We start from the raw sequence: 56,163 nt of genomic DNA on the forward strand, positions 1-56,163 counted from the left end.
CCCGATTTTCATCCGCTGCCACTTTTGCATCCTTACCAACGCCTAGCCAATTCCACAGTTTATTGATTGGGTCAGCCGCTTGTGCGTCTAGGTTCTGTTGCTCGGTGCGTGGAGTGGCGTTTTCGTTGGGGAGGGTGATGATTCCGTCAGCACCGCCAGCCGTACCAAGTTGCTGGGCGCGTTGCTCTGAGGTTTTCTCGGAGCCGTCAGCGTTCTTGCCTAGGAACTCACGAATAGCCCCAGCCGTCAGCTTGGTGAGTGCTGTATCGAAGTCCCGCATCGCGGCTTTCACTGGTTGCATGGCTTCAGCCAGCTCCTTGTGAGCTTTGATGTTGTCGTTAACCGCTGTCACAAGTTCAGCCTGACTGTTGAGGTTGTTGGCCGTCAGATAAGCTTGAGAGTCGTTCCGGTTCTGGTTTGCCTGAATGCTCTGCTGCTGCTTGGTGAGTGCGGGTTGGTTGTCGGCTACCAACATCTGTTGACTGCGATCTAGCACATCGCGAGTGAGGCCGCGTTTGGGCAGAGCCTTCATGAACGCCGCTTCCAGCTTCTTGGGATCGTTCATGTCTTTGAACTTGTTGGCCTCGCCCCAAGCTTTCAGGATGTAAGGACGTAGTAGCGGGTTGGCTTCGGTCAGAGTGTTGAGGTCTTCTGTATCGCCGTATCCTTTACCACGGATTTGTTGCTGCTGGATGTTGGAACGCTTCGCCTCTTCAGGTGTGAGCCCGGCGATACGGTACGCCTGCTGCTGCACTTCATACTGCTTCAGTACCTGATCTGCGTTCTTGCCCCGCTGCATTTCTGAGATGGCATATGTACGGAACATTTTGGCGTCATCGAGAGAGACAACCGCTCCATTATCCATGGAGATTTTCTCGTAACCTTTGCGCAGTTTGTCGACGTTCTGCTGATTCCCTTTCCCCATCTGAGAAAACAGATTGTTGTACTGCTCCGCTTCGCTGGTGGCATCTTGGCGAGCTTGTACGCGCTCACCAATCAAGCCGACAGCGCGAGTCAGGCCAGCGATAGCTGCACCGATACCACCAAGAGCGAGTAGGCCACCCATACCGCCAAGGCCAAGCCCCCCTGAGTTGCTTGGGGAGGTTTTGTTAGCCTGCCAATGTTGCTGGCGTTGCTGTGCCCACTGGAATCTCTGATCTTTCTGGGCTTGGGTCGCTGCTTTGGCCGCTGCCGCTTGTTTCATGCTTGCCATCTGAGCGTGGTGCTTGATGTTAGCTCTATGGGCTTGGCCTGCTGCCCGGTTGATCTGCTCCTGAATGCGTTGGGTCTTACTCATTGCCATCAAATGATTGGCATCAGCTCTTAGTGTGGTTGCACGAGTTTTGGCAACAATTGCTTCTAGGCGGGCGGTTTTGATCAGGGATGCTTTCAGGGCGTCCTGTGAGGCGAGCTGTTGCTTTGTGGTGCCGTTGGTCTTCAACTGCTGTGCATGGGCTTTGGCGGCAACTACAGCACCTTGTTGCTGGCTTCGCACAAGGCTGGATACAAGACGTTGTTGTTCTTTCGTGCCGGTGTAACTCAATTTCTGCTGAGATAGTTCAGCCGCGAACGTCAACCGTTTCTGGTTGGCCAAAGCAACTTCACTGCGTAGCTCTCGATTCAAGGCGTTGTTGAGTTTGCCTTTGGCTCTGTCGAGAGCAGTTGTGTCAACCTTCAACTTCAAAGTTTTGTTCATCGCGGCAGCAAGCTTGTTGTATTCTTCGCCAAACTTTGCCATGGTTTGTGTGCTGCGATTCATCAAGGCTTGGAAGCGTTGTAGTGGGGCGGTATTAACTTCAAATACTAGCCTGCCCGTCAGCCGTGCGATTTCCGCTTGGATACTCATTGTGGATTACCTTGCTGCTAGCATTCGAGATGCTGCCTGATGTGCTGTAGGGCTCACTACACTACCGCCCAATGTACGAATACCTTTCTGCGATTGATATTGGAGCATCAAAGCTGCGAGCGTCGTGGTTAGTTTCGTCTTGTTGCCACCCAAGTACAGTTGGTGTGCCCCTTCAAGATACTTGAGCTTCGCCGCTTCCTTATAGAAGTCATCAATGAGGCGGCGCACTGCCATTGTGGAAGAGATAGCAACGCACAAGCCATGTGATGTGGCAAACCAAAAGATGTGGTACTTAGGGCGGATGCCCATTCGTTGCTTTAGAAAGCGTGGAAGGAAGCGAGTGAACTTCAATACATTAACGCCGGGGCCAGCCATATAGACGCTAAACTGTTTTCCAGTTTCAAAGAGAGCGGCCAAGTGGTGTGGTGCTTGTCTTCTGAATGTTGCCATTAATGGGCTCCTTGTGTGTACGCTTCAGTTTTGATTTTGAGAGCTGAATAAAAATCAACTGCTAGGTTGAGCGTATACTCATCAAATTCCTTCATGAGTTGAAAGGCTCCGAGTTCACCGACAAGTCTCTCGTCTGGGTTGTTAGAGCAGATGGCAAAAATGAAAGCTAGTAGTTGGGATTGTTGTTGCTTGAGATGAATTTCTTGCACGGTTGTGGCTCCTGAGAAAGTAGGTGGTGTGTACTGGGTTGTGGGAAGTTGTTGGGGCGTAATGCCCCGAGATTGATTAGCGGTATTGGAATCCATTTTCATTGGCGCGTTTGAAGCGTGGGTTTGTTTGGCGTTCGATATCGGCTCGCACTTCCTCCAGAAGTTGGGCTCTACGTGCTGCCTCTCTTCGTTCAAACTCAGCGATAACTTCAGCTTCTCGCTGCTCTTGACGTTTTACCGCTGCGTTGTGTTGTTCGATTTCACGCTGGTATGCGGCTTCAGCTCTTGCACTGATCTGTGGAATATCAAGTTGGAAAATTGCTTCAGGCTTCTTAGCAACGAAGTCAAATGTACCTGTGGTCAGGATTTGAATTTCGTGCATCAAAGTCCAACCCTGTGCTTTCAGGTCCGCATACCTCTCAAAGGCTCCAGCCATAGAGCGACTATAGAAAACTGTACTTCCTGTTGGGCTAAGACTTCCTTCGTAAGCTGGCAGTCCTACACGGGCTTGCTCAATTGCTTGTGCAACATAAGCGGCCATTTCTGTTTTGTTTGCTTTGCGTTGTTCTATTTTCATCTGTAAAACTCCTATTGGTTTGTGTGGGTTGTTGGTTTGGAAAGAAGAATGTGGCCCGTAATTCCAGAGGCAAGCATTGCGCTTGCGATGCACAGGGCAAATGTTGCATAGGCTGGAATCATCAGCATTTTGCATAGCCTCCACCTAAGATCGTATTTGCAACATCATCACCAAAACGACTACGTGCCCAGTCTGCTAAGCGCTGACGGTAAACCATTCGGTTGATAGCGCCGGCTTTTGTATCTTCTTCAAGCTGAATGCGCTCTCTGTACTCTGCCGACTGTTGTTCGCTGCTCTTACCAATCACGATGGGGGTGGGGGTTTGGAAGTTGATATTGATTGTGAGGTTTTCTATATGAACCATGGGAAGTTTCCTTTTAGTAGTGTTGTGGTGGTTGTGTTGCTGGGTTGTGTTGCTGGCGTTGTCGCAGTCTTGCGGCTGCTTTCCGACAAGATTCACAGCAATACTGACTTCTGCAAGTTCGGGCTGTATAGCTGCGTAGGCAGTAGTTGCAAATTTCAGTCTTCATTGGCATTGTTCGTTGCCTCCTTCTTTTTCTTTCTTGTGAGAGCGCGCTGGCAACGTCTTGAGCAAGAGCGTCCTTTCGCGGTTAGTGCAACGAATGGAGTGCCGCAACACTCACAGTTTCGGGTAACAGGTCGCATGGGCTGGCCTCCATAATTATTGAATTGTTAGTTTTGGTGGTGGTGTTTTCTTTATGCGAGACGAAAAAATGGGCCATTTTATGGCCCGATTCTTTCTCGTCTTCCCACGATTTTCACAACAATAAGTTGCCTATTGCGGCCCAACCCAGAACTAGATTGGTCGCACCTGTAGGCAGGCAGTAGGGGATTAGGTTGTTGGTATCGCCATTCACCAACAAAGAATATGAACTCCCTCAAACCCAAGAGAGAGAGTTAGCTGTTGCGTCGAGGAAACGCAATGGAAATCTTTAAGGGGGGCCGGGAAAGGATAACCGGCGAAGATTAGGAGCGAAGTCCCAATCTGGAGAATTAGAAGAGTAGAGAAGTTTATCTTGTGCTCTTGGGTTATTGTACCATGGGATGGTGATCTGTCAATCCCTAAAGTTGCCAAATAGTCAACTAATTTAAACTAATTTATATTTAAGGCTCAATAGGGCTGGGCTATGGAAGTAGTACTGGTTGAGAAGTAGGCACTCGTACGATTTGGTCAGAAAACACGTACGAGGGGCGGTTTGTTGAGGAAATCCGATTGGATGAATGTATAGGGTTTCCGCTGATCATCACGCGCTTTCAATTCTGCGAGCAGTTCAGGTGGCAACTCATCCCAAGATTCAGTTTTCGCAAGGATCGCTCCTACCTCTGTCAGCTCACCTTGGATCACCTGAAGGTCAACATACTCGTCATACATTGCTTCAAAACGGATGTTGCTGCCCTTGTGCATCAGGTAGAACAGGAGGTTTACCGCTTCTTCACTGAACGGGGTGGGGACGGCGTTGCTCTTGCTCACCCAATACGTCTCATCCGTCCTGCCGTGCTTGCTTGCGAAGATGTGAAGACCCAATCTCTTGATGAGGTTGTTGGCAGCCACACGACCTTCGAACGACACTAGGTCCAGTTTCTCAAAGAAATTCTCCTTGCTCATCACCTTGTCCGCTGTCAGTTGCTCGGTCAGGGTTGTGCGTTCAGCTTCTAGCGTTCCAATGTTGGCTTCCAGCTCGTGAAGGAGTCTTGCAGTGATACGAGACGGAAACTCAGCGTGCGAAGCTTCTGCTTCCAACTGTTTGCTCTTGAGTTCTGCAATCCTGCCTTCAAGAATCTGAAGTGATTTTTGCAAACTGCCTGAGCTGTCTTGCACCAACGACAGGCTATCGACCTTTGTTAAAATCTCTTTGAATACTGCTTCAGTGCGTGGGGCGCTGATGATCCCTGCGTCACACATGCCCTTGGTAGTCTTGGAGCATTTGTAATACTTCCGGCCACGCTGCCCTTGGAGGTGGATGAGCGCTCCGCATTTGTAGCAGTACAGAATGCCAGCTAGTACGTTGAAGTTGGTGGTGGTCTTGGTGATGGTGTGGGTTTTGCGGGACGATCTAGCTGCATGGGCTAGGTAGAACTCATCCTCAGTCAGCACGGCAGGGAAGTAGCCCTTAATCGGCTCACCGTCTGGAGTTCTCTTGCCGTCTATGAAGATGTGAGGCTGATATTCGCCCAAAACTGCGCGACTACCGAGGATGTGACGCACGGTGCTGAAACCCCAAAGGCCGCTGAAGTTCTTCCTGCCAGCACTGAACGAGGCAACACCTTCTTGATTCAATGTTGCTGCAATGATGCGTGAGCCGTGGCCCTTGGTGGAAAGGTCGAAGATGCGGCGTACTACGGCGACGTTGGCAGGATTCAGCACGTAACCATCTGGCGTTACGTCTAGCCAGAGTGGGCGAAGCTTCCCGAGGGGCTTGCCAGTCTCGCGGGCTTCCTTCTGTTTATTGCGCCACGCTGAAGATACCCGACCTCCTTTCAGTGCTGACTCTTCATGGGCACGGGACATCGAGATAATCGAGATGATTAGATCAATCTCGTTGTAGTCCTTGGTGTACAGGCGGCGGTCAGTGCTGGTGTAAACGTTGATCCCTTTCGCCAGAAGATCAAGGAAGCGGGGCAGGGCGTCCCTCACCTTTTCACGTGAAAGACGGTCTAGAGATTCCACTACCAAATAGCTGCCCGGTGGGATTGTCCCGTCTTCAACGAAGCTCAGGAATCTAGCCAACTCGCCAGTATCGTCGAGGTGCTTACCCTTGAATGCCGAACGGCCTGCATCAAAGAATAGGTATTCACGAGGATCGGCCAGCTCAAGCTCGTACTCATCGCAAAACTTCTTCGCAGCTTTCACCTGCCTTGCGTAACTGTCGCCTGCTGACTGGCGTTCGCTGCTGAAGCGGATGTAGCTGAAGACCTTACCCATGACGCAACCTACCCGAAACTCTATGGTAGGTAATTGTAACAACACTTCTTGAACTTCTGCCCGCTGCCGCACAGGCAGGCATCATTGCGACTGGCCTTCACTTGTACCGTGGGATCAATGAAGTACCAGCGCCCATCGTTCTGTACGAAGGATGACTGTTCCCGGTGGCTGTGTTCTCCGGTGCTGTCATGCCAACGCGCGGTAAAGGTGACGAAGGCGTGTTCAGGCTGCCCGCCAAACACCTCGGAACTTTCCACTTCCAGGCCCAGCCAGGTGCTTTGGGCGCTCCAGGCACCGATGGCGTCACGGTCCAGGCCGCTCTGTTGCGCCGGTAGCGTGGTCGCCACCAGATAATCCACCAGCCCCAGCACATAGGCGCTGTAGCGCGAGCGCATCAACGCGGTGGCGCAGGGCGCGGGGTGGCCGGTGTGGTAATGGCCGCAGCAGGCGTCCAACAGGTTGCCGCTGCCGCAAGGGCAAATGGATGTACTCATGGTTACCACCAATACTTTCCGAAATTTTCCGGGTTGGCCCAGAACCGAGCGTTCAGCCAATCCGGTACTTGTTTGTATTCAAGCAGATCGTAGGTAAACAGCGTCAGTACCTGATTGTCGCGGCAAAAGTGCTCGCTGGTCTGTAGGGCCAGGGAGAAAAAGTCGGTGTCCTTCCAGCCGCAGGCAGCCAGGTCGGCGAGGACGGCGATGCGGCTCGCGTTCAGGTTGCGTACCCCGCCGAGCAACTCCAGCCCTGCACGTTTTGACAGGTGCTCCAGGCAGTCGACCACCAGGGCCAGGTCAAATCGCTGGGCGGCCAGTTCGCCAGGCAATGGTCCTGGCCCTGCGACGCAGACGACCGTATCAGGGTGTGCCTGCTTGAACGCATCCAGCGCCGGGAAGTGGCCGGCACCCAACACCAGCAGGCGTTTGGGGGCTTGTCGATCAAGCAGGGCAGCCAGTGCTTGCTGCGGCGTACGGGAAGAATTGCCGGCGGTCATCGAAGATCCTCACATCAGAACCGTGAAGACTAGCCTGCTTGAGCGTGCGGGCCTAGAGCGGGTGATGGCTTGTTGCTCGGTAAAAGCAGCCTGGGCCAATGAATACGGGCTTTTACGGGCTGGCGCAGATGAAAAGAGCGGTCTTTACTCCACCCATCGGCTTGCGGCCGATCCCCTCAGGAGAAATCAAATGAGCATCATGCGGACAGCTCTACCCTTGGTTCTGCTAACCGGAGTATTGACAGGTTGCGCAGGCTTGCAAAAAACCGACTGGCCCACCTGTGCAGCCCTCGGCGGCGTCACCGGTGCCGCGCTTGGCGCTACCGAAAGCTCGTCATGGGCCGGCGGCGGCGCGTTGCTGATTGGCGGGATGGCCGGCGCCTATTGCTGGGTGCATGGCGACGGTGACGAGGACGGCGATGGCGTACCGGACAGCCGTGACAAGTGCCCAGGCACCCCCCAAGGCGTGCAGGTCGATGCCAATGGCTGCCCGCCGGAACCTGAGGTGGTCGTCGTGGAAGAGGTAGTGGTGGTCAAGGAAGAGACCATCGTGATCCGTGACGTGCACTTCGAGTTCGATTCGGCCAGGCTCACGGCGGCCGATAAAACCAAGCTCGACACGATTGCCACGCGCCTCAAACAGGAAGCACCGAGTGCGCAACTGCGGGTCAGTGGGCATACCGACAGCGTCGGTAAAGACGCCTACAACCAGAAACTCTCGCAGAAGCGCGCACATTCGGTGACCGAGTACCTGGTCCACTCCGGCGTGCCCCGTAGCAACTTTGTGTCCGTGACCGGGGCCGGTGAGAGCCATCCGGTGGCCGACAATAAAACCGCTGACGGGCGAGCCCTGAACCGCCGCGTGGAAATCCAGATCAACCGCTAGGGCATTTGCGATATGCCCTTGGGTGGCTCCAAGGGCATTTCTGACAGCTGATTCCGACAAATCTCGGCGATCAGGACGCCAAGTTGTACGTTTCTCAAGTTTTTTAATCCTTCACTGGCAAATCGCCTGTAGAACTCGTTACTGTGCGCCCAAAGAATAATGAGCAAGGGGGCATGGGGCATGAAGCTGTTTTTGCGAGTGGGGAAGTTGCTGGCGTTGCTGTTCTGGGCGGTTGTATTGGTCAATCTGTTCAAACCACTGACCAATCCATTTCATCTGTTGGTCAACCTCGTCGGCAGCCTGCTGTTGCTGACCCATCTGCTGGAGTTGGTGTTATTCAACGCCAGCGTCAAACATCGTGCCCACCCCTGGCGTGACCGCCTGCTGATCCTGTTGCTGGGGATGTTCCATATAAAGAGCCTGCCTGCGCCTACGGCTGTTGATGATCAAGACAACAAGGATGCCAATCATGCGTAAGGTTTTTCTCCTGGCCCTGCTGGTCAGCCCCATTGCCCTGGCCGAAAGCGTCAGTGTCGAGACTCACTCGTTGCTGCGCCTGCCCAACAGCACCAGCGTGCTGCAGTTGGAGCGCCTGGAAGTGGCCGACTACGGCACCTTGTTGATTCCGGCGAATATCACACAGGTCACTGTCGACGAACTGCATCTGGGGCGAGAGGCACGGATTGCCATCGTGCCCAGCGCCTCGGCCCTGCAATTGCAGGTGCGGCATGCGCAGTTGGAGCATGGCAGCCAGATCACTTCCCGTGGCGCACCCGGCACCCATGAAAAACCGGCCAAACCGGGGCGTGACCTGACCTTGCGGATCGCCCAGTTGAGCGCGGATGAACTGTCGGTCGATGCCCGTGGGGGCACGGGTGCCCAAGGCTATGCCGGCCTGGATGGCGCCAATGGCGAAGACCCGGGTTGCACCTGGGGTTCGGCCGGGCGTGGTGCCAATGGTGACAACGGCGGCGACGGGCTGCCAGGCGCTGCGGGTGCGGCAGTGCGCATCGAGTTGCCGCAGGATTATCCGCGCGAGCAGATCAAAGTCTGGGTTGATGGCGGTGCTGGCGGCTTGCCAGGTGTTGCCGGCAAGCCGGGCAAGGGCGGGCAGTCCAAGGGCTGCCTGGTGTACCGCGCCGATGGGGGCGAGAAGGGCCGGCCGGGGTTGGAAGGGCAGGCTGGGCCGGCGGGGCCTGCTGGTTCAGTGACTATCCAGCGGCTTTGAGCTATCGGCACTGGCCCCATCGCGGACAAGCTGATCGCATTCCAATGTGGGAGCGGGCTTGCCCGCGATGAGGCCCTGAAGAACACCCTTAGAACATCGGCCGAGCCGAGGCAATCGCCACCACCACCAACCCGACAATCAGATTGATCCCTACCAACTTTCGGATTCTTCCCAGCACCTGCGCGCCCGTCGCCCAGTCCTCGGCTGCCACAGCCGTGCGCAGTTCAGGCAGTTGCAACGCCTGGATCCGGATAAACAGCGCCGTCATCACCACATACAACCCCATCATCACCTGCACATAACGCGGTGCGGTTTCAAACCCGCTGAAGCGCAGTTGCAATAGGCCGACGCCACTGATCGGCAAGATCAGCACCGCCACCCAGACCCACACGAAAAAACGCGGAAACACATTCGTCCACAGTTTCAACCGCGCCGGCCCCTCAAGCGCCGCCACAGCGGCCGGGCGCAGGATCATCCAGGCGAAAAACATACCACCGACCCATACCAGGGCGGCCAATACATGCAGGGTGTAGGCAAGGCTAAAGACGGTCATTGAGGTACTCCGTTCTGCGCGGGATTAATTAGCGGGGTATGATAGCGGCCGATCCGAACCACTGAAAATTTATCCAGCGTTTTTTGCGCCCGACTATCCATGATCAGCACTGAACTCAAAACCACGATCCAGGGCGCCTACTCGCGTTTTCTCGAAGCCAAGAGCTTGAAACCGCGCTACGGCCAGCGCCTGATGATCGCCGAAGTGGCCAAGGTCCTCGGGGATATCGACACCGACGACGAAGGCCGGCGCAGCGGCGACCCCGCGGTCGTGGCCGTCGAGGCCGGTACCGGTACCGGCAAGACCGTGGCCTACAGCCTGGCGGCGATTCCCACCGCCAAGGCCGCCGGCAAGCGCCTGGTGATTGCCACCGCCACCGTGGCCCTGCAAGAGCAGATCGTCTACAAAGACTTGCCGGACCTGATGCGCAACAGCGGCCTGAGCTTTACCTTCGCCCTGGCCAAGGGCCGTGGCCGCTATATGTGCCTGTCCAAGCTGGATGTGTTGCTGCAGGAAGGCCATGCGCAAACCGCCACGGCCTCGCTGTTCGAAGAAGAAGGCTTCAAGATCGAAGTCGATGAGGCCAGCCAGAAGCTGTTTACCAGCATGATCGAGAAACTGGCCGGCAATAAATGGGATGGCGACCGCGACAGCTGGCCCAATGCCCTGGAAGACGCCGACTGGGCGCGCCTGACCACCGATCATAGCCAGTGCACCAACCGTCATTGCCCCAACTTCGGCCAGTGCGCCTTCTACAAGGCCCGCGAAGGCATGGGCAAGGTTGACGTGATTGTCACCAACCACGATATGGTCCTCGCCGACCTGGCCCTGGGTGGCGGCGCGGTGCTGCCTGACCCGCGCGACACGCTGTACGTGTTCGACGAAGGCCACCACTTGCCGGACAAAGCCATCGGCCACTTCGCCCACTACACCCGCCTGCGTTCCACTGCCGATTGGCTGGAAACCACCGCCAAGAACCTCACCAAGCTGCTGGCCCAGCATCCGTTGCCGGGCGACCTGGGCAAGCTGATCGAACAGGTGCCGGAGCTGGCGCGGGAGATCAAGACCCAGCAACAGTTCATGTTCAGCGCCTGCGAGCAGGTGGCGGACTTCAAGCCCGGCGAAGACGTTGAAGGCCGCGAACGGCCACGCCATCGCTTCGTTGGCGGGCTGATCCCCGAGCATATGCGCGAGATGGGCGTCGAGTTGAAGAAGGGTTTTTCGCGCCTGACCGATTTATTCACTCGCCTGACCGACCTGCTCAAGGAAGGCATGGACGGCGAGGTCAATATTGGCATCGCCAGCAACCAGGCCGAGGAGTGGTATCCGCTGTTTGGCAGCCTGCTGTCCCGTGCCCAGGGCAACTGGGAGTTGTGGACCGCCTTCACCGTCGAAGACCCGGAAGACAATCCGCCCATGGCCCGCTGGCTGACGCTGTCGGAGAGTGGTGCGTTGTTCGATATCGAAGTCAACGCGAGCCCGATCCTTGCGGCGGAAATGCTCCGGCGAAACCTGTGGAACGTGGCCTATGGCGCCTTGGTGACCTCGGCCACCCTGACTGCCCTCGGGACCTTCGACCGGTTCCGCATGCGTGCCGGCCTGCCGAAAAAAGCCGTCACTGCCGTGGTGCCCAGCCCGTTCCATCATGCCGATGCTGGCGTGTTGCGGGTGCCGGACCTCAAGGCCGACCCACGGGATGCGCCGGCCCATACCGCGGCAATCATTCGTGACCTGCCGTCGCTGGTGGAGGGTTCCAAAGGCACGCTGGTGCTGTTCTCGTCACGCAAACAGATGCAGGACGTGTTCGACGGCCTTGACCGCGACTGGCGCAAGCAGGTGTTTATCCAGGGCAACCTGTCGAAACAGGAAACCCTGAACAAGCACAAGGCGCGGGTCGATGGTGGGGACTCCAGTGTGCTGTTCGGCCTGGCGAGTTTCGCCGAAGGTGTCGACTTGCCCGGGGCTTACTGCGAACACGTGGTGATCGCCAAAATCCCGTTCTCGGTGCCGGACGATCCGGTCGAGGCCGCACTGGCCGAATGGATCGAAGCCCGCGGAGGCAATCCGTTCATGGAAATCTCGGTGCCGGATGCCTCGTTGAAACTGGTCCAGGCCTGTGGTCGCTTGCTGCGTACCGAAGAGGACCGGGGCACCATCACCTTGCTCGACCGCCGCCTGGTCACCCAGCGCTATGGCAAGGCTATCCTGAATGCCCTGCCGCCTTTCCGGCGCGAAATTTCTTAATCCACAGTGGGCGATTTCGCCCACTTCGTGGTCTATCTCATGTATGTCATCAGGCCATTCACCGGCCGAATTGGGAGAACCTTGTTCGTATGATTCGCACGCTGCCTGCTCTTTTTGCCCTGTTGTTCGCTGCGCCATTGCTGGCCGCGCCAGCCGGGCAACAGACGCTGTTCAACTTTGTCCGGCCGGCCGACGTGGTCAAGGTGGCGACCCAGGACGCCAGCCTGCCGCAATACAATGCCGAACAGACCCCGGAGGGCGAGGTGCTGCGCCGCATCACCTTCAACCCGGCGGCGGAACCGAGCCTGGTGCTCAGCCCGCAGAACGGCGTGTGGGACTGGTCGCAATCGAGTGCCATGAGCCTGCGTATCCAGAGCGCGATGGACTGGGCGCTGACGTTGTACGTCAAGGTGCAGAGCAGCGACGGCAAGACTCTGGTCAGCCGTATTGATTTGCCTGCGGGGCCTGCGCAAACCCTGCTGGTGCCGCTGCAAGCCAACTCGCCCTTGAGCCAGGGCATGAAGGCCGGGCCGCCGATGCCGATCACCGTGGACGGTCAGCGCGTGATGCTGGCCGGCAGTGCGGGTGAAATCGATCGCAGCCAGGTGGTTTCGGTCACCCTGTCGATGATCAAGCCGGTTGCAGCGCAAAGCATCCTGCTGGAACGCTTTGGCGTGCAGGACAGCGAACCAGTACTCAAGGCCGCCTACAGTGAGCTGGTCGATGCCTATGGGCAGTCCAACCGTGCGCGCTGGCCGGAAAAAGTCAGCAGCGACGAGCAGTTGAAAGCCGCTGCCGCCAAGGAGCAGCAACAGCTCAAGGGCTGGCTTGCGGAACATGACAAGGCCGCCCTGGACAAGTTTGGCGGCAGCACCAAGGGCCCGGCCTTTGAGGCCAGCGGTTTCTTCCGCACCCAGAAGCGTGACGGGCGCTGGTACCTGGTGACACCGCTGGGGCATCCGTTCTACTCCCTGGGCGTCAACACCGTGACCCCGGACAACAGCCAGACTTACGTTGCGGGGCGTGAATGGATGTTTGGCGCACTGCCCAAGGCGGATGAGCCCTTCGACAAGTATTACGGCAGCGGCGACAACCGTGGTGGCAATGGTGCCGATGTGGGGCGCGGCTTTAATGTGGGGCGCTGGTACGATTTCTACGGTGCCAACCTGCAACGTACTTATGGCACCGAAGGTTTCGACCAGGCCCGCTGGCTCGGCCACACCCTGGACCGCTTGCAAGCCTGGGGTTTCAACACGGTCGGCAACTGGAGCGCCCCGCAATTGGGTGACGCTGATCGCGTGCCTTACACCATGCCCCTGTCGATCATTGGCGACTACACCAGCATCAGCACCGGTATCGATTGGTGGGGCGGCATGCCCGACCCCTTCGACCCGCGCTTTGCCATGGCCACCGAGCGGGCCGTGGCGATCGCCACCCGTGACCATCGCGACGATCCCTGGTTGATTGGCTTCTTTGCCGATAACGAGCTGGCGTGGGCCGGTCCCGGCGACGATGCGAAATCCCGCTACGCCTTGGCCTACGGCACCCTGCGCATGACCACGGATGTCCCGGCCAAGCGTGCGTTCCTCAAGCAACTGCGCGACAAGTACCGCAACGAAGAGGGCCTTTCCAAAGCCTGGGGCATCCACCTGGCTGGCTGGGAATTGATGGAAGATCCAGGTTTCGAACCGCCGGTTCCGAACGCCGAGCACCCGGAAATCGAGGCCGACTTCCAGTATTTCCAGAAAACCTTCGCCGACACCTACTTCAAGACCATCTCCGATGCGTTGAAATGGCATGCGCCCAACCAGTTGCTGCTGGGGGGCCGCTATGCGGTCAGTACCCCGGAGGCCGTGGCGTCCTGCGCCCAATATTGCGATGTGTTGAGCTTCAATATGTACACCCTGACCCCTCAGGACGGCTACGACTTTGCGGCCTTGCGCGCACTGGACAAACCCGTGTTGATCACCGAGTTCAACGTTGGCTCGGCCGACCGTGGCCCGTTCTGGGGCGGTGTGACGCAATTGGCCAGGGAAGAGGCGCGCGGCCCGGCCTATGCGACCTTCCTCAAACAGGCCATGGCCGAGCCGTCGATTGTCGGCGTGCACTGGTTCCAGTACCTCGACCAGCCGGTGACCGGGCGTTTGCTGGACGGTGAAAATGGTCACTTCGGCCTGGTGGGGATCACCGACGTGCCGTTCCAGGGCTTCGTCGACAGTGTGCGTAAAAGCAACCTGGCGGCGATCCGGCAGTTGGGCCGGGAGGCCGAAAAAGCCAAGGCGGCAGCGGGTTCCCAAACCCCGTAATGACTGGAACAATGGGCGCCACTTTACGTAGGTCTTTTCCGAGGGGGATGCAGGTGCAGATTCAGGGTCATTACGAGCTTCAATTCGAAGCGGTGCGTGAAGCCTTCGCCGCACTGTTTGACGACCCTCAGGAGCGCGGCGCGGCGCTGTGTGTGCAGATTGGCGGCGAAACCGTCCTCGATCTGTGGGCCGGCACTGCCGATAAGGATGGTGCCGAGGCGTGGCACAGCGACACCATCGCCAACTTGTTCTCCTGCACCAAGACATTCACCGCCGTTGCCGCTCTGCAACTGGTTGCCGAAGGTAAATTGCAGTTGGACGCCCCGGTTGCCAACGACTGGCCGGAATTTGCCGCTGCCGGCAAGGAAAGCATCACCCTGCGCCAACTGCTGTGCCATCAGGCCGGGTTACCAGCGCTGCGCGAAACATTGCCCGCCGAGGCCTTGTATGACTGGCCCTTGATGACGGCGGCCCTGGCTGCCGAGGCCCCTTGGTGGACGCCCGGTGAAGGCCATGGTTACGCTGCTATCACCTATGGCTGGCTGGTCGGTGAGCTGCTGCGCCGCGCGGATGGGCGAGGGCCGGGAGAGTCGATTGTGGCCCGGGTTGCCCGGCCGCTGGGCCTGGACTTTCATGTCGGGTTGGCGGACGAGGAGTTTTATCGTGTAGCCCACATTGCCAGGAGCAAAGGCAATATGGGCGATGAGGCAGCCCAGCGCTTGTTGCAGGTCACCCTGCGTGAGCCGGCGGCAATGAGCACCCGGGCGTTTACCAATCCGCCTTCTATACTAACCAGCACTAACAAACCCGAGTGGCGTCGTATGCAGCAGCCTGCGGCAAATGGGCATGGCAATGCGCGCAGTTTGGCCGGCTTTTATAGTGGTTTGTTGGATGGAAGTTTGTTGGAAGCCGATATGCTTGAACAATTGACCCGTGAGCACAGTATCGGGCCGGATAAAACCTTATTGACGCAAACCCGTTTTGGCCTGGGCTGCATGTTGGATCAGCCTGGCGTACCCAATGCAACGTTTGGCCTTGGCCCACGTGCATTTGGGCATCCTGGAGCCGGAGGCTCGGTGGGATTTGCCGATCCGGAACATGATGTAGCATTTGGTTTTGTGACCAATACTCTGGGGCCGTATGTACTTATGGACCCGCGTGCGCAAAAGTTGGTAAGAATATTGGCCGGTTGTCTGTAAATAGCTTGCTGTCTGGTGTTTTTTTGTTAAAAAGGCACCTACAAAAGGCGCTGGAAAAGTATTGTTACTTTAAACTTCGTGAAGCGTCTGTTTAACGGGTCATTCAGACCCCTGTATTTTCTCATTTTGTGGATATCTCATGTTATCGAACAAGTCCTTGGCACTGGCGCTCTGCCTCACTCTTACTGGCTGTGCACAAACTCCACAAAATGATGCGTCTGGCGAGCATTGGTGGGCATTCGGGTTCGACAAGTCGGCGGCCAAGGATGTTACTGCCAAAACCGATGCCAAGGCGGCTGATGCAAAGGCTGACCTCAAGGCTGACCTCAAGGCTGATCTGAAGGCGGCCACACCTGCCCCGACGACTGCCCCGGTGGTCGCGAAGACTGAAACCGGCACCAAATGGTGGTGGCCGTTCGAAAGCAAGCCAAAACCCCTGAGCAAAGTCGATGTGACCAACATCCCGATGCCAGATCCGAAAATCACCCAAGCCTGGCTGGACGACTATGAGCCGCGCCTGCGGGCAGCGATCAAAGGCAGCAACCTGCAACTGGAACGTCGCGACAGCGTGCTGGTGGTGATCGCCCCGGTCGATGGCTCCTACAACCCGAAACGCCCGGCGATGCTGCTGCCAGTGACCCTGGGTCCGTTCACCCGTGTAGCCAAGGCCGTTGAAAGCGATCCCAAGACCGCCGTGCTGGTACTGGGCCACATCGACACCGTACAAAACCAGCCCCTGACCAAGGAACGTGCCCAGTCCATTGCGTCGATCTTCAGCCTCAGTGGCTTGAAGCAGGATCGCCTGATGTTGCGTGGCATGGGTGACCTGATGCCTCGCGCCGCCAACGACAGTACCCAGGGCCGCGCCTTGAACCGTCGCATGGAAATCATGTTCACCCAGCGCACCACCATGCTGGCACTGCTGAGCAAGTACAACTCGCCAAACCCGCCGAAGCCTGAACTGGTTGCGGTACAGGACGTAGTTGCCCCAGCGCCGGTCGCCAAGAAAGCCACTGCCGCCAAGAAAGCACCTGCCAAGAAGGCCGCCGCCAAGCCCGCCGCGAAAAAAACGGCCGCCAAGCCCGCTGCGAAAAAGCCGGTTGCCGCCAAGGCTGCAGCACCTGCGAAAAAAGTAGCAGCAAACGACCAGGTAAAAAACTGAGCAGTTGAGCAAGAAGGATAAAGCCGCATGACCCAGGCACTGGCTGATATGCGCCGTGACTACACACGGGACGGTTTGAGCGAGGCCCAGGCCCCGGACGAGCCGTTTGCCTTGTTCCACCAGTGGTTTGCCGATGCAGTCAAGACCGAGCAACCACCGGTGGAGGCCAACGCCATGACCCTGGCGACCGTGGACCAGGAGGGCCGTCCGCACTGCCGAATCCTGCTGCTCAAGGGCCTGGACGCCCAGGGTTTTACCTTCTTTACCAACTACCAGAGCGCCAAGGGTGAGCAATTGGCGGCACGCCCCTTTGCTGCCATGACATTCTTCTGGCCGACCCTGGAGCGCCAGGTGCGCATCGAGGGCCGGGTGGTCAAGGTCACGCCCCAGGAGTCGGACGCCTACTATCAGGTGCGTCCGCTGGGCAGCCGGATTGGTGCCTGGGCATCACCCCAGAGCCGGGTGATTCGGGATCGCGAAGAGTTGCAGGACCTGCTCAAGGCCACCGAGCAACGCTTCAGCGATACCCAGCCGGATTGCCCTGAGCATTGGGGCGGCTATCGCCTGCTGCCGGAGCGCATCGAGTTCTGGCAGGGCAGAACCAGCCGTTTGCATGATCGCTTGAACTATCGTTTGCAGGGGGCCGACTGGACCCGCGAGCGACTGGCGCCCTGAAGACATCACACGTGTAGGCGCCGGCAAGCGGGCTCCTACACGTCCTTCACTAAGAAGCTTCTACTCTGTGGCGTTGACCACATATTGCCGGGCTGCATCCTCCAGCCACTGCGGCAAATCCTTACGCTTGACCTTCTCAACCTTGGCGCGGTCCAACTGTTGCAGCATATAGATACGCTTGCGCTGATCGTCTCCTGCCAGGGACAACGCAAGGTCGCGGTCTATCCAGCGCTTGATCCGTCGGTACAGCCACCAGTGGAAATACAGGCCGGCGGCGGTAGTCGCTACAATAATGAAGTAGTCCATGAAATTCCTTGTCTGGGTGCAGGTGCTACCGTTCGTCGATTTTCGCGATACAGCCTGTCTGTACTGGGGCTGAATGAAAGCAATTTTCTCCGGGCCGTGTCGTGACAGGCGTCAAGCAGCGGAGTCTAATAAAGATATGTCCTTTGGAGTTGATGCTATGCGTAAGTCTGTTCTGCTGGTTGCCTGCTTTACCACCATGTCATTGCTGCTGGGTGGCTGCGCCTCCAGCCTGACCGGCGACTCGTACTCCCGTGACGAAGCCCGTCGTGTACAGAGCGTGCGCATGGGCACCATCGAGTCCCTGCGTCCGGTCAAGATCGAAGGCACCAAGACCCCAATCGGTGGCGCAGCGGGTGCAGTTATCGGTGGTGTGGGCGGTAGTGCCATCGGTGGCGGTCGTGGCAGCATCGTGACGGCCGTTATCGGCGCCGTGGCTGGCGGCCTGCTGGGCTCGGCCACCGAAGAAGGCCTGACCCGCACCCAGGGTGTTGAAATCACCGTACGCGAAGACGACGGCAGCATGCGCGCCTACGTCCAGGCTGTGCAGGAAAACGAAATCTTCCGCATCGGCGACCGCGTGCGCATCATGACCGTTGATGGGACCAGCCGCGTTACCCGTTAAGGGTTGGCAGGCGGTAAAAGAAAAACCCCGACCGGGTGACCGGGCGGGGTTTTTTATTGCGTGCTCAGTCTTTGAGCGTGCAAGAGCGCATTACGCGTTGACCGGCGCCTGCTTGCGACTGGCCATCGCCGTCACGGCATAACCAATCAGTGCCGCCAGGATCGATCCGGTGAGAATGCCCATCCGGTCCATCCCGGCATATTCGCTACTGCCCGGCACGAACGCCAGCGAGCCGACAAACAGGCTCATGGTAAAGCCAATGCCACACAGGATGGCCACGCCCATGACCTGGCCCCAATTGGCGCCGGTCGGCAGGGCCGCAAGGCCGGTTTTCACCGCGAGCCAGGTCAGGCCATACACACCGACGGTCTTGCCCACCAGCAGGCCTGCGGCGATACCCATTGGTACATGGTGGGTGAAGCTCTCCAGGTTGACGCCCGTCAGGGATACGCCGGCGTTGGCAAAGGCGAACAGTGGCAGGATGCCGTACGCCACCCAGGGATGCAGGGCATGTTCCAGTCCCAGCAGGGGCGACGGCTCGGCGTTCTTGGTGCGCAGCGGAATGCAGAACGCCAGGGTGACGCCAGCCAGGGTCGCGTGAACACCGCTCTTGAGTACGCAGACCCACAGGATCAGGCCGATGATCAGATACGGCCCGAGCTTCACCACCCCCAGGCGGTTCATGGCGATCAAGGCGACAAGACAGGCGCCGGCACCTGCCAGCGACGCGGTGGACAGGTCGCCGGAGTAGAAAATCGCGATGACGATGATGGCGCCCAGGTCATCGATGATCGCCAGGGTCATCAGGAACAGTTTCAGCGACACCGGTACACGCTTGCCCAGCAGCGCCAATACCCCGAGGGCAAAGGCGATATCGGTGGCCATCGGGATGGCCCAGCCGCCCAGGGCGGCCGGGTTATCCTTGTTCAGCGCCCAGTAGATCAGCGCCGGCACCACCATGCCGCCAATGGCCGCAGCGCCTGGCAGCACAACCTGGGAAGGTTTGGACAGGTGGCCGTCGAGCAACTCGCGCTTGACCTCCAGGCCGATCAGCAGGAAGAACAGGGCCATCAGGCCATCATTGATCCACAGCAGCGAGGGCTTGGCGATTTGCAGGGCGCCGATCTGGACGGCGACGGGCACTTCAAGAAAGCTGTTATAGAACGAGGACAGCGGCGAATTGTTGATGATCAGGGCCAAGGCGGCTGCAGCGATCAGTAACAGACCGCTGGCCGCTTCGAGCTGGAAGAAACGGGTAAACGTGCTACGCAGAGGCAAGGGATGCTCTCCAATCAAAGTTCAATAGGGGCGTACCCTAACCCGTACTGTTAGTTGTTAAAACAAAAGTTATATTCTTTTTTGTTATATAAAAGCGCCGTTGTATGGATTGCGTCAAAGCCTGGCAATTATGTATCGAATTGAGTCATGACTGTATCTGTGTGCAGTGTAGGAAACACCCTAAGATCAAGCCTGAAAACTTAATGGAACTTGAGCATGAGCGACCACCGTCCGTGGGCCCGAGAGGCCATCCGCATTATTGAAGCGGACTTCCAGCGCAGCGCCGACACCCACCTGATCCCACTACCGTTGCCGGGTTTGCCGGGGATCGAGTTGTATTTCAAGGACGAGTCCAGCCACCCCACCGGGAGCCTGAAGCACCGGCTGGCCCGTTCCTTGTTCCTGTATGCCCTGTGCAATGGCTGGCTCAAGCCGGGCGCGCCAGTGATCGAAGCCTCCAGCGGATCGACGGCGATCTCCGAGGCGTACTTTGCGCGCTTGTTGGGCCTGCCGTTCATTGCGGTGATGCCGGCCACCACCTCCCAGGAAAAGATTGCGCAGATCGCCTTTTACGGCGGCAAGAGCCACCTGGTGCAAGATCCCACGCAGATCTACGCCGAATCCGAGCGCCTGGCGCAGGAAAGCGGCGGGCACTTCATGGATCAGTTCACCTACGCCGAACGGGCCACTGACTGGCGGGCGAACAACAATATTGCCGAATCGATCTTCCAGCAGTTGCGCTTCGAGCGGCATCCAGAGCCGAGCTGGCTGATTTCCAGCCCGGGTACCGGCGGTACCACCGCAACCCTCGGGCGTTATGTGCGTTATCGCCAGCATTGCACCCGGGTGTTGTGCGCCGACGCCGAGCGTTCGGTGTTCTTTGAGTACTACCAGAGCGGTGATGCCAGCTTGCGCCTGGACTGCGGTTCGCGGATCGAGGGCATCGGCCGGCCACGGGTAGAGGCGTCGTTCCTGCCCAAGGTGATCGATGCGATGGTCAAGGTGCCGGATGCCTTGTCGCTGGCGGCCATGCATTATCTGGCGCAACGCTTGGGACGGCGGGTCGGGGGTTCCAGCGGCACCAACCTGATTGGCGCATTGATTGCCGCGCAGCAGATGCAGGCGGCAGGGGAGTCGGGGTCTATCGTGGCGATTCTGTGTGATGGGGGCGAGCGTTATGCCACGACCTATTACGACGATGCGTGGCTGGTCGGGCAGGGGTATGAACTGGAAGAGCTGATTGACGCGGTGGCTGCCACTGTCGAGCGGGGCGAGCCATTGCCGGACAGCGTCCTGCGCGCCAATATCTAAAACCTGTGTATGGAAACCATTGTGGGAGCCGGGCAAGCCCGGCTCCCACAATAGAGAGGGGTCGTTTACGAGTGAACTGTCAGGCCTCGATACCGAGGATGTTGCGCGCCACGGCTTCGGCAATCCGAATCCCGTCAACGCCTGCCGACAGGATCCCACCGGCGTAACCGGCGCCTTCGCCGGCCGGGAACAGGCCTTTGACATTCAAACTCTGCATCGACGCGTCACGGGTGATCCGCAGCGGCGACGAGGTGCGAGTCTCGATCCCGGTCAGTACTGCGTCATGCAGCGAGTAGCCCTTGATCTGCTTCTCAAAGGCCGGCAGCGCTTCGCGGATGGCCTCGATGGCAAAGTCTGGCAAGGCCAGGGCCAAATCACCGAGGGCTACACCTGGCTTGTAGGACGGTTCTACAGTGCCAATGGTGGTGGACGGCTTGCCGGCGATGAAATCACCGACCAGTTGCGCCGGCGCTTCGTAGTTGCTGCCGCCAAGGATGAACGCGTGGGATTCCAGGCGCTCCTGCAACTCGATCCCGGCCAGCGGGCCGCCCGGATAGTCCACTTCCGGGGTGATACCGACCACGATCCCAGAGTTGGCATTGCGTTCGTTACGCGAGTACTGGCTCATGCCATTGGTCACGACCCGATTCGGCTCGGAGGTGGCCGCCACCACCGTACCGCCCGGGCACATGCAGAAGCTGTACACCGAACGGCCGTTCTTGGCGTGGTGCACCAACTTGTAGTCGGCTGCGCCCAGTTTCGGGTGCCCGGCATACTTGCCCAGGCGTGCGGCGTCGATCAGCGATTGTGGGTGTTCGATGCGAAAACCCACCGAAAACGGCTTGGCTTCCATGTACACGCCACGACCGTGGAGCATGCGGAAAGTGTCGCGGGCGCTGTGGCCGAGAGCAAGGATCACGTGCTTGGAGAGGATCTGCTCGCCACCCTCGACCACCACGCCATTCAACTGGCCATCTTCGATCAGCACGTCGGTGACCCGCTGTTCGAAACGCACCTCACCGCCCAGGGCGATGATCTGCTGGCGCATGTTTTCCACCACGCCGGTCAGGCGGAAGGTGCCGATGTGCGGTTTGCTGACGTAGAGGATTTCATCCGGCGCGCCGGCCTTGACGAACTCATGCAAGACCTTGCGCCCGTGGAATTTCGGGTCCTTGATCTGGCTGTAGAGCTTGCCGTCGGAAAAGGTCCCGGCGCCGCCCTCGCCGAACTGCACGTTGGACTCGGGATTGAGTACGCTTTTGCGCCACAGGCCCCAGGTGTCCTTGGTGCGCTGGCGCACTTCGCGGCCGCGTTCGAGGATGATCGGCTTGAAACCCATCTGCGCCAGCAGCAACCCGGCAAAGATCCCGCAAGGGCCGAAACCGACAACGATGGGCCGCTCGCTCAGGCCGGCCGGGGCCTGGCCCACGACCTTGTAGCTGACATCGGGCGCGGCATTGATATTGCGGTCGTCGGCGAACTTGAGCAGCAGGGCGGCTTCACCCTTGACCTCAAGGTCGACGGTGTAGATGAAGCACAGCTCCGACGATTTCTTGCGCGCGTCGTAGCTGCGTTTGAACAGGGTGAAATCGAGCAGATCATCACTGGCGATGCCCAGGCGCTGCACGATGGCAGGCCGCAGGTCTTCTTCGGGATGGTCGATGGGCAGCTTGAGTTCGGTGATTCGTAGCATGACAGGATCCGATATGCGGCGTTTGGTAGGGCCGGCGGTTTTGCAAACCGGCGATTATAAGCCCCAACGGCGCTTTCCCGTCATGCTAAAACAGCGCAGGGCCGAATCAGTCGTCCCGTGAGCCGCCAAATGCCGCGCAGCCACGCTGCACCTGACCGTTGATCCGAAGTTCGGCGCTCATGTGTTGCAGGCTGCCGCTGACGCTGTCGATGCAGCGCTGGGGCGCGACCCACAGTTCAATCTGCTGGCCGTTGGCTTCGGTGGTGAGGTTGAAGCGGCCATCACCCAGTTGCTCTTCCACATAAGGCACCGGCAAGGGGGGCTGGCCTTCACGTTGCAGGACCATGCCCTTGTTGGTGACGTTCAGTGCCCAGGCCGGCTTGTGGCCATTGGCGCGCAGGATCATGCGCTTGAAGTCCGGGTCGTCACAGGCCGAGGTCGAGCGTTCGACGCGGTACAGCTGTTGCAACTCCACCTGGCCCTGGGTGCCGCTGGCGACCCCGGAGAACTTGCCGCGCAAGTCGGCAAACAATGCCCCTTGCTGGCCGGCCAGGGACGCTGCTTCCTGGAGGATGCTGGTGCCGCCGGTATCGTTGACCACGTAGTTGCGCTGGTCGTTACAGGGCTGGAACAGCAACTTGTCGCCGATGGCCGTCAACTCGCCTTGCATGCGAGTCAGGCCCGCGGTGGAGGGTGTGGCCGGATCGCGTTCAAACACCTGGCAGGCGGCGAACAGGGGCAGCAGGGCAAACAGAGCAAACAGAGCAAGGATACGGGCGGCAAGCATTATCGGGTCTCCTGATAAGTGTCGCCACGTTACGCAGGCTGGCGCTGCATCACAAGCCGATGATGTACACCTATTAGGTTTCAGCATTTTAATGACTACTTGAAACCTGAAGTTAAGCCTTTCCCCATGGCTGTTGCACGAGTCTTGTGTCAGGTTCAAGCCTTTGACAAGGAGCATTCGTATGACTATTCGATGGGGGCTTTTCGCCTTGGCCTGGATGACACCTCTGGCCTGGGCCGAACCGCCGGCCAAACTGTTCTACACCTCAGAGACAGACTTCACCGAGATGACGTTGACCCTGAAAAAAGCCCATGCGCTTCAACCCGAGTCCATCGATGTGCAGGTGACGCTGACGCCTGATGCCCGGGCACGGACGAAAGCGTTGACCCTGTCGGCCATGCACAAACAAATGACGCTGTACGTCAATGGTCGGCCGCTGAGTACGACGACAGTCCAGGGTGTACTCAACGGTCCAGGCTTGAGGTTTTCCATTCCCAGGCATCAGTTGCTAGAGATGATGCCGTCGCTGCTCAAGTGACGCTTGTGGGGTTGCCGTTCAGCCTACGATGTAAGTCTGTCCGGTCTGCAGGCCTTCCACACTTTTGGCGTAGGCCAATGCCACATCCGTCGCAGGCACCGGCTTGAACCCCCGGAAATAAGGGGCATAGCTGCCCATGGCCTCTACCAGCACGTTCGGGCTGATCGAATTGATACGCAGACCCCGAGGCAACTCAATCGCCGCAGCCTTCACGAAGGCATCTATGGCGCCATTGACCAGCGCGGCGGAAGCGCCGGTGCGGATCGGATCGCGGTTGAGGATGCCGCTGGTGAAGGTGAACGACGCACCGTCGTTGGCAAACTCGCGGCCGATCAGCAGCAGGTTGACCTGGCCCATCAGCTTGTCTTGCAGGCCGAGGTCGAAGTGGCTGGCGTCCATTTCGCCCAGGGGCACGAAGTTGACGCTGCCGGCGGCGCACACCAGGGCATCGAACTTGCCGGTTTGCGCAAACAATTGGCGGATCGACGCGCTGTCGCTGATATCGACCTGAAAGTCGCCGCTCTTGCGGCCAATAGTGATCACTTCATGACGCTGGGACAGCTCGGCCTTGACTGCAGAACCGATGGTGCCGCTGGCGCCAATCAACAGGATTTTCATGGTGTCGTTCCTCCAGATACTCAGATGAGCCTTGAGTCTAGAGTGGTTTTTTCTGCGGATAAGCGCACTAATAGGCAACCTTTGGTTTTCAAATGGAAACAATCCATGAGCGAAATGGATGATCTGGCGGCGTTTGCGGTGTTGATCGAAGCCGGCAGCTTTACCCTGGCAGCCCAGCAATTGGGCTGCAGCAAGGGCCAGTTGTCCAAGCGCATCAGCCAGTTGGAGGCGCAGTTTTCGGTGGTGTTGTTGCACCGCACGACCCGGCGACTCAGCCTGACGGCCGCGGGTGCTGCGCTGTTGCCCCAGGCGCAGGGGCTGGTGATTCAGGTCGAGCGTGCCCGACAGGCATTGGCGCGGCTCAAGGACGATTTGGCCGGGCCTGTGCGTATGACGGTTCCGGTGTCTTTGGGTGAGACTTTTTTCGATGGCCTGTTGCTGGATTTTTCCAGGCGCTATCCGCAGGTGCAGATCGAGTTGGATCTCAACAACAGCTATCGCGACCTGGCCCGGGACGGTTTTGACCTGGCGGTGCGTTCAGAGGTGGCCAACGATGAGCGACTGGTCGCCAAGCCCCTGTTGGCCTGGCATGAAATGACCTGTGCCAGCCCGGCCTATCTGGAGCAATACGGTGAGCCGCTGACGCCGGCCGACCTGGTTGGCCACCGCTGCTTGCTCAACAGCCACTACAGCGGGCGCGAGGAGTGGTTGTATCACCAGCAGCACGAGTTGTTGCGGGTGCGGGTGGATGGCACCTTTGCCTCCAACCACTACAACCTGCTGAAAAAGGCCGCACTGGTGGGGGCCGGTATCGCCCGGCTGCCATCCTATCTGTTGCAGATGGAATTGGCTGACGGCCGGCTTCGTTGGCTCCTGCGTGATTATCAGACCCGCAGCATGCCGATGTACCTGGTCCATCCGTATCAGGGCGGGCTACCACGTCGTACCCAGGTGCTGGCCGATTACCTGGTGGGCTGGTTCAAGCGCAATGGTGAGGCACTGGACCGGCTTTAGCGCCAGCGCCGGGCAATCCAGTGATCAATCGATACCCGTCCTGGCCCCTTGGCCATCAACACCAGTAGCAACGCGATCCAGGTGCCGTGGGTCGGGTACGCGTCGGGGTAGACAAACAGCTGAATCACCAGCGTCATGCCCAGTAGCGCCAGGGCTGAAAAACGCGTGGCAAGCCCCAGTAAAATCAGGATCGGGAAAAAATGCTCGGCGAACGTGGCCAGGTACGCGGCCACTTCTGCCGGCACAAACGGTATCCGGTATTCACTTTGAAACAACGGCACGGTGGAGTTGGCTAGGTGGGGTACGCCGAGTTCGAAGGTGCCGTCTACCAGATCGACGGCAAACCCCTGGACTTTGGTCTGGCCGGATTTCCAGAACACCGCCGCAATGGAAAAGCGTGCGACAAGGGCAATCAGGCTGTAGGGGATTTTCTCGAAGGTTTGAATGACGCGTGCAATCAGACTCGGGGCGGTAGTGTTCATGGTTGTACCTTGATATGGGTGATGGCGCGGTGGCTGATCAGCAGCCCCAGGCATTGGTGCAGGTCAAATTCGCTGGACGCATCCAGGGCATAGGCCACCGCCATTTCCAGAGGCCAGGCGTTGTTCAGGCTGTTGATAAACGTCACGCAACCGGCGTCGATGCAGAACACTTCGACTTCCAGGCCGTTGCGCAGGACCAGCGCACTTTGCCCATGCCATGGATCAAGGCTGGCGACGCTATCGGTGGTTTGATGCGCGGCCCATAACGCCACCACGGCATAGTTCGATTGCAGGGTGGCAACGGATGGATGCAATTGCAGGCTTACGCTGCCCAGGCTGGGGAGTTGTTGCAGTTGATTGATGACGGCATGTGGGTCAGCGACAGGGGTGTCGGCGGCGTGATACGCATTGACCCGCAAGCGCTCCAGCCGAGCGACGTCGGCCAGGTACGGCACAGTGGCGGCGGGGGCGAACCCCTGGATAAAGTCGGCCAAGTCACTGCCGTACTCGTTGAGCAGTGGGCTGGTGGGCGGATACGCCTGGACGTACAGCCCGGCCATGGCCCGGAAAAACCCATCGCCCACCAGTTGCCGGGTCACGGGGTAGCTGTCGAGCAGGGCGTTGATCAACGAACTGTGGACGTTGTTGCGGTACACCGCAAAACGACTGGCGGGATCGGCGCCATTGTTGCTGAACAGGCCATCGGGGCAGGGCTGGTCTGGCGCCAGGAGAGCCTTGGCAAAATCCTCCTGCAGATTCATGAGTGCACCGCCACGGCCAGCAGGTGCCGGTCGGCTTGCTGTACCTCAGCCTGTAATACGTGTAGAGCCGGTACATCGTTGTCACGCTCAATCAGCGTGGCCACCGGCCCGACCCGTTGCAGTGCCTGCTGATACAGGTGCCATACGGCGTTGTCGATGGGCGCACCGTGATCATCAATCAGCAGGCGGTCGCCAAGGTTGTCAGCGTCTTCGGCAAAGCCTGCCAGATGAATTTCACCCACGGCGTGCAATGGCAAGGCGTCAAGGTAAGCCAATGGATCCTGCTGATGATTGATGCAGGACACGTACACATTGTTCACGTCCAGCAGCAAACCGCAACCAGTGCGCCGGATGACTTCGCTGATGAAGTCGGTTTCATCCAGGGTGGAGCGTTGGAACTGCAGGTAGGTCGACGGGTTCTCCAGCAACATACGTCGCTTGAGGGTGGTTTGTACCTGGTCAATGTGTTCGCACACCCGCTTGAGGGCCGCGTCGTCATAGGCCAGGGGCAGCAGGTCGTTGAGAAACACCGGGCCGTGGCTGGACCAGGCCAGGTGTTCGGAAAAGGATTGGGGCTGATAGCGTTCGATCAGTACCGCCAGGCGCGCAAGGTGGACGTGGTTCAGCGGACCTTCGCCGCCGATGGACAGGCCAACCCCGTGCAGCGACAGCGGGTACTGTTCGCGGATCAATCCCAGGTAGTGATGAAAAGGCCCGCCGGCCACCATGTAGTTTTCGGCGTGGACTTCAAAAAAGCCAATATCGGGCAGGGTCGCAAGCACTTCTGCCAAGTGCTCGCTCTTGAGTCCCAGCCCGGCCCGGCGTGGAAGGCCGGGCGCCTGAGCCTGGGCGACATTGGGTAGGGATGAAAGCGTCATCGTCAGTACTCAGGCGGGGGATTCAGGACTTGGCCTTGAAGGCTTCCAATTGACCAAAGCCGGTTGGCGAGGTTTTGCTTTCCATCTTCACGCAGGTGCCTTCAGGGACCAGATTCCAGGCGTTGGCCTGGTAGTCGGTTTTCGAGGTGCCCGCACAGGTGGTGCCGGCGCCTGCGGCGCAGTCGTTCTTGCCTTTGAGGGCGACGCCAAAGCATTTTTCCATCTTCGCGTCGTCAGCATGGGCAACAGTGGTCAAGGTGCTCAGGCTCAAGGCAGAACCCAGGGCCAGGACGAGGGTGGCGGCGGACAGTGAACGGGTGGTCATGGTGTTTCTCCAGCAGTGAGGTAGGTAAGGAAGCGTTTGTGCTTGCTTACCCCACTAGAGAAAGGGGGGAGGGGATTGTTACAAGGGGATCGAAGAAAATTTAAAACAACGCAAATTTATCGGACCACACAAAGCAACTGTGGGAGCGGGCTTGCCCGCGATAGCAGAGTGTCAGCCAATACATCCGGCACTGACACTTCGCCATCGCGGGCAAGCCCGCTCCCACAGTTAGACCCGGTTTATCCAGCAACCGTTTTTAGCCGCCCAGGTAAGCCTCGCGCACTTTCGGATCGGTCAGCAGTTGTTCGCCGCTGCCCTGCATCACTACCCGGCCGTTTTCCAGCACATAGGCACGGTCTGCAATCTTCAATGCCTGGTTGGCGTTTTGTTCCACCAAAAACACCGTCACACCGTCCTTGCGCAGTTGTTCGATGATATCGAAGATCTGCTGGATGATGATCGGGGCCAGGCCCAGGGAAGGTTCGTCCAACAGCAGCAGCTTGGGCTTGCTCATCAGCGCACGGCCGATGGCGAGCATTTGCTGTTCGCCACCGGACATGGTGCCGCCGCGCTGGCTGAAACGCTCCTTGAGCCGAGGGAACAGGTGCAGCACCTTGTCCATCTGCTCCTGGTAGTCGCCCTTGTCGGTAAAGAACCCACCCATGGCCAGGTTCTCTTCCACGGTCAGGCGGGCAAACACCCGACGGCCTTCCGGAACCACAGCAATGCTTTTGCGCATGATCGCCGCTGAATGCTGGCCCACCAGTTCCTCACCCATGTAGCGGATGCTGCCGCTGTGAGCCTGGGGCGAACCGCACAAGGTCATCAGCAAGGTGGATTTGCCGGCACCGTTGGCGCCGATCAGGGTGACGATCTCGCCCTGGCGCACTTCCACGTTGACGTCATGCAGGGCCTGGATCTTGCCGTAGAAAGTGGAAACGTTTTCGAATTGCAGCATTTACGCTTCCCCCAAATAGGCTTTGATCACTTGCGGGTTGTCGCGGATCTGCTCCGGCGTCCCGTTGGCCAACGGCGTACCCTGGTTGATCACGACGATATGGTCGGAAATACTCATGACCAGTTTCATGTCGTGTTCGATCAGCAGCACGGTGGCGTTGTTTTCTTCACGCAGCACACCGATCAACGCCTTGAGGTCTTCGGTTTCCTTGGGGTTGAGACCCGCAGCCGGTTCGTCGAGCATGAGGATCCGCGGGCGGGTCATCATGCAGCGGGCGATTTCCAGGCGACGTTGCTGACCATAGGCCAGGGTGCCGGCCGGCCGGTTGGCAAACTCGGTGAGGTTGACCTTGTCCAGCCAGTACGCGGCGTACTCCATGGCCTCGCGCTCGCTCTTGCGGAACGCCGGGGTCTTGAACAGGCCCGCGAAGAAGTTGGTGTTCAGGTGGCGGTGCTGGGCGATCAGCAGGTTTTCCACCGCGGTCATGTCCTTGAACAACCGCACGTTCTGGAAGGTCCGCACTACACCCTTGCGGGCGATCTCGTGACCGGCCAGGCCCTGGATCGGCTGGCCGTCCAGCAGGATGCTGCCACCGGCCGGCTTGTAGAAGCCGGTCAGGCAGTTGAACACCGTGGTCTTGCCGGCGCCGTTGGGGCCGATCAGCGCTACAACCTGCTTCTCTTTCACGGTCAGGGCCACGCCATTGACCGCCAGCAGGCCGCCGAAGCGCATGCTCAGGTTTTCGACTTTCAGGATCTCGCGGCTCATTTGCGCAGCTCCATATGTGGACGTTGCATGGGCAGCAGGCCTTGCGGGCGCCAGATCATCATCAGCACCATCATGGCGCCGAACATCAACATGCGGTATTCGCTGAACTCACGCATCAGTTCCGGCAACAGGATCATCACGATGGCTGCGAGGATCACGCCCAACTGCGAGCCCATGCCACCCAATACCACGATGGCGAGGATGATTGCCGACTCGATGAAGGTGAACGACTCCGGCGTCACCAGGCCTTGGCGCGCGGCGAAGAAGCTACCGGCAAAACCGGCGAACGCGGCGCCCAGGGTGAAGGCCGAGAGCTTGATGACGGTCGGGTTCAGGCCCAGCGCACGGCAGGCGATTTCGTCTTCACGCAATGCTTCCCAGGCACGCCCGATCGGCATGCGCAGCAGGCGGTTGATCACGAACAGCGCGGCCAGGGCCAGCAACAGGGCGACCAGATACAGGAACACCACCTTGCTCACCGGGTTGTAGGCAATCCCGAAGTACTCGTGGAAGGTCTGCATGCCTTCTGCTGCGGAGCGATCAAACGACAAGCCGAAGAACGTCGGCTTGGGAATGCTGCTGATGCCGTTGGGGCCGCCGGTGATGTCGGTGAGGTTACGCAGGAACAGACGGATGATCTCACCAAAACCCAGGGTCACGATGGCGAGGTAGTCACCACGTAGGCGCAACACCGGGAAGCCCAGCAGGAAGCCGAACGTTGCCGCCGCCATGCCCGCCAGTGGCAGGCAGATCCAGAAGCTCCAGCCCAGGTAATGCGAGAGCAGCGCGTAGGTGTAGGCACCCACCGCGTAGAAGCCCACATACCCCAGGTCGAGCAGGCCGGCCAGGCCCACCACGATGTTCAGGCCCAGGCCCAGCAGCACGTAGATCAGGATCAGGGTGGCGATATCCACCGCACCTCGGGAGCCGAAGAATGGCCAGATCAACGCGGCCACGATCAGGCCGATGATGATGTAGCGCTGGGTGCGCGGCAGGGTCAGGAACTGGCTGACCTTGGGCGATACCAGCGGGCCACGATTGGACTTGAGCAGCGCCCCGACCTGCTGGGTGAACAGCACCCGCAGGAACATCAGCACCGAGCACAGGGCAATGATGGTCAGGGTTACTGGCCCGGTGCCGTGTACTTCAAGGTTGATCCCGACAATGCTCAACTTGAGCCCGAGTACCGGAAAGGCCACGGCCCATACCAGCAAGGCGCTGAAAAACGCCGATTTAAGATATCTGCTCATACTTTCTCAACCTCCGGACGGCCCAGGATGCCGGTCGGCCGGAATAACAGCACCAGAACCAATAGACCGAAGGCCACCACGTCCTTGTACTGGTCGCCGAAGATATCGGCCCCAAAGGCTTCGGCCACACCCAGCACCAGCCCACCGAGCATGGCGCCCGGAATACTGCCGATGCCGCCCAGGACCGCCGCAGTGAAGGCCTTGAGGCCCACCAGGAAACCGGCGTTGGGGTTGATCACGCCATACTGCATGCTCAGCAACACGGCGGCGACAGCGGCCAGTGCGGCACCGATGACGAAGGTCAGGGCGATGATGTTGTTGGTGTTGATGCCCAGCAGGTTGGCCATCTTGATGTCTTCGGCACAGGCCCGGCAGGCGCGCCCCAGACGGGAGCGGGAGATGAACAGGGTCAGGCCCAGCATCGCCACCAGGGTGACGACGAAGACCAGGATCTGCATGTAGGAAATCAGCACTTCTTGTGCGCCACCTGGGCCGAAGGAAATACTCCCCGGGATCAGGTTGGGAATGGACTTGTCCTTGGAGTCCTGGGACAGCAATACGGTGTTCTGCAGGAAAATCGACATGCCGATGGCGGAAATCAACGGGATCAGGCGGTTGCTGCCACGCAAGGGGCGGTACGCAACGCGTTCGATACTGTAGCCGTAGGCACTGGTTACGACGATTGACGCAAGGAACGCGGCAGTCATCAACAGCGGCAGGGAGTGGATACCCATCATGGCCAGCCCGGCAATGGCAATGAAGGCCACGTAGGAACCAATCATGTACACCTCGCCGTGGGCGAAGTTGATCATTCCAATGATGCCGTAAACCATTGTGTAGCCAATGGCTATCAAGGCATAGGTGCTGCCAATGGTCAGGCCATTAACCAGCTGTTGGAAAAAATGATAGATCTCAGGCATTACAGCGCTCCTAAAAACCCGATACGCATTTCACTGGTGGAGTCATCTTCCAGCCCGGTGCTGTGTTCTGTGAGCACATTTGCACCAAGCATTTGCCAGCGAACCGCTGGTGACGGTTTTAAGATTTTCAGGTGAACCAGCGCCCGGATCGCGGGTGCGTGGCCCATAAACCTCGTAAAACAAAACCCACTGCTTGCACAGTGGGCTTGTTGTCCAGTAACGCCTGGCTTACTGAGGGGAAACTTCGGTTTTTGGTTGACCGAAGTGCCATTCGTAGACCACGAACTTGAAGTCCTTCAGGTCGCCCTTGGCATCGAAGCTCAGGTCGCCGGTCGGGGTCTTGAAGGTGCCTGCGTGGATGGCCTCGGCCACTTTGGTGGTGTCTTCGCTTTTCGCGGCAGTGATGCCGCCAGCGATGATTTCAACTGCCGAGTAGGCTGGGAACACGAACGGGCCGCTTGGGTCTTTGCCGTCAGCCTTGAGTGCGTCGACGATTGCCTTGTTGGCAGGGTCGGCGTCGAAGGATTTCGGCAGGGTGACCAGCAGGCCTTCGGAGGCTTTCTGGGCGATTTGCGAGATGGAGTCGTTGCCGACGCCTTCCGGGCCCATGAACTTGGCTTTCAGGCCTTTTTCCTGGGACTGGCGCAGGATCAGGCCCAGTTCTGGGTGGTAGCCGCCGTAGTAGACGAAGTCGACGTTGGCTTGCTTGAGCTTCTGGATAATCGAGGAGAAGTCCTTGTCGCCGGCGTTCAGGCCTTCGAAGACGGCGACTTTCACGCCTTTTTCTTCCAGGGTCTTCTTCACGGCAGATGCGATGCCTTCACCGTATTGTTGCTTGTCGTGCAGTACTGCGACGACCTTCGGCTTGACGTGGTCGGCGATGTAGTTGCCGGCCGCAGGGCCCTGGGCGCTGTCCAGGCCGATGGTACGGAAGATCAGCTTGTAGCCACGGGCGGTGATATCCGGGCTGGTGGCAGCCGGCGTGATCATGATCACACCTTCGTCTTCGTAGATATCGGTAGCGGGTTGAGTGGAGCTGGAGCAGAGGTGGCCGACCACGAACTTGACGCCGTCGTTGACCACTTTGTTGGCTACGGCAACGGCTTGTTTAGGATCGCAAGCGTCGTCGTATTCCTTGGCTTCGAGCATCTTGCCGTTGACACCGCCTTTGGCGTTGATGTCCTTGATGGCTTGCTTGGCGCCCATGAACTGCATGTCGCCGTACTGGGTCACAGGGCCGGTCTTGGGGCCGGCAATACCGATCTTGATGGTGTCAGCTGCGAACGAATGGCTGGCAACCCCAGCCAGGACCATAGCGGCAAACAGTTTGGAAATCTGCTTAGTAGCCTTATTCATAGTGCTCCACTCTTACTGTTGTATTTTTTATAGTTCTAGCGGCCTTGTGAGCTGCAGAACCGGATCAGATATCTCGGATATCCCCCCGGCGGCGGCCTGGCAACTGTACCGGTACAGTGTAGAGCGCCGGTTGATCGCTTGAAAAGCTGGCAACTGGGGGCAAACGCCGGGCGTGTCGCTTAAATGAAAGAAAAAGACAGAATTGCGGCGGGCTTATGCCAGAGTTTCGGGCAATCCTTGGCATTCCTGACACTTTCAATCGGTGCCTCAATTGCTACTGGGTTTTTCTGGGGAAGTCTCGACGGTATCATTGCGCCGATTTTTTCCTCAGGTGAGTTCCCATGACGCAAGAACCTAGCACCCTCTATGCCAAGCTGCTCGGCGAAACCGCGGAAATTTCCTGGAAGGAGCTTGAGCCGTTCTTCGCCAAGGGTGCCCTATTGTGGGTCGAGGCTGGCCTGGATTTGATCGAGGCCGCCGAGGGCATGGCCGAAGACAATCGTGACAAAGTGGCCGCCTGGCTGGCCTCGGGGAGCCTTGGCGAAGTGTCTGCGACGCGGGCGTTGGACTTGCTGGAGCGTGATCCGAACCTGTGGGCGGTGGTGGTTTCACCGTGGATTCTGATCCAGGAAAGGGCATCGAATTAAGTGATGGCACCGAAATGGTGCGCGTTTTACCCGGTTAGAAGTGTGTAGCGGAGTAACCGCTTTCACCATGATGGCAACTGGCCGTGAAGAAAGGTCACAGGCGAGGGTGACGTAAACGTCATGGGAACAGTTTTGCGGGCCGCGAATGGCTCGGGGAATTGTTTCTTGGTGTGGCAAGGTTGTGGATATTTGTCGCCTGGCAGACCGCTTTCGCAGGCAAGCCCGCTCCCACATTGTGATGTGTGAATACATTCAAAATGTGGGAGCTGGCTTGCCTGCGATGGCCGCGCCTCGGTCTAGGCGGTCTTGCCCGTATGGTTGTTCAAGGAGATCACCTTAGTCTTGCCAATCCTGTGACGGTAGATCTCACGCAAGTACTTGATCGCCTTCTTCACGCAATCGCGCGACAGACGGATGTCGTTGATCGAGACAAATTTCTCTTTGTCATTGATCAGCTCGCGGTACTTTTTCTCATACATCGGCTTGATCGCGTACCAGTTGGTATCGAGGATCTTCGCCGGGTTTTCGAATTCGTTGAGCAACTCGTCGATACGGTCCTCGTCGAAGTCTTCGTGGATGATGAAGTCCAGGATCGAGTTGTCCAGGGTCTCGTCGAAACGGTATGGGTTGCGGGCAAAGCAGCGTTTGATAAAGGCCACGATCAACGTCAGGAAGTCATCCGACAGGCACGGGCTCTTGGCGATCAGCGTGGTCAGCGACAGGTTGGCCGATGCACCGATCACCAATGCATAACGCTTGAGGGTGGTGTTGGGGAACAGGCTGTTGAGGTGAGTCTTGAGCCGGTTCAGGTCCATATAGGACAGCTTGTAGTCCTTGGGCAGGGAGACGATGGACACCACCGACGAGCAGTTCTTGAAGAAGTGCAGGTCATGCAGGGCCGCCGCGTCGTAGCCGGAATTCTTGTACTGCTCCAGCGACGCCCGATAGCGCTTGGATTCGATCGGCAGCAGGCTGATGCCTTCGATGGCCTGGGTGACCTTGTTGAAGTGGGGCAGGTCGATGGAGCGGAAGAACAGGTCATCGATGTTCAAGCGCTGCGGTTCTTTTTCGAACACCTTGAACTTGTCATTCGACGGCGGTGGGGTCTCCGGGACCACGGATTCGGCATAGGCAATCGCCACCGGCCCGGCCAGGCTCATGAACAGGTCGTTGGCGTCCAGGCGAATGGTTTCGCCGATGTCGATGCCGGCGCGGCGGAAATAGTTCTGGTCGTAGTCGGTGGTGACCGCCTGGGCCGTCAGAATGTTGAAGATCTGCTGTGAGATGTACTGGTTGGCGTGTTTTTCCATGGCATTGACGTCAATGTTCTGGATGTTGCCATCATCACTTTCTTCGGCGTAACGCATGATGTCGTTGGAGATCAGCATCATGGCGTTCCACGGGCGAATACGCCCTTTGACGCTGGCTTCGCTGCTGTCTTCATTGTCGAAGTTGTACGAGAAGTCCCATTCCTCCGACAGGTACTTGCACAGCAGCCGTCCGGCGTTGATGTGCAGTGCCTCGGACATTTCACTGCGGTGGTCAGAGATATTCGGCAGCACACAAATGCCGCTGGTGAAAATCGGCTCGAACACAAAGGCGTGGCCGCTCTTGCTGTCGTGCTCGTCGGCGGGCTTGGTGTCGAAGGTCTTGTTCATGTACGAGTGTTGCTGGGCCAGGCCAAACTCCGAGGCCATGCCCGAGCCGGTACCGCCACCGGCGCTGAAAATCGAGAAGTACAGGCGCGACTGGTTGGCCTTGATGCCACAGGAGTCGATCAGGTACGAATGGATCATCTTCCAGTCGGGGCTGGAAAACCGCTGGGTGTCTTTATTGAGGATGATCTTGGCCAGGTACTGGCCGAGGATCGGTGCGTTACCGGCGCCACCGGCATGGACTTCCGACAGGTCCATGATTTTCATCTTGCTGTAGTCGCGTAAAAAGCCGCTTTTCTCACCCTTGCGCGAAAAGCGGATGCGTCCGGCGATGTCTTTGTCGAGGTCGCCGAGCATCACCAAGGGTTCTACCAGGAACACCGGTTTGCTGGCCTTGTTGGCCCCTAGGCGCAAGTTGTTGCGGATCCACTGGGCTGGGCTGTAGCCCTTTTCAACGTAGGACTTTTCTTCGGTGCTGAACTCGTTCAAGTAGAACTTGCGGGCGTTGTACACCAGCTCCGCGACATCCAGGGCAATATTGGAGCCGCAGCGCCCGAGGCCGATCAGGCAGACCGAGGGAAACTCCTGCTCGCTGCGCAACTCGCTGTCACCCTCAAGATGGAGCGGACGCGGGAACACCATGTCGCGCAGGCCATCGAGGTTATCGAGGATGCGATCAGTATTGGTTTCGGTGAAGTACAGGTATTGCTGGGTGGCCAGCGCACGTTGACCGTTCAATGACTTTGGGCCTGAGGTTTTTTCCGCAGGAGCTGTGAGCAACACGTCGGATACCGCAGTAACAGGATTATTTTTAGAAGTCATTGTGCGCCATGTGCCTGGACGGATGGCTGGAAAGCATCAAAGAGCCATCACCTAGTGAGAGTTCGCGACTTTTACAGTGCGTTTAGGCCTCAGCGAGCGGTCTTAACCTTATTGTTTCTAGGGAAAAGCGACGCTGGACTCTCATGAATCGGCCGTTCGTCGGCGTTCTTTAATCAAAATGATGGCTATTTGCCAAGTGCTCTGCACTTCAGCGGATGGGGCGCACAACCGCTGATGTGTCTTTGCCGCCTACCAGGCTTAACGGTGTCAGCGGGTTGTGCTGGTCAAGCGCCATGATCACCGCGCTGATTTCACTGGCCGGCACCGCGGCACTGAGCAGGTAGCCCTGCACGTAATCGCAGCCATGTTTGATCAACAGCTCCAGTTGTTGCGGGGTTTCCACCCCCTCGGTGATGACTTGCAGGTGCAGGGTGTGGGCCATGCCGATGATCGCCTGGACAATCTCCATATCGGTGGTGGATTTGGGAATGTCCTGGATAAACGAACGGTCGATCTTCAGCGTGTTGAGGGGCAGGCGCTTGAGGTAGGAGAGGGAGGAGTAGCCGGTGCCGAAGTCGTCGATGGACAGTGCAACACCCAGCGCGCGGATTTGTCGCAGCAGGATCAGGGTGCTGCTGATGTTGCCCATCAAGGCGTTTTCGGTCACTTCCAGTTCCAGGCGACTGGCGGCGATGCCACTGCTGCGCAAGGCGTATTCGATTTCATCGGCCAGTTCGTCGCGGGACAGGTTCAGGGCCGAGCAGTTGACGGCCATGATCAGGTCCGGATGGCCTTGGTCCGTCAGCCAGCCCAGGTCGGCACAGGCTTGGCGTAGCACCCAGTTGTCCAGTTCGGCGATCAGGCCGTTGTTTTCGGCAATGCCGATAAACCGCTCGGGGGCCAGCAGCCCATGTTGCGGGTGTTGCCAGCGCACCAGCGCTTCGAGTCGTGTGACCTTGCCTTTGCGCAGGTCCAGGATCGGCTGGTAGTGCAGGACCAGTTCCTTTTGGTTGCGCAGTGCATTGCGCAGTTCCTCTTCCAGCTGCAGTTCAAGAAAGGCTCGGGTTTTCAGGTTGGAACTGAAGAAGTTCAGGCTGTTGCGCCCGCCATCCTTGGACTGATAAAGCGCCAGGTCGGCGGTTTTCAGCAGTTCCTCGCAGGTGGTTCCGTCCTCGGGAAACACGCTGATGCCGATGCTGGTGGTCATCACCATGCGCCGGCCGGCCAGTTCGATTGGCTCTTTCATTTTCTGCATGATGCGCTGGGCCATGTGCCGCGCTTCGTCGCGATGATGGATGTTGATCAGGATGCAGAACTCATCGCCGCCGAACCGGGCCACGACATCATTGTGGCTACGTACCGAACTCTTGATATGGCCGGCCAGGACTTTGAGTAGCTCATCGCCGGCGTCGTGGCCCAGGCTGTCGTTGATCCGTTTGAAGTGGTCGATGTCGAGGAAGATGACCGCGAGCATGCCCCCGGTCTGGGTTTTCTCCACGAGTTTTTCGGCGAAGATCTGGTTGAAGCCCCGGCGATTGAGCAGGCTGGTCAAGGCATCGTAATGAGCGACTTGCTGCAAGGACGCGCGCGCCTGGTCCAGCTCGCTCAGCAAGGCATTGACCCGACGCAGGTCACGCTCCTTGTGCTGCAACTTCTTGTCTGCGAGGGCCGCGCTGATGCTGCTGCCGATCACCAGCAACGTGATGACGGCCACCGACAGGCCCAGTTGCGTCGGGTTGTTGTCGACTGGCAATGAGGGCACGGCCCCATTGGGCACCAGCAATTGCATGGCGGCCATGCCGGTGAAGTGCATGCTGAGAATGCCGGCACCGAGCACCAGGCTGGCCCCGTACTTGAGCAGTTGGTGGAACATGCCGCTGCCACTGCGCAGGTAACTGGACAGCAGCAAGGCCGCCAGGCTGGCCCCGATGGCGATCGCCACCGACAACCCAAACAGCCCGCTGGAAAAATACACCTGGGCCTCGGAGCGCATGGCGGACATGCCCACGTAATGCATCAGGGCGATGCCCAGGCCCATCCAGATGGACGCCACCAGGTACCGATGAAAGCGCAGTTGGGCATGACTGAGGGTTTGCATGGCAAACAACGCCGCGATCATTGCGATCAGCAATGACGCAAAGGTCATGAACAGTTCGTAATGGATGGCGATGGGTGCCTGGAACGCCAGCATGCTGATGAAGTGAGTCGACCAGATCCCGCCGGCCAGGCAGCCGGCGCCGATCCAGCGCCAGCGGCGCTGTGCGGTCAGGTTGTCAACGTGGCTGACACGCTCGGCCATGTCCAGGGTGCCGAAGCCTGCTGCGCAGGCGACCAGGTACGCCAGTAGCACCAGAAAAGGGTTATGGGTGCAATTGAGTATTAGCTGCCCGCTCTCAGGAAGGGGGGTAAAAAAATGCAGACCCAGCCATTCCATAGCATGTCCCGTTACAGAGTCATCTCGTGTCACTGCGCGCGGCGATGACCTATGGAATCGAGTATAGAAGGCTCAACGGAATCGCAAGCAGTAATGGCATTTTGATTGCTACGATTTTGGCATGCCGCCCATAGCCAACAGTACTAAGCGCTGATGGGCAGCTCGAATTCGTAAGGCGGCTGCTCCAGTGGCGCCAGGCCAAATGCGGCGCGTGCGGCGTCGCAATCGACGTTCACCTCACCCTGGCTCCACGACGACTCGAAGTCCCGGCACACGCTGGAGCGCTGTTCGTAGATCGAACAGCGTGTGCCGTTGCCCACTTCGCCAATCAGGCTGCAACAACGGGCAGGTTTTTGGTCGGTGCCGATCATCGCCACCCGACTGGGGTTGATCTGTACTACGAGGTCATCGGGCACGGTGCCACCTGATGAAGCGCATTCGCCCCAAAAGAAAGACACGCGAAAGTATGAACAGCAGGCACCGCAACTCAGACACGGACTGGCATCGGACATGGCACGTCATCAATAGAGGGAAGGGGGAACTGCGGAAGGCTCGCTATTCTATTCCTGCCAAGGCGCTTGGGAAGGGGGGCCAGTGCTTATTTTTTTGTCGGTCGAAACGCTGTTGTTGCTGATGAAATTACGCCCTATCAGCTTTACGAATCATTACAGACAACTGGGCCGCGCCTGACTAGATTGCAGGTTCCGGGCAGGATGCGTCGGCATCGAGCCTCTATAACAATAAAGAGACGGACCCATGCAGAACTCGACCCAAGCGGCGAATGCCTGGCGCATTCTGTTCCTGCTGTTCCTGGCCAACCTGTTCAACTTCTTTGATCGCACGATCCCGGCGATCATCATCGAACCGATCCGCATGGAATGGCACCTCAGTGACTTCCAGCTCGGCATCATCGGTACCGCGTTCACCATCGTCTATGCCATTGCCGGCTTGCCCCTGGGGCGCCTGGCCGATACTGGCTCGCGCAGCAAACTGATGGGCTGGGGCCTGGCGAGCTGGAGTGCGCTGACGGCGGTCAACGGCATGGTTGGCAGTTTCTGGACTTTCCTGCTGGTGCGCATGGGCATCGGCATTGGCGAAGCCAGTTATGCACCCGCCGCCAACTCGCTGATCGGCGACCTGTTTCCGGCACACCGCCGCGCCCGGGCCATGGGGATTTTCATGCTGGGCCTGCCCTTGGGCCTGTTGCTGGCGTTCTTCACCATCGGCGCGATGGTCCAGGCGTTCGACAGCTGGCGTGCACCGTTCTTTATCGCGGCCATCCCGGGGCTGATCCTCGCGGTGTTCATGTTCTACATCAAGGAGCCCAAGCGCGGCGCCGCCGAGACCGTGCAAGTCTCCCAGGAGAAAGTCGATCGGCCGATCCGGCGCGTGTTGGCAGTGCCGACCTTCCTGTGGCTGGTGCTTGCCGGGTTGTGCTTCAACTTTGCTACCTATGCCTGCAACTCGTTCCTGGTGCCGATGCTGCAACGCTACTTCCTGATGCCGCTGCAAGAAGCTGCGGTGGCAACCGGGGTGATTGTTGGTGTGACCGGCTTGTTTGGCCTGACCCTGGGCGGGCTGGTGGCCGACAAGATTCACCAGCGTATCCCCAACGGCCGGCTGCTGTTTGCCGCGTTCAGCCTGATTATTTCCACGGTCTGCACCGCCTGGGCCCTGCACGCGGGGCGTATCGAGATTGGGGTGTTTGTCGCGGTATTCAGTGTGGGCTGGCTGTTTGCCTATAACTTCTATACCTGTGTGTACACGGCGATTCAGGACGTGGTGGAACCCCGCCTGCGGGCTACGGCCATGGCGCTGTTCTTTGCCGGCCTGTATCTGCTGGGTGGCGGTATGGGGCCAGTGGTGGTGGGTGCGTTGTCCGATCACTTTGCCCATGCGGCGATGTACGCGGCGGGTGCCGAACAAATGACCGAAGCGTTCAAGGCCGTGGGTTTGCATGACGCCATGTACCTGATTCCGGTGGCGCTGTTCCTGACCATGCTGTTTCTGTTTCAGGCTTCGCGGTGTTTTGTGCGCGATGCCAAGCGGATGAAGGATGGGTTGGGGGTGGTGGAGGTGCCGGGTCCGGCGGTTCCTGCTTGAGATCGAGGTGATGCCATCGCAGGCAAGCCAGCTCCCACAGTTGACCGAGTTGCCAACTGGAACACCGGTCAACTGTGGGAGCTGGCTTGCCTGCGATGAGGCCCTCAAGGCCCCATAAAAAAGGCCCGCATTGCGCGGGCCTTCTTGTTCAACAGGGCAGTGCGCGGATCAGCCCGCGACCAACACCCGAATCGCTTCCAACCGCAGCGCCGCCTTGTCGAGCATGGCCAGGCCTTGCTCGCGTTGTTGGCGCAGGGCAACCAGTTCGCTGTCGCGCACGGTCGGGTTGACCGCTTGCAGGGCGGTCAGGCGTGCCAGCTCTTCGTCGGTGTCTGCCGCCAGGCGACGTTGCGCCTCGGCCACACGCTCGGCGTGGCGCGGGGCGATTTTCTCTTCGCCGGCGTTGATCCGTGGCGTCAGCTGATCACGCTGGGCCTGTACGAACTTGTTGGCGCTGGCCCGTGGCACGCTTTCCAACTGATCGTTCAGGGTGGTGAACGACACACGGCCCGACAAGTCATTGCCGTTGGCATCCAGCAGGCAGCGCAAGGCTGCCGGTGGCAGGTAGCGGCCCAGTTGCAGCGAGCGCGGCGCCACGACTTCACTGACGTAGAGCAGTTCGAGCAATACGGTGCCTGGCTTGAGCGCCTTGTTCTTGATCAGCGCCACGGCGGTGTTGCCCATGGAGCCGGACAGCACCAGATCCATGCCACCCTGGACCATCGGGTGTTCCCAGGTGATGAACTGCATGTCTTCGCGAGACAGCGCCTGGTTGCGGTCGTAAGTGATGGTCACGCCTTCGTCGTCGCCGAGGGGGAAGCTGGCATCGAGCATTTTTTCGCTGGGCTTGAGGATCAGCGCGTTTTCCGAATGGTCTTCGCTGTCGATGCCGAAGGCGTCGAACAGGGTTTCCATATAGATCGGCAGGGTGAACTGATCGTCTTGCTCCAGGATGTCTTCGACCAGCGCATCACCTTCGCCAGCGCCGCCGGAGTTGAGCTCCAGCAGGCGGTCGCGGCCGGTGTGCAACTCGGCTTCCAGGCGCTCGCGCTCGGCGCGGGCTTGGTCGATCAGGCCTTGCCATTCGCCGTCGTCGGCGTTTTCCAACAGCGGCAGCAGGCGCGGGCCGAACTGGTGCTGCAAGGCGTTGCCGGTCGGGCAGGTATTAAGGAAGGCGTTCAGCGCTTCGTGGTACCACTGGAACAGCCGCTCTTGCGGGCTGGTTTCCAGGTACGGCACGTGCAATTCGATCACATGCTTCTGGCCGATCCGGTCCAGACGACCGATGCGTTGTTCCAGCAAGTCCGGGTGCGACGGCAGATCGAACAGCACCAGGTGGTGGGCGAACTGGAAGTTGCGGCCTTCACTGCCGATTTCCGAACAGATCAGCACCTGGGCGCCAAACTCTTCATCGGCGAAGTAGGCGGCGGCGCGGTCACGCTCAAGGATGTTCATGCCCTCGTGGAACACCGTGGCCGGAATGCCTGAACGCACGCGCAGGGCGTCTTCCAGGTCCATGGCGGTTTCCGCGTGGGCACAGATCACCAGGACCTTGGTGCGCTTGAGCATTTTCAACTGGTCGATCAGCCACTCGACGCGCGGGTCGAAGCGCCACCAGCGGTTTTCTTCTTCGATGTCCGGCTGCGACTGGAAGCTGACTTCCGGGTACAACTCGGCGTGCTCGCCCAGCGGTAGTTCCAGGTACTCGTCCGGGCACGGCAGCGGGTAGGCGTGCAGCTTGCGCTCGGGGAAGCCTTGCACCGCGGCGCGGGTGTTACGGAACAGCACGCGGCCGGTGCCGTGGCGGTCCAGCAGTTCCCGCACCAGGCGCGCGCTGGCTTCGGTGTCGCCATCGTTGACGGCGGCCAGCAGGGCTTCGCCTTCGTCGCCGAGGAACCCCAGGATGGTCTTGTGCGCGGCTGGCGAGAGGCGGCCCTTGTCCATCAGTTCCTGCACGGCTTCGGCTACCGGGCGATAGTTTTCGCTCTCGGCGCGGAAGGCTTTGACGTCGTGGAAACGGTTCGGGTCCAGCAGGCGCAGGCGCGCAAAGTGGCTGTCCTGGCCCAGTTGCTCCGGGGTTGCGGTCAGCAGCAGCACGCCGGGAATGGTCTCGGCCAACTGCTCAACCAACTGGTATTGCGCGCTGGCTTTTTCTTCGTGCCAGACCAGGTGGTGCGCTTCGTCGACCACCATCAAGTCCCAGCCGGCGGCGAACAGCGCATCCTGGGCTTTTTCGTCGTCCACCAGCCATTCCAGGGCCACCAGCGCAAGCTGGGTGTCTTCGAACGGGTTGCTGGCATCGCTTTCGATAAAACGTTCTTCGTCAAACAACGCAACCTGCAGGTTGAAACGCCGGCGCATCTCCACCAGCCATTGGTGCTGCAGGTTTTCCGGGACCAGGATCAACACGCGATTGGCGCGCCCGGACAGCAACTGGCGATGGATCACCAGGCCGGCTTCGATGGTCTTGCCCAGGCCTACTTCGTCGGCCAGCAGAACCCGTGGTGCGATACGGTCAGCCACTTCACGGGCAATGTGCAATTGGTGCGCAATCGGCTGCGCACGCACACCACCCAGGCCCCAGAGCGAGGACTGCAACTGGCGGCTGGTGTGTTCCAGGGTGTGGTAACGCAAGGAGAACCAGGCCAGCGGGTCAATCTGCCCGGCGAACAGGCGGTCGCTGGCGAGGCGGAACTGGATGAAGTTCGACAGTTGGGTTTCCGGCAGGGTGACCTGCTCGTTCTGCCCATTGAGGCCGTGGTAGACCAGCAGGCCGTCGACATCGTCGACTTCGCGCACGGTCATTTTCCAGCCTTCGAAATGGGTGATGCTGTCACCCGGCGAGAACCTCACGCGAGTGAGGGGCGCATTCCGTAGCGCGTACTGGCGGGTGTCGCCAGTGGCCGGATAGAGCACGGTCAACAAGCGCCCGTCCTGTGCCAGAACGGTGCCTAACCCCAGCTCTGCTTCGCTGTCACTAATCCAGCGTTGCCCCGGTTGATACTGCTGCGCCATGCTGCCTGACTCCCGCCGTGAAAAAGCCGACTATTCTAACGGAACAAGGTCCCCAGCCAAAGGACTCTGACAAAAACTACTCCGCTTGCAGGGATCAAAGCGGGCGATTCGACGGGTGGCAGGGCACGGCTGACTGACGACTGGGTCACAAGTTGGCAGCCCCAACCTCAAGTCGTTGGCGCAGCAGCCGACAGCCTGCTGACAGGAGACCCATAATTATGCTGCCACCGATCTTGCCCTTGAGTGTTGTGCCGGTCACATCGCAACTCGACCCCGTGCGCCCAAAGCCCGATATTCCACCGGTGGTCCCCGCGCAACCGAGTTCCAATGAAAGCACCATCGACCTCAAGCACCGTGACGCCGAACAATCGACCTTAATGCTGCGCGAAGAACAACGGCGCCAGCAGGAACAGCAAAAACGCCGGCGTGAGGCCGATGAAGATCCCGAGCAGCACTTGGCTATTCCCGGTGATGAGCTCAACGCCGATAACACGGTGCCTGTGGCGCCGCTGATAGAGGACGCGCCCCGCCAGGGGTTGTGGGTGGACGTCGAGGTTTGACCCCTGAGCGGGCCAGGCCGCATTATTGAGCCATTCCAACCACCACGTAAGCCATGCCATGAGTGATGACAAGCTGATCGACCTGAGTGCCGAGCGGGCCAAACGGGTCCATGACCTCAATGACAAGCGCCTTAATGAAGTGCGCCAGGCGTTTGAGCAGGCCATGCCCTTGGGCAAAGGTAAGAAAAAGTCGAAAAACAAACCGAAAAAACGCTGAACGGCCCTGAATCTGTTGATTCAGGTCAGTTATTCCCCTTCTTTACGCCCCGTTGCGGGCGACATTGATCCCCGTCAATTTCTCCTCCCGACTTCTTGGTTAACTTAGCCCCATCGCAACAGGGCAAGAGCAGGAGGCCGGTCATGTTTTTCGATAATGTGGTTTTCGCCGGGGTGCTGACTGTCGGCCTCATGGTGCTGTTTTTTGTAGGGTTTGGTTTTTTTATCTGGAAAGACGCGAACAAGCGTAAAAAACCATAGGTTTTTCCGGGTTACATGAGCACGCAAGGCATTTTGGGCGACTTCGGTCGCCCTTTTTTTTTGCCCGGATTTTGAAATGATCTCTGTAGGCGCCGATAAATCGGCGCATAAAAAAGGCGCGACCCTCGCAGGTCACGCCTTTTTCAATTGCGCGGGCTGTTAACTGCCCAGCGCCTTGGAGGCCAGCCAGAACAAGCCGGCCGACAGACTCACCGTCGCCGGCAGGGTCAGTACCCAAGCCATCAGGATGGTTTTCACCGTACCGCCTTGCAGGCCGCTTTTGTTGGCGACCATGGTCCCCGCCACGCCCGAAGACAGGACGTGGGTGGTGGATACCGGCAGGGCGAAGATGTTGGCAAAGCCAATCATGGTGGCCGTGGTGATTTGCGCCGACATGCCCTGGGCATAGGTCATGCCCTGTTTGCCGATCTTCTCACCGATGGTCAGTACCACACGTTTCCAACCCACCATGGTGCCCAGGCCAAGGGCCAGGGCCACGGCGAGGATCACCCAGAATGGGGCGTATTCGGTGGTGGCGGTCAGGTCTTTGCGCAGTTTTTCCAGGTCTGACTTCTCGCGGGCTTCAAGGCCGGGCAGCTTGCCGACTTTCTTCGCGGTGTCGTCCAGGCACAGCAGGTAGCGACGTACTTCAATACGCTGGTCGGAAGTCAGTGAACGGTAGTCGGAGACACCCTTCAATGTGCCGAGAAGGGCGTTGATGGTCGGCTCGGTCTGTTGAGGGTTGCAGCGGAACTTGCCAGGCAGGTCGTCTTTGACACTTTTGCCCAGGGCGAGGAATTCGCCGAGGGTTTCGTGATTGCGCTGGTAGAACTGGTTGAGGTGCAGGGTGGCGTCGCGGGTGCGCTCGATCTGGTAGGTGGTGCTGCCCAGATCGAGTACGAACTGTGCGGGCACGATACCAATCAGCACCAGCATGATCAGGCCGATACCTTTCTGACCGTCGTTGGAGCCATGCACGAAACTCACGGCCATCGCCGAAATCACCAGTACCAGGCGGTTCCAGAACGGCGGGTGTTTCTTGTCGTCGAGCTTGCGGCGCTGGTCCGGCGTCTTGTGCATCTTGGACAGTGGACGCCACCATTTAAGGCCAATCAACACCAGGGCTGCGACCAGGAAGCCGGCCATGGGCGAGAACACCAGCGAGGCGCCGATATCGATCGCCTTCTGCCAATTGACCCCGTCAGCCAATGGAATGTCGTTGATCAAGGCATTGGCCAGGCCGACACCGAGGATCGAACCGATCAGGGTGTGGGAGCTGGATGCCGGGATCCCGAAATACCAGGTGCCGAGGTTCCAGGTAATGGCGGCGGCTAATAATGAAAACACCATGGCCAGACCATGGCCGGTATTCACATTGATCAGCAACTCCACCGGCAGCAGATGCACGATGGCATAGGCAACGCCTACCCCGCCGAGCAACACGCCAAGGAAGTTGAACACCCCGGAAAAGAATACGGCCAGGTGCGGCGGCATCGCTTTGGTATAGATGACTGTGGCCACCGCGTTAGCGGTGTCATGAAAGCCATTGATGAACTCGAAGGCGAGGACAAAGGCGAGGGCGAGCAGCAGGCTCACAAGAACCCAAGCATCTAGTCCGCTGAATAAATCGATCATGAAGGTTTTATGACCCGGTCGTAAGGGGGCGCGATTATGCCAGAAAACCTCAGTAATCTATGCACTAGCTGCTCGCCGGTAACATTCTTCAACGAATTAGTTTGGAGGAGGGGTGCGGCTACCAGATATTTCGGTGGTTTGGCAACTCATTGATTTATAAAGAATAGGTGTGTCGATGGAGGGTGCGACAATTGGGAGGAGCGGTCTGAAACGGCTGTATGAAATTTCGTGATGGGGCGAAAGGTGCCGATTGGCGGGCATAGCCAAGGCGCCCCTGCCAGGAGGTGCTGGCAGGGCGATGACGTGTCAGGAAGGCTCAGTCCGACAGAGCTTATGGCTCTTCGGCCTTGAGGTCCTTTTCGATCTTTTGGATTTCCTGGGCAAAAGCCTGGTCGAGCAGACTGGCCCGTTTGCGCCATGGTTTGCGCTCAGGCTCTGGTTGGGCGGCGTAGGTGGTGACTTCCCCGCCGTAAACATCCTTGTAACGTTGTTCCTGGCGCTCAAGTTCTGCGCGCAGTTCGTCTTTCGTCACATTGTTACCTAATTGAGTTGAGTTGATTCCAGTGAAGCGTGATGCCACTTTTACTGCACAGGGTCACAGCACGGGGTAAGAACAGCTGTCGTAGCAACAGTTTTCTTTTACTTCACAATAATGGGCTGACAGTGGAACTGTGCCCCCCTTAATTGCGACCAAGGCGAGGACAAGGCAACGACGAGGTTCGCTGGCGTCATGGATCGTTCTCGACGGCCACTCGCCTTTATCGCACGGTGCATTATAGCGGCGCATTTGAATAAGACTATCGTCAACAAGTTAAAAATCGTCAACTTTGCTTATGCGTATTGTCAGCCCAATAATGTCGGGAACTTGACGCCACACTTGCCAAATAGTCTGTATATGACGATTTAATGTAAACGGGCATTAATTCAATCAACGTCATTGCGGCTAATACCCTTCAGTTAAGCGAGCACCCTGACAGTCCCGCAGCAGGAAATTGCGATTATCGAATGACCGTCCGATAATCGCCCAATGTTGGCGGCCTTGCCTTGTGTATCCGTTGCCGACCGGCTTGTAATGGTGATCGACAATAAGAGAAAGGACCTGAAATGAACGATCAATTGCGCAACTCTTTCGCCTCAGTGGCGCCGCCGATCGTTGCCTCACCGGCCAAGCGTATCCAGGCTTTTACCGGCGACCCCGACTTCATGACCTCCCTGGCCCGTGGGTTGGCTGTGGTGCAGGCGTTCCAGGAGCGCAAGCGTCACCTGACCATCGCGCAGATCAGCCATCGCACGGAAATCCCCCGCGCTGCCGTCAGGCGTTGCCTGCATACCTTGATCAAGCTCGGCTACGCCACTACGGACGGGCGCACCTACTCCCTGCTGCCCAAGGTCCTGACCCTGGGGCACGCCTATCTGTCTTCCACGCCCCTGGCGGTTTCTGCCCAGCCCTATCTGGATCGCATGAGCGAGCAACTGCACGAAGCCTGCAACATGGCGACCCTGGAAGGCGACGACATCCTCTATATCGCCCGTTCCGCCACGACCCAGCGCCTGATCTCGGTGGACCTCTCGGTGGGTGGACGGCTGCCGGCCTATTGCACGTCCATGGGCCGGATCCTGCTGGCCGCCCTGGATGATGCGTCGTTGCAGGACTACCTCGATCATGCCGAGCTGCAAACCAAGACCAGCCGCACCCTGACTACCCCCGCCGAACTGCTGGAGTGTCTGCAACAAGTGCGGCAACAGGGCTGGTGCATCGTCGATCAGGAGTTGGAGCAGGGCCTGCGCTCCATCGCCGTACCAGTGTACGACGCGTCGGGCCAGGTATTGGCCGCGCTCAATGTCAGCACTCACGCGGGCCGGGTCAGCCGCAGCGAACTGGAACAGCGTTTCCTGCCGAGCATGTTGAGCGCCAGCCAGGAGCTGAGCGCCCAGTTGTTTGCGTAAGCTGTTCGGTGACCGCACAGATCCCGGCCTGAGCAATTGACGGTGTTTCCCCTGGCTCATTAATGTCGCGGCAGCGTCATTGACCGCGACGACGCCTACCGTCGCGGCATCGGTTTCGCCCCAATAATAATGACGACTCGCCGTCGTTCGCCCGCCCATCGGTGTGGAAATAAAAATAATGAATCAGCCTTCACCTTCTGTTGGTACGTGTCTGGACGTGCAGTCCTTTATCAATGCACAACCGTTGTCCCGCTATCAGTGGCGGGTGGTGATCCTGTGCTTCCTGATTGTCTTCCTCGACGGGCTGGACACCGCGGCCATGGGCTTCATTGCGCCGGCGCTGTCCCAGGATTGGGGGATCGACCGTGCCAGCCTCGGCCCGGTGATGAGTGCCGCGCTGATCGGCATGGTGTTTGGCGCCCTGGGCTCCGGTCCCTTGGCCGACCGTTTTGGTCGCAAGATGGTGCTGGTGGGCGCCGTGCTGGTGTTCGGCGCCTTCAGCCTGGCCTCGGCCTACAGCACCAACGTGGATCAGTTGTTGGTGTTGCGTTTTCTGACTGGCCTGGGCCTGGGCGCCGGTATGCCGAACGCCACGACATTGCTGTCCGAATACACGCCGGAGCGTCACAAGTCGCTGCTGGTGACCAGCATGTTCTGCGGTTTCAACCTGGGCATGGCCGGTGGCGGATTTATCTCGGCCAAGCTGATTCCGATGTTCGGCTGGCACAGCCTGCTGTTGATCGGCGGCATCCTGCCATTGATGCTGGTCGGCGTGCTGGTGCTGTGGTTGCCGGAGTCGGCGCGCTACCTGGTGGTGCGCAATCGCGGCACGGACAAGGTGCGCAAGGCCCTGGCGCCCATCGACCCGGTCATTGTCGCCCAGGCCTCAAGCTTCAGTGTCCCGGAACAGAAAACCGTCAAGGCGCGCAACGTGTTCGCGGTGATCTTCTCCGGCACCTACAGCGCCGGCACCCTGTTGCTGTGGCTGACGTACTTCATGGGCCTGGTGATTGTGTACCTGCTGACCAGTTGGCTGCCAACCCTGATGCGCGACAGCGGCGCCAGCATGGAGCAGGCGGCGTTCATTGGCGCGTTGTTCCAGTTCGGTGGCGTACTCAGTGCCGTGGGTGTGGGCTGGGCCATGGACCGGTTCAATCCGCACAAGGTCATCGGAGCGTTCTACCTATTGGCCGGGGTATTTGCCTACGCCGTGGGCCAGAGCCTGGGCAACATCACCCTCTTGGCGACCCTGGTGTTGATTGCCGGGATGTGCGTCAACGGTGCGCAATCGGCGATGCCTTCGTTGGCTGCGCGGTTTTACCCGACCCAGGGGCGTGCCACAGGTGTCTCGTGGATGCTGGGGATCGGGCGCTTTGGCGCGATCCTCGGTGCGTGGATGGGCGCCACTTTGCTGGGGTTGGGCTGGAACTTCGAGCAGGTGCTGACGGCGCTGGTGATTCCGGCGGCATTGGCCACCACCGCGGTAGTGATCAAAGGCCTGGTTAGTCATGCGGATGCCACCTGAGACTTAAAGCAGGCACGGTTCAAAAATGTGGGAGCGGGCAAGCCCGCTCCCGCATTTGACCGTGTTCGTCTTGAAAGATAGCTAGGCAACAATCTGTTCGATTATCGAACGGATAGTCGATTATCGGATTGTTTGGCCCATTGCCCCGGCTTACTCTTCAAGCACTTCGGCGCTGCCTCCAGTGCCTTTTTCGACCTATATCGGGAGCCCAACCCCATGGCTGAAATCCTTTCGCTGGCTGATGCGGTAAAGCAGTTCGTCAATGACGGCGATACCGTCGCGCTCGAAGGCTTTACCCACCTGATCCCTACAGCGGCAGGTCATGAAATCATTCGTCAGGGCAAGAAAGACCTGACGCTGGTACGCATGACGCCCGATCTGATCTACGACCAACTGATCGGGGCCGGTTGTGCGCGCAAACTGATTTTCTCCTGGGGTGGCAACCCTGGCGTGGGTTCCCTGCATCGCCTGCGGGACGCGGTCGAGAAGCAATGGCCGCAACCGCTGGAGATCGAAGAACACAGCCATGCCGACCTGGCCAACGCCTACGTGGCCGGCGCTTCCGGCCTGCCGTTCGCGGTACTGCGGGCGTATGCCGGCTCCGACCTGCCCAAGGTCAACCCGTTGATCAAGACCGTGACCTGCCCCTTCACTGGCGAAGTGCTGGCGGCGGTACCGTCGGTGCGCCCGGACATCACCGTGATCCATGCGCAAAAGGCCGATCGCAAGGGCAACGTGCTGCTGTGGGGGATCCTTGGGGTGCAGAAAGAGGCGGCATTGGCGGCCAAGCGTTGCATCGTTACCGTCGAAGAGATCGTCGATGACCTCAACGCGCCGATGAACGCCTGCGTGCTGCCGACCTGGGCCCTGACCGCCGTGTGCCATGTGCCGGGTGGCGCGCATCCGTCCTACGCCCACGGTTACACCGAACGCGACAATCGCTTCTATCAAGCCTGGGACCCGATCGCTCGGGATCGTGGGACATTTACCGCCTGGATCGATGAATACATCCACGGCACTGCTGACTTCAGTCAATTCCAGGCCAAACTGGCTGCCGCGCAGGAGGCCAAGTAATGGCTTACTCGACCAATGAAATGATGACCGTCGCCGCCGCGCGCCGCCTGAAGAACGGTTCGGTGTGCTTCGTCGGCATCGGCTTGCCATCCAAGGCCGCCAACCTGGCACGCCTGACATCTTCCCCCGATGTGGTGTTGATCTACGAGTCCGGCCCGATTGGCGCCAAGCCATCGGTGTTGCCGCTGTCCATTGGTGACGGCGAGTTGGCAGAAACCGCCGACACCGTCGTGCCCACCGGTGAGATTTTTCGCTACTGGCTGCAAGGCGGGCGCATTGACGTCGGTTTTCTTGGGGCGGCCCAGGTCGACCGTTTCGGCAATATCAACACCACCGTGGTCGGTGACTATCATCAGCCCAAGGTGCGCCTGCCGGGCGCCGGTGGCGCGCCGGAAATTGCCGGCTCCGCCAAGAGCGTACTGATCATCCTCAAGCAGTCGTCCCGTTCGTTCGTCGACAAACTGGACTTCATTACCTCGGTCGGCCATGGCGAAGGCGGCGACTCGCGCAAGCGCCTCGGCCTGCCAGGCGCGGGCCCGGTGGGGATCATCACCGACCTGTGCATCATGGAGCCGGAGGAGGGCAGCCATGAATTCGTGGTCACGGCTTTGCACCCTGGCGTGACCCGCGAGCAAGTGATCGCCGCCACCGGTTGGGCGGTGCGCTTTGCCGATCAACTCGGCACCAGCGCCGAACCGACCGAGGTCGAACTGAATGCCTTGCGCGACCTTGAAGCCCGTACCGCCGCCGCCCATGGCCAAGCCCCAGGAGAAGCCTGATGCGCGATGTGTTTATCTGTGATGCCATCCGTACCCCCATCGGCCGCTTCGGCGGTGGCCTGTCCACCGTGCGCGCCGATGACCTGGCGGCCTTGCCGATCAAGGCGCTGATGGTGCGCAACCCGTCGGTGGACTGGAACGCGGTGGACGAGGTGTTCCTCGGCTGCGCCAACCAGGCGGGCGAAGACAATCGCAACGTGGCCCGCATGGCTTCGCTGCTGGCCGGCTTGCCATCGAGCATCCCTGGCGTGACCCTCAACCGTTTGTGTGCCTCGGGCATGGACGCCATCGGCACCGCGTTCCGCGCCATCGCCAGTGGCGAAATGGAGCTGGCGATTGCCGGTGGCGTCGAGTCGATGTCCCGTGCGCCATTCGTGATGGGCAAGGCGGACGCCGCGTTCTCGCGCAATATGAAGCTGGAAGACACCACCATCGGCTGGCGCTTTATCAACCCGTTGATGAAGGCCCAGTACGGCGTCGATGCCATGCCGCAGACCGCTGACAATGTGGCGGATGACTATAAAGTCTCGCGCGCCGACCAGGACGCCTTCGCCTTGCGCAGCCAGCAACGCACGGCCGCTGCCCAGGCCGCCGGGTTCTTCGCTGAAGAAATCGTGCCGGTGCGGGTCGCCCACAAAAAAGGCGAGACCCTGGTTGAACACGACGAGCATCCACGCGCCGACACCACCCTCGAAGCCCTGACCAGGCTCAAGCCCGTCAATGGCCCGGACAAGACCGTCACCGCCGGCAACGCCTCCGGGGTCAACGATGGGGCTGCGGCCTTGATCCTGGCCAGCGCCGAAGCCGTGAAAAAGCATGGTTTGACTGCCCGCGCCCGGGTGCTGGGCATGGCCAGTGCCGGGGTCGAACCCCGTGTGATGGGCATCGGCCCGGTGCCTGCGGTGCGCAAGTTGGTCGAGCGCCTGGGCCTGGCCGTCAGCGACTTTGATGTGATCGAACTCAACGAAGCCTTCGCCAGCCAAGGCCTGGCGGTGCTGCGTGAGTTGGGCCTGGCGGACGACGCGGCGCAGGTCAACCCGAACGGTGGCGCGATTGCCTTGGGCCATCCACTGGGCATGAGCGGTGCGCGCCTGGTCTTGACCGCGCTGCATCAACTGGAAAAAACCGGTGGCAGCAAAGGCCTGGCGACCATGTGTGTCGGCGTCGGCCAAGGCTTGGCCCTGGCGATCGAACGCGTTTGAGACTGACAAGAATAAAGAGGATTACTCCATGAGTGACAAGCCCGGATATCGGCGCCCGCAAGCGGGTACTCAGCCTGATTACCTGCACCCGGACTATCAGTCGACGAACCTGCGTTCGCCGTCCAAGCCGTTGGTGTTTCTGCCCCATTCGCTGTCGGAAATCACCGGCCCGACCATCGGCGCCGAACGCATTACCGAGAAAGACAACGACCTGACCGCCCAGCACGATGGCGAGCCGCAAGGCGAGCGCATCATCATTCATGGCCGGGTCCTGGACGAAAACGGCCTGCCGGTGCCGGGCATCCTGGTAGAGATCTGGCAGGCTAACGCCGCCGGTCGCTACAACCACCAGCGCGATTTGCACGACGCGCCCCTGGACCCGAACTTTACCGGCACCGGTCGCACCGTCACCGATGCCGATGGCTGGTACCAGTTCCAGACCATCAAGCCCGGCGCCTATCCGTGGGGCAACCACCATAACGCCTGGCGCCCCGCGCACATCCACTTCTCGCTGTTCGGCCCCAGCGTGCTGACGCGCTTGGTGACCCAGATGTACTTCCCCGGCGACCCGCTGCTGGCCTATGACCCGATCTACAACTGTGTGCCGGACACTTCGGCCAAGGAACGCCTGATCGCCCGTTTCGACCTGGAAAAGACCGTGCCGCACTACGCCCTCGGCTACCGCTGGGACATCGTCCTGCGCGGCCGCGACGCCACGCCGATGGAGAAATGACATGACCCTTAATGCGACCACGTCCCACACCGTCGGGCCGTACTACCACATCGGCCTGACCTGGCTGAACCGCGAAGACCTGGCCAATGCGGGCACCCTCGGCGAGCGCGTGGCGATCACCGGGCAAGTGGTGGATGGCAATGGCGATGTGGTCAACGATGCCATGCTGGAAGTCTGGCAGGCCAACGCCGCCGGCAAATATGACCACCCCGAGGATGACCAGGACAAAGCCCTGGACCCCAATTTCGAAGGCTTTGGCCGGGTGCCGGTGGATGCGCAGGGGCGGTTTCGCTTCAGCACCATCAAGCCGGGCAGCGTGCCGGGCCTCAAGGGCACGACCCAGGCGCCGCATCTGGTGGTGCTGGTGTTTGCCCGTGGTTTGGTGAAGCACTTGCTGACGCGGATTTATTTCGACGGTGAGGCGGCGAATGGCGATGACCCGTTGCTGGCGTGTGTGCCGGCAGAGCGGCTGCATACATTGGTGGCCAAGGCGGATGCGTCGGGGGTGTATCAGTGGAATGTGATTCTTCAAGGGACAGATGAAGAAACGGTGTTTTTCGATTACTGATGCCCCTGTGTAGGAGCGAGCTTGCTCGCGAAAATCTTCAACGATAACGCGGGTTATCCTGGATAAACGCGGTGTCCTTGGGTTTTTCGCGAGCAAGCTCGCTCCTACAGGGGCAACCCACCCCCCCCAAAGGTCTGCTTGCGGAACGAGGTTGTTGCAAAGTATGTCTAGACTCTAACCCGTTCCCCACGAGTGAAAACAACATGACAACAACTACCAGTCACTACACCGGAGAAGAGCGCAGCAAACGGATTTTTGCGATTGTCGGGGCCTCTTCCGGCAACCTGGTCGAATGGTTCGACTTCTACGTCTACGCGTTCTGCGCGATCTACTTCGCCCCAGCGTTTTTCCCCTCTGACGACCCCACGGTGCAACTGCTCAACACCGCTGGCGTGTTCGCCGCAGGCTTCCTGATGCGTCCCATCGGCGGCTGGCTGTTTGGCCGGGTCGCCGACAAGCACGGGCGCAAGAATTCGATGATGATCTCGGTGCTGATGATGTGCGCCGGTTCCCTGGTCATCGCTTTTCTGCCCACCTATAAAGACATCGGCGCCTGGGCCCCGGCCCTGCTGCTGATGGCGCGGCTGTTCCAGGGGCTGTCGGTGGGTGGCGAGTACGGCACCACGGCGACCTACATGAGTGAAGTCGCGCTCAAGGGCCAGCGCGGCTTCTTCGCCTCGTTCCAGTACGTGACCCTGATCGGCGGGCAACTGCTGGCGGTGTCGGTGGTGGTGATCCTGCAACAACTGCTCACCGAAGAAGAGCTACGGGCCTGGGGCTGGCGCATTCCGTTTGTGATCGGCGCTGTCGCGGCGGTGATCTCGCTGCTGCTGCGTCGCTCCCTGAAAGAAACCACCAGCCAGGAAATGCGTGAAAACAAAGACGCCGGCAGCATCAGGGCGCTGTTTCGCGATCACAAGGCCGCGTTTATCACCGTGCTCGGCTACACCGCTGGCGGCTCGCTGATTTTCTACACCTTTACCACTTACATGCAGAAGTACCTGGTGAACACCGCCGGGATGCACGCCAAGACCGCCAGCTACATCATGACCGGTGCGCTGTTCCTTTATATGTGCATGCAGCCGCTGTTCGGCATGCTCTCGGACAAGATCGGCCGGCGTAACTCGATGCTCTGGTTTGGCGCCCTCGGCACCCTGTGCACGGTGCCGATCCTGCTGACCCTGAAAACCGTGACCAGCCCGTTCCTGGCCTTTGTGCTGATTACCCTGGCGCTGGCGATTGTCAGTTTCTACACCTCCATCAGCGGCCTGGTGAAAGCGGAAATGTTCCCGCCACAAGTGCGCGCCCTCGGTGTGGGCCTGGCCTATGCGGTGGCCAACGCGATCTTCGGTGGTTCGGCGGAATACGTGGCACTGGGCCTGAAGTCCATCGGCCTGGAAAACACCTTCTACTGGTACGTTACCGGCATGATGGCTATTGCGTTCCTGTTCAGCCTGCGCCTGCCGAAACAGGCGCAGTACTTGCACCACGATCTGTAAGGGAAGAGTTATGACGCTGCGCACGAGCAACCAATTGTTCGACGCTTACTTCACCGCTGACAGCATGGCCGAGGTGTTCTGTGACCAGGGACGCTTGCAGGGCATGCTGGATTTCGAGGCCGGATTGGCCCGGGCCCAGGCCCAGGTTGGGCTGATCCCGCCGGCAGCTGTCGCACCGATTGCCCAGGCGTGCCTGGCCTCGCTGTATGACGTGGACGCACTCGGCGTGGCGATTGCCACGGCAGGCAACTCGGCGATTCCATTGGTGAAAGCGCTGGGCAAGTTGATTGCCAGTGAAGACGCAGGCGCCGAACGCTATGTGCATCTGGGCGCGACCAGCCAGGATGTGA

At 59.2% G+C, this 56,163-nt stretch carries 56 protein-coding genes (1 of these 56 only partly in view); 27 read left to right on the top strand and 29 right to left on the bottom strand.

Annotation, left to right across the window (positions count from 1 at the left end; translation table 11 throughout):
* From KL786_RS16045 to KL786_RS16080, 8 genes are all read right to left on the bottom strand, one after another.
* Positions 1-1,846, bottom strand: a 1,846-nt coding sequence (locus tag KL786_RS16045) for a hypothetical protein (RefSeq protein WP_215518247.1), incomplete at its 3' end; no start/stop codon positions are given.
* 6 nt (positions 1,847-1,852) lie between these two features.
* Complete coding sequence (locus KL786_RS16050; RefSeq protein ID WP_215518248.1) at positions 1,853-2,296, bottom strand: hypothetical protein; 444 nt, start codon at positions 2,294-2,296, stop codon at positions 1,853-1,855.
* Positions 2,296-2,505: a hypothetical protein gene (locus KL786_RS16055; RefSeq protein ID WP_215518249.1), complete on the bottom strand. Its 210-nt coding sequence runs from the start codon at positions 2,503-2,505 to the stop codon at positions 2,296-2,298. Before KL786_RS16055 ends, KL786_RS16050 begins: the two co-directional genes overlap by 1 nt.
* Before the next feature lie 76 nt (positions 2,506-2,581).
* Entirely contained in the window at positions 2,582-3,082 is a 501-nt protein-coding gene (locus tag KL786_RS16060) for a hypothetical protein (RefSeq protein WP_215518250.1), read from the bottom strand.
* Between the two features lie 121 nt (positions 3,083-3,203).
* The gene (locus tag KL786_RS16065) at positions 3,204-3,446 is read right to left on the bottom strand and encodes a hypothetical protein (RefSeq protein ID WP_215518251.1); all 243 of its coding nucleotides are present in this window, start codon (positions 3,444-3,446) and stop codon (positions 3,204-3,206) included.
* A gap of 828 nt (positions 3,447-4,274) precedes the next feature.
* Positions 4,275-6,026: a recombinase family protein gene (locus tag KL786_RS16070; RefSeq protein WP_215518252.1), complete on the bottom strand. Its 1,752-nt coding sequence runs from the start codon at positions 6,024-6,026 to the stop codon at positions 4,275-4,277.
* Between the two features lie 20 nt (positions 6,027-6,046).
* Positions 6,047-6,520 (bottom strand): YchJ family protein, encoded by a 474-nt coding sequence (locus tag KL786_RS16075; RefSeq protein ID WP_215518253.1) that lies wholly within the window; start codon positions 6,518-6,520, stop codon positions 6,047-6,049.
* 2 nt (positions 6,521-6,522) lie between these two features.
* On the bottom strand, positions 6,523-7,020 hold the full coding sequence (locus KL786_RS16080; protein ID WP_032858119.1) for a DUF6231 family protein: 498 nt from the start codon (positions 7,018-7,020) through the stop codon (positions 6,523-6,525).
* A gap of 190 nt (positions 7,021-7,210) precedes the next feature.
* On the opposite strand from KL786_RS16080, the gene KL786_RS16085 reads away from it, so the two are divergent.
* The 3 genes from KL786_RS16085 to KL786_RS16095 all read left to right on the top strand — a co-directional run bounded on the left by KL786_RS16085 (position 7,211) and on the right by KL786_RS16095 (position 9,134).
* Positions 7,211-7,906: a PA1041 family peptidoglycan-binding anchor lipoprotein gene (locus tag KL786_RS16085; RefSeq protein ID WP_215518254.1), complete on the top strand. Its 696-nt coding sequence runs from the start codon at positions 7,211-7,213 to the stop codon at positions 7,904-7,906.
* 180 nt (positions 7,907-8,086) lie between these two features.
* A complete protein-coding gene (locus KL786_RS16090) occupies positions 8,087-8,383 on the top strand; it encodes a DUF1145 domain-containing protein (RefSeq protein WP_032858117.1) in 297 nt (98 codons plus the stop codon).
* On the top strand, positions 8,376-9,134 hold the full coding sequence (locus KL786_RS16095; RefSeq protein ID WP_215518255.1) for a collagen-like domain-containing protein: 759 nt from the start codon (positions 8,376-8,378) through the stop codon (positions 9,132-9,134). The genes KL786_RS16090 and KL786_RS16095 overlap by 8 nt, the downstream gene beginning before the upstream one ends.
* 88 nt (positions 9,135-9,222) lie before the next feature.
* On the opposite strand, the gene KL786_RS16100 is transcribed toward KL786_RS16095, so the two are convergent.
* The gene (locus KL786_RS16100) at positions 9,223-9,687 is read right to left on the bottom strand and encodes a CopD family protein (protein ID WP_215518256.1); all 465 of its coding nucleotides are present in this window, start codon (positions 9,685-9,687) and stop codon (positions 9,223-9,225) included.
* A 99-nt stretch (positions 9,688-9,786) separates the two neighbouring features.
* On the opposite strand from KL786_RS16100, the gene dinG reads away from it, so the two are divergent.
* The 5 genes from dinG (at position 9,787) to pdxH (ending at position 17,273) form a co-directional block, all read left to right on the top strand.
* The gene (gene dinG / locus KL786_RS16105; protein WP_032858113.1) at positions 9,787-11,931 is read left to right on the top strand and encodes an ATP-dependent DNA helicase DinG; all 2,145 of its coding nucleotides are present in this window, start codon (positions 9,787-9,789) and stop codon (positions 11,929-11,931) included.
* Between the two features lie 89 nt (positions 11,932-12,020).
* Positions 12,021-14,237: a beta-galactosidase gene (locus KL786_RS16110; protein ID WP_421526702.1), complete on the top strand. Its 2,217-nt coding sequence runs from the start codon at positions 12,021-12,023 to the stop codon at positions 14,235-14,237.
* 53 nt (positions 14,238-14,290) lie between these two features.
* Positions 14,291-15,436, top strand: a complete 1,146-nt coding sequence (locus KL786_RS16115; protein ID WP_215518257.1) for a serine hydrolase domain-containing protein — start codon at positions 14,291-14,293, stop codon at positions 15,434-15,436.
* A gap of 139 nt (positions 15,437-15,575) precedes the next feature.
* Positions 15,576-16,598, top strand: a complete 1,023-nt coding sequence (locus tag KL786_RS16120; protein WP_215518258.1) for an OmpA family protein — start codon at positions 15,576-15,578, stop codon at positions 16,596-16,598.
* Positions 16,599-16,625: 27 nt separating this feature from the next.
* Entirely contained in the window at positions 16,626-17,273 is a 648-nt protein-coding gene (gene pdxH, locus KL786_RS16125) for a pyridoxamine 5'-phosphate oxidase (protein ID WP_065943359.1), read from the top strand.
* Positions 17,274-17,333: 60 nt separating this feature from the next.
* Here the strand turns inward: pdxH and KL786_RS16130 are convergent, their stop codons facing one another.
* Positions 17,334-17,579, bottom strand: a complete 246-nt coding sequence (locus KL786_RS16130; protein WP_215518259.1) for a hypothetical protein — start codon at positions 17,577-17,579, stop codon at positions 17,334-17,336.
* 157 nt (positions 17,580-17,736) lie between these two features.
* Here KL786_RS16130 and KL786_RS16135 point away from each other — a divergent pair, with 157 nt between their 5' ends.
* Positions 17,737-18,201, top strand: a complete 465-nt coding sequence (locus tag KL786_RS16135; protein WP_029297142.1) for an outer membrane lipoprotein — start codon at positions 17,737-17,739, stop codon at positions 18,199-18,201.
* Between the two features lie 90 nt (positions 18,202-18,291).
* On the opposite strand, the gene nhaA is transcribed toward KL786_RS16135, so the two are convergent.
* Positions 18,292-19,479 (bottom strand): Na+/H+ antiporter NhaA, encoded by a 1,188-nt coding sequence (nhaA, locus tag KL786_RS16140; RefSeq protein WP_215518260.1) that lies wholly within the window; start codon positions 19,477-19,479, stop codon positions 18,292-18,294.
* Positions 19,480-19,695: 216 nt separating this feature from the next.
* Between nhaA and KL786_RS16145 the strand changes: the two genes are divergently transcribed.
* Positions 19,696-20,790, top strand: a complete 1,095-nt coding sequence (locus tag KL786_RS16145) for a PLP-dependent cysteine synthase family protein (protein WP_215518261.1) — start codon at positions 19,696-19,698, stop codon at positions 20,788-20,790.
* A 79-nt stretch (positions 20,791-20,869) separates the two neighbouring features.
* Here the strand turns inward: KL786_RS16145 and KL786_RS16150 are convergent, their stop codons facing one another.
* Positions 20,870-22,483, bottom strand: a complete 1,614-nt coding sequence (locus tag KL786_RS16150) for an NAD(P)/FAD-dependent oxidoreductase (protein WP_215518262.1) — start codon at positions 22,481-22,483, stop codon at positions 20,870-20,872.
* Positions 22,484-22,589: 106 nt separating this feature from the next.
* A complete protein-coding gene (locus KL786_RS16155) occupies positions 22,590-23,270 on the bottom strand; it encodes a COG3650 family protein (protein ID WP_215518263.1) in 681 nt (226 codons plus the stop codon).
* A gap of 181 nt (positions 23,271-23,451) precedes the next feature.
* On the opposite strand from KL786_RS16155, the gene KL786_RS16160 reads away from it, so the two are divergent.
* On the top strand, positions 23,452-23,808 hold the full coding sequence (locus KL786_RS16160; protein ID WP_215518264.1) for a hypothetical protein: 357 nt from the start codon (positions 23,452-23,454) through the stop codon (positions 23,806-23,808).
* A gap of 18 nt (positions 23,809-23,826) precedes the next feature.
* Here the strand turns inward: KL786_RS16160 and KL786_RS16165 are convergent, their stop codons facing one another.
* Complete coding sequence (locus tag KL786_RS16165) at positions 23,827-24,426, bottom strand: short chain dehydrogenase (RefSeq protein WP_215518265.1); 600 nt, start codon at positions 24,424-24,426, stop codon at positions 23,827-23,829.
* A gap of 105 nt (positions 24,427-24,531) precedes the next feature.
* On the opposite strand from KL786_RS16165, the gene KL786_RS16170 reads away from it, so the two are divergent.
* A complete protein-coding gene (locus tag KL786_RS16170) occupies positions 24,532-25,440 on the top strand; it encodes a LysR family transcriptional regulator (RefSeq protein WP_032858096.1) in 909 nt (302 codons plus the stop codon).
* On the opposite strand, the gene KL786_RS16175 is transcribed toward KL786_RS16170, so the two are convergent.
* From KL786_RS16175 to KL786_RS16215, 9 genes are all read right to left on the bottom strand, one after another.
* Positions 25,437-25,922 (bottom strand): DoxX family protein, encoded by a 486-nt coding sequence (locus tag KL786_RS16175; protein WP_032858094.1) that lies wholly within the window; start codon positions 25,920-25,922, stop codon positions 25,437-25,439. The two genes, KL786_RS16170 and KL786_RS16175, sit on opposite strands and share 4 nt — an antisense overlap.
* The gene (locus tag KL786_RS16180; protein WP_215518266.1) at positions 25,919-26,683 is read right to left on the bottom strand and encodes an HvfC/BufC N-terminal domain-containing protein; all 765 of its coding nucleotides are present in this window, start codon (positions 26,681-26,683) and stop codon (positions 25,919-25,921) included. Before KL786_RS16180 ends, KL786_RS16175 begins: the two co-directional genes overlap by 4 nt.
* Positions 26,680-27,561 carry an MNIO family bufferin maturase gene (gene bufB / locus KL786_RS16185; protein ID WP_215518267.1) on the bottom strand — a complete coding sequence of 294 codons (882 nt, stop codon included), beginning with the start codon at positions 27,559-27,561 and terminating at the stop codon, positions 26,680-26,682. The genes KL786_RS16180 and bufB overlap by 4 nt, the downstream gene beginning before the upstream one ends.
* A gap of 22 nt (positions 27,562-27,583) precedes the next feature.
* Complete coding sequence (locus KL786_RS16190; protein WP_032858087.1) at positions 27,584-27,886, bottom strand: BufA1 family periplasmic bufferin-type metallophore; 303 nt, start codon at positions 27,884-27,886, stop codon at positions 27,584-27,586.
* A gap of 256 nt (positions 27,887-28,142) precedes the next feature.
* Complete coding sequence (locus KL786_RS16195; protein ID WP_029297115.1) at positions 28,143-28,844, bottom strand: ABC transporter ATP-binding protein; 702 nt, start codon at positions 28,842-28,844, stop codon at positions 28,143-28,145.
* The gene (gene livG, locus KL786_RS16200; protein ID WP_032858084.1) at positions 28,845-29,612 is read right to left on the bottom strand and encodes a high-affinity branched-chain amino acid ABC transporter ATP-binding protein LivG; all 768 of its coding nucleotides are present in this window, start codon (positions 29,610-29,612) and stop codon (positions 28,845-28,847) included. It lies immediately after the preceding gene.
* The gene (locus KL786_RS16205; protein WP_032858082.1) at positions 29,609-30,862 is read right to left on the bottom strand and encodes a high-affinity branched-chain amino acid ABC transporter permease LivM; all 1,254 of its coding nucleotides are present in this window, start codon (positions 30,860-30,862) and stop codon (positions 29,609-29,611) included. Before KL786_RS16205 ends, livG begins: the two co-directional genes overlap by 4 nt.
* A complete protein-coding gene (gene livH / locus KL786_RS16210) occupies positions 30,859-31,782 on the bottom strand; it encodes a high-affinity branched-chain amino acid ABC transporter permease LivH (RefSeq protein ID WP_032858079.1) in 924 nt (307 codons plus the stop codon). The genes KL786_RS16205 and livH overlap by 4 nt, the downstream gene beginning before the upstream one ends.
* A gap of 228 nt (positions 31,783-32,010) precedes the next feature.
* Entirely contained in the window at positions 32,011-33,138 is a 1,128-nt protein-coding gene (locus tag KL786_RS16215; RefSeq protein ID WP_215518268.1) for a branched-chain amino acid ABC transporter substrate-binding protein, read from the bottom strand.
* Positions 33,139-33,321: 183 nt separating this feature from the next.
* Between KL786_RS16215 and KL786_RS16220 the strand changes: the two genes are divergently transcribed.
* Positions 33,322-33,483: a hypothetical protein gene (locus KL786_RS16220; RefSeq protein ID WP_167360813.1), complete on the top strand. Its 162-nt coding sequence runs from the start codon at positions 33,322-33,324 to the stop codon at positions 33,481-33,483.
* Positions 33,480-33,785 carry a DUF2288 domain-containing protein gene (locus KL786_RS16225; protein ID WP_215518269.1) on the top strand — a complete coding sequence of 102 codons (306 nt, stop codon included), beginning with the start codon at positions 33,480-33,482 and terminating at the stop codon, positions 33,783-33,785. The genes KL786_RS16220 and KL786_RS16225 overlap by 4 nt, the downstream gene beginning before the upstream one ends.
* Before the next feature lie 296 nt (positions 33,786-34,081).
* On the opposite strand, the gene KL786_RS16230 is transcribed toward KL786_RS16225, so the two are convergent.
* The 3 genes from KL786_RS16230 to KL786_RS16240 all read right to left on the bottom strand — a co-directional run bounded on the left by KL786_RS16230 (position 34,082) and on the right by KL786_RS16240 (position 39,208).
* On the bottom strand, positions 34,082-36,262 hold the full coding sequence (locus tag KL786_RS16230) for a hypothetical protein (protein WP_215518270.1): 2,181 nt from the start codon (positions 36,260-36,262) through the stop codon (positions 34,082-34,084).
* A gap of 208 nt (positions 36,263-36,470) precedes the next feature.
* Complete coding sequence (locus KL786_RS16235; RefSeq protein ID WP_215518271.1) at positions 36,471-38,696, bottom strand: putative bifunctional diguanylate cyclase/phosphodiesterase; 2,226 nt, start codon at positions 38,694-38,696, stop codon at positions 36,471-36,473.
* 143 nt (positions 38,697-38,839) lie between these two features.
* Positions 38,840-39,208 carry a YkgJ family cysteine cluster protein gene (locus KL786_RS16240; protein ID WP_215518272.1) on the bottom strand — a complete coding sequence of 123 codons (369 nt, stop codon included), beginning with the start codon at positions 39,206-39,208 and terminating at the stop codon, positions 38,840-38,842.
* Between the two features lie 244 nt (positions 39,209-39,452).
* On the opposite strand from KL786_RS16240, the gene KL786_RS16245 reads away from it, so the two are divergent.
* Positions 39,453-40,799 carry a spinster family MFS transporter gene (locus tag KL786_RS16245; protein WP_215518273.1) on the top strand — a complete coding sequence of 449 codons (1,347 nt, stop codon included), beginning with the start codon at positions 39,453-39,455 and terminating at the stop codon, positions 40,797-40,799.
* Between the two features lie 168 nt (positions 40,800-40,967).
* Here the strand turns inward: KL786_RS16245 and rapA are convergent, their stop codons facing one another.
* Positions 40,968-43,814, bottom strand: a complete 2,847-nt coding sequence (rapA, locus tag KL786_RS16250; protein ID WP_215518274.1) for an RNA polymerase-associated protein RapA — start codon at positions 43,812-43,814, stop codon at positions 40,968-40,970.
* A 218-nt stretch (positions 43,815-44,032) separates the two neighbouring features.
* On the opposite strand from rapA, the gene KL786_RS16255 reads away from it, so the two are divergent.
* The 3 genes from KL786_RS16255 to ccoM all read left to right on the top strand — a co-directional run bounded on the left by KL786_RS16255 (position 44,033) and on the right by ccoM (position 44,851).
* Complete coding sequence (locus tag KL786_RS16255) at positions 44,033-44,374, top strand: hypothetical protein (protein WP_029297088.1); 342 nt, start codon at positions 44,033-44,035, stop codon at positions 44,372-44,374.
* Between the two features lie 58 nt (positions 44,375-44,432).
* The gene (locus KL786_RS16260; protein WP_215518275.1) at positions 44,433-44,591 is read left to right on the top strand and encodes a hypothetical protein; all 159 of its coding nucleotides are present in this window, start codon (positions 44,433-44,435) and stop codon (positions 44,589-44,591) included.
* Between the two features lie 143 nt (positions 44,592-44,734).
* On the top strand, positions 44,735-44,851 hold the full coding sequence (ccoM, locus tag KL786_RS29875; RefSeq protein WP_029297086.1) for a cytochrome c oxidase subunit CcoM: 117 nt from the start codon (positions 44,735-44,737) through the stop codon (positions 44,849-44,851).
* A 159-nt stretch (positions 44,852-45,010) separates the two neighbouring features.
* Here ccoM and KL786_RS16265 read toward each other — a convergent pair whose 3' ends face one another.
* Together KL786_RS16265 and KL786_RS16270 are read right to left on the bottom strand one after the other, a co-directional pair.
* Entirely contained in the window at positions 45,011-46,486 is a 1,476-nt protein-coding gene (locus KL786_RS16265) for an inorganic phosphate transporter (RefSeq protein ID WP_032858061.1), read from the bottom strand.
* Positions 46,487-46,817: 331 nt separating this feature from the next.
* On the bottom strand, positions 46,818-47,018 hold the full coding sequence (locus tag KL786_RS16270; protein WP_029297082.1) for a hypothetical protein: 201 nt from the start codon (positions 47,016-47,018) through the stop codon (positions 46,818-46,820).
* A gap of 572 nt (positions 47,019-47,590) precedes the next feature.
* Here KL786_RS16270 and pcaR point away from each other — a divergent pair.
* From pcaR to KL786_RS16315, 9 genes are all read left to right on the top strand, one after another.
* Positions 47,591-48,433 carry a pca regulon transcriptional regulator PcaR gene (pcaR, locus tag KL786_RS16275; RefSeq protein WP_032858059.1) on the top strand — a complete coding sequence of 281 codons (843 nt, stop codon included), beginning with the start codon at positions 47,591-47,593 and terminating at the stop codon, positions 48,431-48,433.
* Positions 48,434-48,611: 178 nt separating this feature from the next.
* A complete protein-coding gene (gene pcaK / locus KL786_RS16280) occupies positions 48,612-49,958 on the top strand; it encodes a 4-hydroxybenzoate transporter PcaK (protein WP_215518276.1) in 1,347 nt (448 codons plus the stop codon).
* Positions 49,959-50,174: 216 nt separating this feature from the next.
* Positions 50,175-51,032: a CoA transferase subunit A gene (locus tag KL786_RS16285; RefSeq protein ID WP_029297076.1), complete on the top strand. Its 858-nt coding sequence runs from the start codon at positions 50,175-50,177 to the stop codon at positions 51,030-51,032.
* Entirely contained in the window at positions 51,032-51,811 is a 780-nt protein-coding gene (locus tag KL786_RS16290) for a CoA-transferase subunit beta (RefSeq protein ID WP_215518277.1), read from the top strand. The genes KL786_RS16285 and KL786_RS16290 overlap by 1 nt, the downstream gene beginning before the upstream one ends.
* Entirely contained in the window at positions 51,808-53,013 is a 1,206-nt protein-coding gene (gene pcaF, locus KL786_RS16295; RefSeq protein ID WP_215518320.1) for a 3-oxoadipyl-CoA thiolase, read from the top strand. Before KL786_RS16290 ends, pcaF begins: the two co-directional genes overlap by 4 nt.
* Before the next feature lie 28 nt (positions 53,014-53,041).
* A complete protein-coding gene (gene pcaH / locus KL786_RS16300; RefSeq protein WP_215518278.1) occupies positions 53,042-53,746 on the top strand; it encodes a protocatechuate 3,4-dioxygenase subunit beta in 705 nt (234 codons plus the stop codon).
* A 1-nt stretch (position 53,747) separates the two neighbouring features.
* Positions 53,748-54,314 carry a protocatechuate 3,4-dioxygenase subunit alpha gene (gene pcaG / locus KL786_RS16305; protein WP_215518279.1) on the top strand — a complete coding sequence of 189 codons (567 nt, stop codon included), beginning with the start codon at positions 53,748-53,750 and terminating at the stop codon, positions 54,312-54,314.
* Positions 54,315-54,517: 203 nt separating this feature from the next.
* On the top strand, positions 54,518-55,813 hold the full coding sequence (locus KL786_RS16310; protein WP_215518280.1) for an MFS family transporter: 1,296 nt from the start codon (positions 54,518-54,520) through the stop codon (positions 55,811-55,813).
* Positions 55,814-55,823: 10 nt separating this feature from the next.
* A protein-coding gene (locus KL786_RS16315; protein ID WP_215518281.1) for a 3-carboxy-cis,cis-muconate cycloisomerase crosses the window boundary here: on the top strand, positions 55,824-56,163 show its beginning. Its footprint extends 1,025 nt past the window's final position; the window shows 340 of its 1,365 coding nt (coding positions 1-340); it begins with the start codon at positions 55,824-55,826; its stop codon lies beyond the right edge, outside the window.

This window comes from Pseudomonas sp. TAE6080 (assembly GCF_018732265.1).
Classification (GTDB): Bacteria; Pseudomonadota; Gammaproteobacteria; order Pseudomonadales; family Pseudomonadaceae; genus Aquipseudomonas; species Aquipseudomonas brenneri.

Bases quoted from the DNA above. Each gene is read 5' to 3' on its own strand.
- KL786_RS16050 (WP_215518248.1), bottom strand. From the start codon at position 2,296: ATGGCAACATTCAGAAGACAAGCACCACACCACTTGGCCGCTCTCTTT.
- KL786_RS16060 (WP_215518250.1), bottom strand. From the start codon at position 3,082: ATGAAAATAGAACAACGCAAAGCAAACAAAACAGAAATGGCCGCTTAT.
- KL786_RS16065 (WP_215518251.1), bottom strand. From the start codon at position 3,446: ATGGTTCATATAGAAAACCTCACAATCAATATCAACTTCCAAACCCCC.
- KL786_RS16070 (WP_215518252.1), bottom strand. From the start codon at position 6,026: ATGGGTAAGGTCTTCAGCTACATCCGCTTCAGCAGCGAACGCCAGTCA.
- KL786_RS16075 (WP_215518253.1), bottom strand. From the start codon at position 6,520: ATGAGTACATCCATTTGCCCTTGCGGCAGCGGCAACCTGTTGGACGCC.
- KL786_RS16080 (WP_032858119.1), bottom strand. From the start codon at position 7,020: ATGACCGCCGGCAATTCTTCCCGTACGCCGCAGCAAGCACTGGCTGCC.
- KL786_RS16085 (WP_215518254.1), top strand. From the start codon at position 7,211: ATGAGCATCATGCGGACAGCTCTACCCTTGGTTCTGCTAACCGGAGTA.
- KL786_RS16090 (WP_032858117.1), top strand. From the start codon at position 8,087: ATGAAGCTGTTTTTGCGAGTGGGGAAGTTGCTGGCGTTGCTGTTCTGG.
- KL786_RS16095 (WP_215518255.1), top strand. From the start codon at position 8,376: ATGCGTAAGGTTTTTCTCCTGGCCCTGCTGGTCAGCCCCATTGCCCTG.
- KL786_RS16100 (WP_215518256.1), bottom strand. From the start codon at position 9,687: ATGACCGTCTTTAGCCTTGCCTACACCCTGCATGTATTGGCCGCCCTG.
- dinG (WP_032858113.1), top strand. From the start codon at position 9,787: ATGATCAGCACTGAACTCAAAACCACGATCCAGGGCGCCTACTCGCGT.
- KL786_RS16110 (WP_421526702.1), top strand. From the start codon at position 12,021: ATGATTCGCACGCTGCCTGCTCTTTTTGCCCTGTTGTTCGCTGCGCCA.
- KL786_RS16120 (WP_215518258.1), top strand. From the start codon at position 15,576: ATGTTATCGAACAAGTCCTTGGCACTGGCGCTCTGCCTCACTCTTACT.
- pdxH (WP_065943359.1), top strand. From the start codon at position 16,626: ATGACCCAGGCACTGGCTGATATGCGCCGTGACTACACACGGGACGGT.
- KL786_RS16130 (WP_215518259.1), bottom strand. From the start codon at position 17,579: ATGGACTACTTCATTATTGTAGCGACTACCGCCGCCGGCCTGTATTTC.
- KL786_RS16135 (WP_029297142.1), top strand. From the start codon at position 17,737: ATGCGTAAGTCTGTTCTGCTGGTTGCCTGCTTTACCACCATGTCATTG.
- KL786_RS16145 (WP_215518261.1), top strand. From the start codon at position 19,696: ATGAGCGACCACCGTCCGTGGGCCCGAGAGGCCATCCGCATTATTGAA.
- KL786_RS16150 (WP_215518262.1), bottom strand. From the start codon at position 22,483: ATGCTACGAATCACCGAACTCAAGCTGCCCATCGACCATCCCGAAGAA.
- KL786_RS16155 (WP_215518263.1), bottom strand. From the start codon at position 23,270: ATGCTTGCCGCCCGTATCCTTGCTCTGTTTGCTCTGTTTGCCCTGCTG.
- KL786_RS16160 (WP_215518264.1), top strand. From the start codon at position 23,452: ATGACTATTCGATGGGGGCTTTTCGCCTTGGCCTGGATGACACCTCTG.
- KL786_RS16165 (WP_215518265.1), bottom strand. From the start codon at position 24,426: ATGAAAATCCTGTTGATTGGCGCCAGCGGCACCATCGGTTCTGCAGTC.
- KL786_RS16170 (WP_032858096.1), top strand. From the start codon at position 24,532: ATGAGCGAAATGGATGATCTGGCGGCGTTTGCGGTGTTGATCGAAGCC.
- KL786_RS16175 (WP_032858094.1), bottom strand. From the start codon at position 25,922: ATGAACACTACCGCCCCGAGTCTGATTGCACGCGTCATTCAAACCTTC.
- KL786_RS16180 (WP_215518266.1), bottom strand. From the start codon at position 26,683: ATGAATCTGCAGGAGGATTTTGCCAAGGCTCTCCTGGCGCCAGACCAG.
- bufB (WP_215518267.1), bottom strand. From the start codon at position 27,561: ATGACGCTTTCATCCCTACCCAATGTCGCCCAGGCTCAGGCGCCCGGC.
- KL786_RS16190 (WP_032858087.1), bottom strand. From the start codon at position 27,886: ATGACCACCCGTTCACTGTCCGCCGCCACCCTCGTCCTGGCCCTGGGT.
- KL786_RS16195 (WP_029297115.1), bottom strand. From the start codon at position 28,844: ATGCTGCAATTCGAAAACGTTTCCACTTTCTACGGCAAGATCCAGGCC.
- livG (WP_032858084.1), bottom strand. From the start codon at position 29,612: ATGAGCCGCGAGATCCTGAAAGTCGAAAACCTGAGCATGCGCTTCGGC.
- KL786_RS16205 (WP_032858082.1), bottom strand. From the start codon at position 30,862: ATGAGCAGATATCTTAAATCGGCGTTTTTCAGCGCCTTGCTGGTATGG.
- livH (WP_032858079.1), bottom strand. From the start codon at position 31,782: ATGCCTGAGATCTATCATTTTTTCCAACAGCTGGTTAATGGCCTGACC.
- KL786_RS16215 (WP_215518268.1), bottom strand. From the start codon at position 33,138: ATGAATAAGGCTACTAAGCAGATTTCCAAACTGTTTGCCGCTATGGTC.
- KL786_RS16220 (WP_167360813.1), top strand. From the start codon at position 33,322: ATGAAAGAAAAAGACAGAATTGCGGCGGGCTTATGCCAGAGTTTCGGG.
- KL786_RS16225 (WP_215518269.1), top strand. From the start codon at position 33,480: ATGACGCAAGAACCTAGCACCCTCTATGCCAAGCTGCTCGGCGAAACC.
- KL786_RS16230 (WP_215518270.1), bottom strand. From the start codon at position 36,262: ATGACTTCTAAAAATAATCCTGTTACTGCGGTATCCGACGTGTTGCTC.
- KL786_RS16235 (WP_215518271.1), bottom strand. From the start codon at position 38,696: ATGGAATGGCTGGGTCTGCATTTTTTTACCCCCCTTCCTGAGAGCGGG.
- KL786_RS16240 (WP_215518272.1), bottom strand. From the start codon at position 39,208: ATGTCCGATGCCAGTCCGTGTCTGAGTTGCGGTGCCTGCTGTTCATAC.
- KL786_RS16245 (WP_215518273.1), top strand. From the start codon at position 39,453: ATGCAGAACTCGACCCAAGCGGCGAATGCCTGGCGCATTCTGTTCCTG.
- rapA (WP_215518274.1), bottom strand. From the start codon at position 43,814: ATGGCGCAGCAGTATCAACCGGGGCAACGCTGGATTAGTGACAGCGAA.
- KL786_RS16255 (WP_029297088.1), top strand. From the start codon at position 44,033: ATGCTGCCACCGATCTTGCCCTTGAGTGTTGTGCCGGTCACATCGCAA.
- KL786_RS16260 (WP_215518275.1), top strand. From the start codon at position 44,433: ATGAGTGATGACAAGCTGATCGACCTGAGTGCCGAGCGGGCCAAACGG.
- ccoM (WP_029297086.1), top strand. From the start codon at position 44,735: ATGTTTTTCGATAATGTGGTTTTCGCCGGGGTGCTGACTGTCGGCCTC.
- KL786_RS16265 (WP_032858061.1), bottom strand. From the start codon at position 46,486: ATGATCGATTTATTCAGCGGACTAGATGCTTGGGTTCTTGTGAGCCTG.
- pcaR (WP_032858059.1), top strand. From the start codon at position 47,591: ATGAACGATCAATTGCGCAACTCTTTCGCCTCAGTGGCGCCGCCGATC.
- pcaK (WP_215518276.1), top strand. From the start codon at position 48,612: ATGAATCAGCCTTCACCTTCTGTTGGTACGTGTCTGGACGTGCAGTCC.
- KL786_RS16285 (WP_029297076.1), top strand. From the start codon at position 50,175: ATGGCTGAAATCCTTTCGCTGGCTGATGCGGTAAAGCAGTTCGTCAAT.
- KL786_RS16290 (WP_215518277.1), top strand. From the start codon at position 51,032: ATGGCTTACTCGACCAATGAAATGATGACCGTCGCCGCCGCGCGCCGC.
- pcaH (WP_215518278.1), top strand. From the start codon at position 53,042: ATGAGTGACAAGCCCGGATATCGGCGCCCGCAAGCGGGTACTCAGCCT.
- pcaG (WP_215518279.1), top strand. From the start codon at position 53,748: ATGACCCTTAATGCGACCACGTCCCACACCGTCGGGCCGTACTACCAC.
- KL786_RS16310 (WP_215518280.1), top strand. From the start codon at position 54,518: ATGACAACAACTACCAGTCACTACACCGGAGAAGAGCGCAGCAAACGG.